Below are 57,671 nucleotides of genomic sequence, written 5' to 3' on the forward strand. Positions count from 1 at the left end.
CACTCAGCACTCAGCACTCAGCACTCAGCACTCAGCACTCAACACTCAGCACTCAGCACTCAGCACTCAACACTCAGCACTCAGCACTGTTTTGCCCAATCCCCAATCTTGAGTTACGGTGGGTAAGAACTCAATGATGTGCTAAGGTAATCAAGTGAGAATAAAATTCGGTTACATTCTTTGTTTTTAGTATTGACAGGCTTTTTCCTTTTGGTCTTAACAAGCTTGCCTCCGAAATCTAAATCTCTACACACCTATGATTTTGGAGATAATGCATGTCAATTTATGTAGGTAATCTATCCTACGAGGTCACACAAGATGACCTCAATTCTGTATTTGCCGAACACGGCACTGTAAAGCGGGTTCAGTTACCTACTGACCGTGAAACAGGACGTCCACGCGGCTTTGCCTTTGTAGAGATGGGCACAGAAGCTGAAGAAACAGCTGCCATTGATGCTCTTGATGGAGCTGAATGGATGGGACGCGACCTCAAAGTCAATAAGGCTAAACCAAAAGAAGATAGAGGTGGTTCTTTTGGTGGTGGCGATCGTCGCGGCGGCGGTGGCGGTGGATACAATAGATCGCGCTACTAAGCTTTAAGATCAAAAATTAAGTTTTAACGTCTAAAGGGCAGAATCATTATCTGCCCTTTTTGCGCTCCGGTCTAGTGGATCGGAAGGCTCGATATATAAGGTTTTTCTTTACCTTTTAACCGAATGACACGCTTGTTAAGCGTAAATCCCTGGTATTCCTGGATGAAAGGGTATGGGGTGTAGAGTTGCAGGTTCGGGTGTGGGGAATTAAGAAGGTGTTGAACTCCTTGACGCACTCGCATTCAATTGTCTAAAACACCCTACCCCCAACACCCTGCCCTCATGAGGTTTCACATGAATCTTAGTGCCATTCCCCTTTAACCTTTTCCCTTTCCCCCCAAACCAGACATCAATTCCTTCTAAGCACGAGTACGCGTAATCTGAGCAGAATCAAAATCTTGTAGCCGAGTCATATTTCCACTGTTTTTATCAACAATAAACACAGCATTAGGTGTCTCATATCTCATCGCTCCAAAGGCGAGGAGTTCACCTGTTGTAGAGCAAACTAAGCTTTGTAAACCATTATTCCATGCTTGACCATTAACTTTCAATTGTCCTAGTCTGATGGGCTTCTTTTGATTTGGATCTAGCTGCACTAGACTTGTCTCACCATACGCACTAACTATAGAAGTATAAAGTATTCCATCTGGGCACTCAGCTAGATTGCTGACCCGCTCATCTTCCAGGAATTTAATCTTACTAATAAAACTTATCTCTCCTGTTTGAAGGTTAATATCTACCAATTTGATTGGTGGTGTACCGTTCTTCTTTCCTACTAGACCAATGAGTCGCCCATCATTAGTACCTAGCAAGCTCCCAAGCTGTTGATTCGGTTTAAGTCCTGAGACTATCAAAGTTTTTACAGGCGTACCCAAAAATCTAATGCGAGTAGGTGTCGCCTGTCTCCGACTAAGTGCAACCGGAGTAATGGCTACAACAAGTGTGCCATCGCTTAAAGAGGTAAAACCACTCAATATCTCATTAGGTTCTAATAGAGGTGTACTTTTATCCGTAAGTACCTGAGCCTTTCCTGTCATTAAGGATTGCAAAACTAGTCCTACAGGCTTCATATCTGTGCTTACACTGTTTAGGGCAGTGTTCTCTATTAATTCAGTCGTGTTTACCTCTGTAATAGCTGTTTGGTCAGTATCAACGATCGGGCTAGAACCTATACCTACAATATTTAAACTTGGTGTTTCTGCCAAGGCTTTGTTGCTTAGATAACTAAGTCCAGATACTACAGTTCCAGCAAGTACCAATTGTCCAAACCGTCGGCGTGATACCTTGTAATTCATATTTTTCTTCCTAGAATGAATGACTTTTATTAGGTAGCAGTGTGAACGTAAACAGATAAGGCTAATATATTTGCGTCCAGGTTGCTACTGAGGGTGTTCCATTGTTGTCACTAATAAAAAGCATGTACCAGCCTGGAGGGGCGATGTTTCGATTGTTTATGACCGTGACCTTAAGAGAAGTAGCGTTTCTAGAAATAATGGGTGCATCCACTAACCTTTGTTCTGTATCGCAGGAATGGGTAGTTGCTATTGGTCTAATCAGACTCACCCACTTAATATTCGCAGCTTGGGGTGTCTGAATCGTAAATTGCTGCCCGTAGGTCACTGTTTGAGGAGCGCTCCGAATAACTGGACGCGATCGCGACATATACGCAGGACTGTAGATTTCTAATCGCAGTTCATTGACCCTCCGTTGAGGGTTCCCTCCAGCTGTGGCGACCCTACCATCTGGTAACAGTAAGGCCACCGAGTGATATACGCGGGGGACATTTTGTTTAGCTACTACTGTCCAGGTATTTGTAGCTGGATTGTAGATTTCTGCTGGCAGCATTGATTGTGTTGTGTCCTCATTCATTTTGCTACCATTGCAAACAAAGACTGTGCGATCGGGCAATAAAACTGCGCTGTGATGCATCCGGGCATAGTTTAAAGGCTTTGCTGCTACGTAAGTTGGATTACTAGCTTTTAAATCGACAATATTTACCCTCTTGGTTGCTGTCTTACCACTACCACCACCGAGAATCATCACTTTTTGATCTTGTGCAGGTGGTAAAAGAAGACTGGCAGCTTGATCGCCAAAAGCTATGTCTTGCAGCCCTGTTACCACTGTTTCTGTAATGGATTGTGTAAATGTCTCTGGCAGGGTTAATATCCTTGGTGTCACTCCAGTGCCACCCATCTGAGCACCTGAATAAAAAACTTTTCCACTACTTAGTAGAAACAGATGCGCGTATGGCGGTAAGGCACTAGTTGTTGGAAAAGCTTTCCAACCATTTGGAAAGAAAGCAGAATAAATTTCTGGTTGTCTATTGAGCTTGCCATCTTTATCCAGCCCAGATACTGCTAAGACTCGACCACTGCCTAGTGTTAACACAGTAGGATACCAACGACCATTATTCATTGATCGTATCTTGACCCATTTCTCAGCAATGGGATCAAACATCAGAGCATAGGGTGAACCATAAAATGGGTCATAGCGCAAAGTTCCACCTGCAACCAGTAACTGACCATCAGGGCGGAAGGAGTGACCAGCGCAAAAAATATCCATAGGTTGATTGTTACTATCCAATGGAGGCGCTTGACGGGAAAAGGTTTCCTTGTTTACATCCCATACCACACTGTCATAGGGAGTATTTAACCGATTGGGATCGTTACCTGAGCCACAGAAAAAGAATACCTTACCAGTACGAAGTAGGGCAGCATGTATAGGTAGGATTGGAGCACTGTACGACAAAACTTGCCATTTATCTGTAGCAGTAGCCACAGCTATGGAAGTCCCTAAATCTGTTTCCTCTTGAAGGTTAGTCTTGTTATTAGATTGAGTCACTTTATTTACAATTCTTCCTACGTAAACTTCATTTTTTGTACTTTATTTTATTAATTGATTTCTCAATTTATATCTATACTTCTTTAGGCTTATTTAGAGTTAAGATATGATGTGTTTCATAATAAGGAAATGTAAAATTATCTGTTATCAATAGTAATTGCCCTATCAATCATACATCCTGTAGAGTATTTAGATTAAGCCTTAACTACATTGCTAATATCAATAATACTACATCTCACTCATGAAGTTTTCTTATAAAATATTTCCTCACAGAAGAAAATAAACATCTTTGGTTTTGCGGCCTCAATTTGTGAAATCATCGAAAATCTCTAGTCACTTTTGGATAATTAGATAAATTAATAAAAAGCTTGTATAGTCAGGGTTTCGGAGGTTAAAATTAGCAACATTAATTTGTGAACGGATATTCATCAAGAATAATTATCCAAGACCATCTGTATTCCTCAACTATTTAATGTAGCAGGGTAGTTTCATACAAGCAGAGAAAAACTAAAACTGGGTTTCAAAGCCTTCTCCCAGAGAGGGAGAGGAATGGAAGTAGGGTAAAAAGCCATGCCACAAAGCGAGAAATCAAGACTTATGTATTTTTCTTTTTTCGTATGAAAGCACCTGCTACAACTATTTAATGTAGCGGATTACTTCGGCAACTGACCAAGCTTGAGCGATCGCTCCTCTGGGTGTGTGAGGTGAATCGCCATCAAAAATCTCAGAAATAGAACCAAGACAAGCATCAAAGAAAAAGTGATCTATCAAGGGTTGCCAATCAAAAGGCAGCGATTGTTGTGGATAAAAACGTTGCCAAGCCCGAATATACGGCCCAATTAGCCAAGTCCAAACAGTGCCTTGATGATAAGCGCGATCGCGTTGTTGTTGATTGCCCTCATATTTCCCTTTATATTCTGGATCTCCTGGATCGAGACTACGAAGACCATAAGGTGTGAGCAAGCTGGTAGTTGCCAAATCTAATATCTGACACCCTTGCTGTTCGGAAAACCCACAATGATGTAGCGACAGCGCCAAAACGGCATTCGGACGAATTTGAAAATTCCGGCGATCGTCTGGCTCAATAGTATCGTACAGATAACCTAGCTGAGGATTCCAAAACTTTTGCAGTGAGGTTTTCACGTGTTGTGCTTGGTTAGCATAACGCTGTGCTTGCTTAGTGAGACGAACTGGTGAGCCATATTCCATTTGGCTCAAGCGCTCTGCCCACTGACTCAGCCAACATAAAGCAGAATACCACAGTGCATTGATTTCCACTGGCTTCCCGTAACGGGGTGTGACGGGGTGTGTCCCAATTACCACATCCATCCAGGTGAGAGCTACACCACGAGCATCCCAACTAACTAGCCCATCGGTAGCATCGACCTGGATATTGAAATGTGTACCACCGACAAACGCTTTATAGATTTGCTGTACTACAGGGAATTGCTCTGCCAAAAAATCCCAGTCTTGGGTAGCTTCTAAATAAAGTCCTAAAGTTTCAATCCACCACAACGCCGCATCAATACTGTTATAAATTGGTTCGCCATTGAGATCAGGAAATGCATTCGCAATCAAACCGTGGCGACAATAATGCCCAAAAGTTCGCAATACTCCTTTTGCTAAGTTAAAGCGCTGTGGAACTAGTGCCAACCCCGGTAAAGCGATTAATGTATCACGTCCCCAATCATTAAACCAATGATAACCAGCAATGACCGTAGGCCCTGCAATTGAGGCTCGATAGACGATAAAGCGATCGCTTGCTTTGAGTAGTTGTTGCCAGATTAGGGAGTGGGCATTGGGGAGCCAGTGCGTTGGGCGGCTTTGCCGACTTGAAGCAACTGGCGTCATTGGGCATTGGGCATGGAGAAGAGACAAAGGAGACAAGAAAGAAGGGGGAGACAAGGGAGAGATTTTCAATAATTCTTTCTTGTCCCCCTTATCTCCCCTGCTCCCCTGCTCCTCTGCTGCCGTACCTCTCTCTTTCCATCCAAAAATCTGTGAGAGCCTTTCTTGCTCTGCCTCCACAGCTTCTGTGAAAGTTTTGACGGTGAGAACACCTGGCACTGAGTCAGGAAAACCTACTCGTGCTTCTAAAGTCACCGTATCTCCTGGTTGAAGTTTGACTATCAAGTAACCAGGACTGTGGAGGTCTTCCTTGTCGCCTAATCCCCGTTTTGTCTCCTCAGACAATCTATAATCCCAATACCAAACTGCATCTGGTTGATAATTTCCTTGTGTCCAGCGCAAGTGCCAAGGTATACCGAAGCGCCCAGAATTGATTGCTTGTAAACAGACTTGCTGTTCCCCTAGCAATTGTGAAAACTGTAATTCTTGACTAGCAGTCTGCTGGTGGTGAAAGTCACGTTCTGCGATCAACAGTCGCAACCGTAAAATCGCTGTTTCAGTTCCCTCGTAGCGATACTGGATTAAAATTCGATGGCAAAATTGGGCATTGGGTATAAGAGGCAGAGGGGCAGAGGTGCAGAGGGGTAGAGGGGAAAAACTTTCTGCAACTTCTCCCCTGCTCCCCTGCTCCCCTGCTCCCCTGCTCCCCCGCCCCTCGTCCCTAGTCCCCACCAAACCATAGGGCATCACCAATTGTCTGGTTAATTGCCAGTTATCTTGACCCCAAGTCCATTTAGGAACTGGGTTAATATCAAAACGGCGTAGCTGTTCGTAGCCTGTTGGCTCAATCTGACCGTTACCCCAAACATTTGTCCCCAATGCCACAACGCGCCCTAATATTTCCAAGCTAGCTTCTAGGTGCGAAAACAGCAGAGTCCTTCCAGAAGGTGGGTTTGTGGCGGCAAACAGCCAACCATGATAGGTGCGCGTGCGGACATCAGAAACTGTACCGCTGGCAAAACTTCCTAAGCCGTTGGTAAGCAACCATTCTCTTGTATCTAAATCAGGCATTTGCTACTCAAAATCGTTATGAGTATGATATAGTCGTAACAGATCGTAATTAAACTGTGAGAGCGTGGATGGGTAAATTTTACTTGACCCAAATTCCAACGCTACTAAACCGATAAAGGAGAATTAGGTTAATGTCCCTTACTTACGGAACCGAAGGAAGCCTCCGCGTTGGTCAACAAGCTCCCGATTTCACAGCAACGGCTGTGGTAGACCAGGAATTTAAGACAATCAAACTTTCCGATTATCGCGGTAAGTATGTCGTTCTGTTTTTCTACCCACTAGACTTTACCTTTGTTTGTCCTACTGAAATCACAGCATTTAGCGATCGCTACGAAGAATTCAAGAAAATCAATACTGAAGTCCTTGGGGCTTCCGTTGACAGTGAATTCTCTCACCTCGCTTGGATTCAAACAGATCGTAAGTCTGGTGGCGTCGGCGACCTGAATTATCCTCTAGTCTCCGACATCAAGAAAGAGATCAGCGCCGCTTACAACGTTCTTGACCCAGCAGCAGGCATTGCCTTGCGTGGTCTGTTCATCATCGATAAAGATGGTATTATACAGCACGCCACGATTAACAATCTAGCTTTTGGTCGTAGCGTTGATGAAACGCTGCGGACATTACAAGCAATTCAGTATGTTCAGTCTCACCCTGATGAAGTTTGCCCAGCTGGTTGGCAACCTGGTGACAAGACCATGAATCCTGACCCAGTGAAGTCTAAAGTTTACTTCTCTGCTGTCTAAATTTCGCTAGCGAAAAAACTCTAATCCAGCTTTTTGGAGTTGAAAGCAAAATCAATGAAAACCACAGATAAACAGAGATACACATTAAACAATGTTAACCTCCGTAAATATCTGTGGTTTTTTATAAAATAGTATTTAAATAACCAAGGCTAAAAATATGTTGACTTCAACTGACTTTAGTGGCTTATTAAATGAGCGATTCTTCCGTAATTTTTTACCAGTTCCAGCTAGCAATGAACTCAGATTGGGAGTGGGAACACCTAATTTTCAACTGCCAGATATTACTAACGGAACTTTAGTAAAATTGTCTGATTATAAAGGCAAACAACCAGTGTTACTCGCCTTTACTCGCATTTTTACCGAAAAACAATATTGCCCTTTGTGTTTTCCTCACATCAAAGCTTTGAATAAAAACTACGAGCAATTCAAAAATCGCGGTATAGAAGTTTTAATGATTACTAGTACCGATGAAAGGCAGAGTCAAATAGTTGTCAAAGATTTAAGCTTAAAAATGCCACTGTTGAGCGATCCTAGTTGTCGAGTATTTCGTACATATCAAGCAGGGCAGGCACTAGGGGCGCCTTTACCAGCACAGTTTGTATTAGACAAAGAAGGAAAACTGCGCTACTGGCATTTATTTTCTTTTTTGGATCGCAATGCTAGTGTTGAGACATTGTTAGAACAATTTAATTGACTATAAATATTCAAAATAAATTGCGTTTAATGTTGGAAACTAGCTATTAGGAATTGGAACTCTTAAGATTTGAATGGTAATTTAGACCCTAATCATAATATCATCAAATCTTAATAGTTTCATTTGTTTGAAAAGTATTACGAATTACAAATTATCTTTGAGGATAATATTGAGGATTCGCAACTTGGGGCTGATAACCGTTTGTAGGTATTGTACTTCCCATGCCGTTAGGTACAGGAGTGGCAACAGGAGGCTGATAAATGCTCATGGGCGCAGTGCCTGTTGTACCGTTAGGTAAAGCAGGATTCGCAACCTGGGGCTGATAACCATTTGTGGGTAGAGTGTTTGTAGTGGTGTTTGGTGTGACAACATTCTGGCTAAACTCTTGGTAGGCTGCACGAGAAATTGAGCTAATCAATTTTTCGGCGCGAGGGTCGTTTGCTGGACGTTGTACCATTACAGAGGCTATATAACGCTTGCCAGTTGGAACAACAATTAAACCTGTATCTGCCAACATTGTGCCGATATCACCCGTTTTGTGGTATGCTCTTGCACCTGTCCCCAAACCTGATGGCAGCAGAGTGTCTCTTTGGGTGCGACGCAAGATATCAAGCATGAGATCGCGTGATGGCATACTGACTAAATTTCCTTGACTCACAATCGCCATCAAATTCGCTAGTTCTTTGGGGTTAGTGGTATTTGTCCCTTGCAAATCTGGGAGTTGATTACGAATTGTTGTGGCTGTCAATCCCCAACTACGGAAACGCTGGTTTAAAGCGTCTATTCCTCCCAGTCGGGCAATCAGCATATTTGTCGCCGTGTTGTCGCTGATTGTAATCATTTTAGTGACTACTTCCAAAGCGGCGTACTGAGTTCCTGGTGGTTTGTATTGCAGATTTCCTGAACCGCCAGCGACCATATCTTGTTGCATGGTCAGCATATCATCTAGGCGAATCTTCCCCGCGTCTACATCCTGGAAAAAGGCAATTAAAATCGGTACTTTAATCGTACTAGCCGCCGGAAAACTGGTAGAGCCATTGATATCTACATAATTACCAGTATCCAAATCTACTAAGAAAATTCCCGGTGTGAGATTTGGGTTGGTGACCGCCAAATTTTGCACGGCATTTTTCAAAGAGGTAATTTCTTGAGATAGGTATAGACTCGAAGCTGCGGCTGGGGGAGTTTGGGTAGGTTGTGGCTGCGATCGCGCCACATTACTAACATTACTATTACTATTAGATTGCGACGCCGAATTTGTGCTGATACGATTGGCTGGGTCTAATACTGACAATACAGTACCCACAATTGCACCCATCCCAATACCCACAATCAATAACCGCAAAACATACAATACGGTTTTGGCCATTGGCTTTAACTGGGTTTTTCGCGATGAGCGTCTGCCTGTTTTTGGCTTTTCCATCCGCACTGTTTTAACCATCACAGCACCTGCTCGAAAGGGAGGAATTTTTCCCTTAACACTAGGTATTGGTTTTACTGCCGTTGGCATAACTAACCCCGATTTTACCCTACGTGTAGCGCCAGAGATCGGGGGAGGACTAATTTGATTTTTTGGGCGTGTTAGTGCCCCTTCTTGTCCATTTGTAGTTTGCTGCTGATTGTTAGCTTTAACTCTCTTTTTGACCACTTTTTGAACTTTTTGTGGCTGCTGGCGGCGATTTAAGGGTTGACGCCGCGAGAAAGCTGTTAGTTCGCCACTTGATTCTGACACCGTTACTCCTTGTGACCGACTTGACTGTTTTCTTGCAGACTCTTGGCCCCAAACTTAATCTTTAAGCAATATTAATACTCAAATTCCACTTTGCCACTAAGTAGCATTTTTGTGTTTAGTTTAAGCCATATTAATTATTTTGGGGAGATGATTGCGTATATATTAAACGAATAATTACAAGTTTTCACTATCCCTCTGGTTTTTCAGGGCCCATTCTACCTGCTGCAAAATTCCTCGCAGCATGGCCACCTCCCCAGTTTTCAAGTGAGCGCGATTATACAATTGGCGAAATTTTCCCATCCGACTAGCTGCCGTATGGGGATATACATAACCAATTTTCAGTAATAGTGATTCTAATTGCTGGTAGTATCCTTCCACAACATCCAAGGGTGCGAGTTCAGTTTGAGGTAAGGTTTGAATGTCAAGTTTTTGGGCAGATTGTGACAATTCATAACAACAAATTGCTACAGCAGTAGCTAAATTGAGGGCGACATAATCTTGACTTGTGGGAATGCCAACAAACCTCTGTGCATAATTCAATTCTTCATTGCTTAATCCCCGGTCTTCTCTGCCAAAAATCAGTGCTGTGGGTTTTTCTGGTTCCTCCAGTAACCAGGGTAGTGCAGTGCGGGGATTTTCTAAGGGTGTTTCTAAACTGCGAACGCGACCAGTAGTAGCGATCGCCCGTACACATCCATGCAATGCTTCTGGTAAGGTCGCCACTAATAGCGCAGATTCTATAATTTCCTGAGCGTGAACAGCCATCATCAGAGCTTCCGTCGATAGCGGATCGCATTGGGGGTTCACTAATACTAAATTATATAGACCGAAATTTTTCATTACCCTGGCGATCGCGCCGATATTGATCGGCCCAGCTGGTTCTACCAACACAATTCTTAATCCAGCCAAGCCCATTTTTTGCCTCCTGCGATCGCACCAGATAATACTTACAGTTTTCAGCGTTGTGGTTCTGCTGAAGAGTTTCCTTGAAATCATTTTAGCTGTCTTGTGCTGGTACAGCTGGTTGTTGGAGACTCAATGCAAGTAGTTCCGGTAAGCGATCGCCTACTTGTGCTAATTGTTGAGATAATTCCTCTGATACTTCTAGAATGATTCTTGGCATGGGGATTGCATTGGCAATTTACTATTATTAAATGATATATCTCGGATATATCTCGAAATCTTTCATTACTCTAGCGATCGCTCCGACATTACTCACCCCAGCTACTACCAAGACAATTCTTAATCCAGCCAAGCCCATTTTTTGCCTCCTGCCTGGTTGTTGAGTTTCGACTACGCTCAACTGCCGCGTAGCCGAAACACTGCCTCCTGCCTTTCTTTGCGATAACAGACTAACAAAATATGTCTCACATTCTTGTCGAAAATCTCAGGAAGACTTTCTTTGTGTCTGAACGTTCCTCTGGGCTTTTCGGTTCAATACGAGGACTTGTGCAGCGAAAAACTAAAGAAGTTTATGCTCTCAAAGGAGTTTCGTTTTCCCTAGAGCGGGGAGAACTTGTAGGATACATTGGCCCGAATGGAGCCGGTAAATCGACCACGATTAAAATTTTAAGCGGTATTCTCGTACCTTCCAGTGGAAAATGCCTAATTGGCGGACGAACTCCTTGGAAAGATCGAATCAAGCACGTTAATCGCATTGGTGTAGTGTTTGGTCAAAGAACGCAACTCTGGTGGGATTTGCCAGTGATTGAGTCTTTCGATTTGCTGCGGGATATTTATCGCGTTCCGCAATCGGAGTATCGCCAGACACGCGAAGAAATGATTGATTTGCTTGGTCTTGGAAGTTTTCTCTCGACTCCGGTGAGGCAGTTAAGCCTTGGTCAAAGGATGCGATGCGACTTTGCAGCTGCAATGCTTCACAGACCGGAAATTCTTTTTCTTGATGAACCCACCATCGGGCTTGATGCAGTTTCCAAGCTTGCAGTCAGAAAATTTATCAAAGCGTTGAATAAAACTCATCAAGTGACCACCATCCTGACTACCCATGATATGGATGATATAGAGGCATTGTGCGATCGCATAATTATTATTGGTGGAGGTGAAATCCTTTGTGATGGAACTCTAGCAGCACTGCGTTCTCAAGTTTCCTCGCGTCGGTACTTAAGAATCGACCTAGCAAATGATGATTTCTTTTTTGAAGAAGAAGGAGTCAGTATTATCTCTAAAGAAGGTCGCACCGTAACTCTATCCTTCGATCCCACAAAGCTTTCTGCTGCGTCTTTAATTAGCCAAGTTACCTCGCAACACGAAGTAGAGGATCTTTTTGTGGAAAATCCACCCATTGAGGAGATAGTTGCTGAACTTTATGCAATTTCAGCAGGAATTGTCCCATGAAAGCATATTGGTCACTGTTTGTTGCTAGATTTACACTGCTGTTGCAATACCGTACTGCTGCTTTAGCTGGCGTTGGAACTCAGCTTTTCTGGGGGTTAGTGAAAGTAATGGTTTTACAGGCATTCTTTACTCATACAACCTCTCCTCAACCTATAACTTTCCAACAAGCTGTAGGATATGTGTGGCTGGGACAGGCGTTTTTAATGGCGATTGTCCCTTGGGGAGGTGATAGAGATATTCAAGAACTCATCCGAACTGGTGCTGTAGGATACGATCTTCTTCGACCCACAGACCTTTATAATTTTTGGTTTACTCGCGCATTGGCACTTCGTACAACGCCCCTGATACTTCGTAGCATTCCGCTTCTTGGTGTCACAATTTTCCTTTTTCGCATTTTTGGGCTTGATGAATGGTCGCTTTCTTTTCCACCCTCCTTTGCTTCTTTTGTTGCCTTTTTTATCTCTTTTATTGGTGCAATTTTACTTTCGTCTGCATTAACTATGCTTCTGACTGTATCAATGATGTGGACAATTTCAGGCGAGGGAATTAATAGTATTCTACCTACTCTTGTGACGATCTTCTCTGGCATGATTGTTCCGTTGCCACTTTTTCCTGAGTGGAGCAAGCCTTTTTTGAACGCACTTCCTTTTTCAGGACTAATCGACAAACCTTTTCGTCTTTTTACTGGGAATCTTCAACCAAACGCCCTATTTTATATTTTGCTGCATCAAACTTTCTGGATAGTTGTCATTGTTATCCTTGGGCGTGTTCTTGTGAAATATGGCATCAGAAAGCTTGTAATTCAGGGAGGATAAGTCAATAATTCGTACCTCGGCTTTGCTCGGCAACCTAATTCGTAATTTTTTAAGCGGATATAGGTTAGGTAATTTATTTTAGATACAAATTATAAAGGACTATGAATGATTTTGTACTTTACCTTCGATATATTTCTGTATCTTTTAAGTCGCAAATGCAATACAAAGTTTCTTTCTGGCTGCAAGTCATAGGGCAGTTTTTAGGAACTGCTGTTGAATTTTTTGGAGTTTGGGCACTTTTTAGTCGTTTTAATAGCATTGGTACGTGGACTTTAAATGAAGTTGCTCTCTTTTATGGAGTAGTTAATATTTCTTTCGCCTGTGCTGATGCGCTTGGAAAAGGGTTTGACTCATTTACAACAATAATAAAGAGTGGAGACTTCGACCGTTTACTTGTTCGTCCACGCACCACAGCACTTCAATTGTTAGGTAAAGAGTTTACTTTAAAACGAATCGGAAGACTTTTTCAGGGAATTGTTGTTATGTGGTGGTCACTTTCATCTCTCCACATTTCTTTAACTTTTAAAACTTTATGGCTTTTAGGCACTTCATTTATTGGTGGGGTTGCGCTCTTTGTTGGCATTGTCATTATGCAAGCAACCATCACCTTCTGGACTATTGAATCTCTCGAAATTATGAATATCCTCACTTATGGAGGAGTTGAAACGGCTCAGTACCCTCTTGCAATTTATAGCAAGTGGTTTCAGCGATTCTTTACTTTCTTGATACCGCTTGCTTGTGTCAGCTATTTCCCTTTGCTTGCAGTACTTGAAAAAGAAAATGCTTTTTTAGTGCCTTTGTGGTTTTGTTATGTATCGCCAATTGCAGGCATTATCTTTCTAATAGTTGCGCTCCAGCTTTGGAAAATAGGAGAGCGATACTATTGTTCTACTGGGAGCTAAACAAAATTTTAGCTGTCTACTCAAGCATATTTTAAATGGACAGATCGCACTTTTCTAAAGATTCTGATTAAATACCTTGTAGGATTGCCTAATTTCACTAAACAATGCCACGAGAAGCTCAGAGGAAAAACTCCAGGAAAGGTTGGTTACGTAAAAGACTCAAAATTACTCTGATTTTCCTGTTAGTGCTAGAGCTATTGTTAGTGGGATTTTCCACCTACACTGTGCGTCAATCCTTTGCTCAAGAAAGTGGCACAGCAAGAAATTTAGGAAATTAATGCAGAGATAAAGGCATACCTGCAAGCTTACGCTAATGGTCTCAATGCCTATTTGGCAGAGCATCAAGGCAGCACCCTGAGTCTAGAATACGCTGTGCTAAAGTTTCTCAATCCTGGGTATCAGCCAGAACCTTGGAAAATACTCCATTCTTTAAGTTGGGGTAAGGTAATGGCTTACAACTTGGGGAGAAATTTAGAGAGCAAAATTGAACCTGCTATTTTGCTCAAAACTCTTAACCCAAATCAATCGCACCCAAAACTAGCAGTAATTCCGCACTGCTGCCAGCAATTATATTGTAGATTTGAGAAATTTAGATAACTCAGTAGCAATTCACACCCCTGGGCAATCAGGCCATGCTTTCTATAACCATTACAACGATATGGTTGAACTTGGCGCAAAATTGAATACCACCAGATGTTGTGGGAATCAAAGAATGTTAAAGCCAATACTACTGCCACACTGAAGTTATAGCAAAGTGCTGAGTGCTGAGTGCTGAGTGCTGAGTAAAAACCCAGTCGTTTCAAGCCTTTGAGCAATCAACACTGTCGTAATCTATGTGACTACGGCTATAACTCCAAAATTGGTAGAGTAAAGGACGACACAACTATACAATCTAAAATAGAGGTTTTTGCGTATAATTACATACACGTTGTTGGAAAAATGAAGTATAAAGTAACAGGGTAGAAAAAAGTTAAAAACAGAAATAAAGATTCTTTTTAGAAAAAGTATTTTTGCCAATCATCCATTTCTACTGCCCAACTTTCACTAAACATAGATGGAGCTCATAGAACCTATGCAACGCGTATTTAAACAAAATTTTATACTTTCAGTCACTACTGCGATCGCTTTATTATTTGCAGGTTGTGGCGAAAGTAAAGTTGCTCAATGTAACAAAGTCATAAAAGTTGCCAATCAGGCATCTACTCTAGGTCAGCAATTCGGTAAAAATCCCAATCCCGCAAAAGGTTCCAAAGCTCTAACTGAACTTGCTGGTAAGATCGACCCACTTGCCAAGGAGATGAAAGCACTAGAAATTAAAGATGAAAAATTGCAAGGTTTTCAAGGGCGCTTTCTCACACTCTATCAGAACATCAGCAAGGAATTGAATAATGCAGCAACAGCCATAGATAAAAAGAATCTACCAGCAGCAAAGGGCTTTTTGGTATCTCTGCAAAAGAGTAGTAGGGAAGAAAGTTCAATAGTCAACGAAATCAATAGCTACTGTTCTGGTAAATAATCCCTTCTCCTCTGCCTGTAATCTCGATCGCAAAAATAGCGGTTAAATAGTAGGTCGATAACCACCAAAAACAGCAAAGCTAAAATTTTTGTAACAGCAATCGACATTTTGAAACCCAGCCGCTTCTAGCCAGCTAAGTTGAATATCAAGGGTTGCCATGCGATCCTATTCCATACGTTTTTGTGCAGCTTTGAGATCCTCTTCTGAGATATTTTTCGCGCGGACAGAATCTAACCAGTGTTGACGGTAAAGTTGTTCTAAATCAGGCGTTTTGCCAAGAAGTTGATCGGCGTTGATAAATATCCCTCCAGGATTGAGAACATCATAGATCCGTTGATAAAGAAGTTCTTTGTCAATATCTGACAGATGATGAATCGATAAGGCAGAGATTATCAAAAGACGCAAAAGCACTCTCTGCGCCTTTGCGTCTCTGCGTAATATATTCTCTACTACACCATCTCTGATGATGCCTGCGCCATCTGCTGAGGCTGCGGCTGGAACATGAACAACGAGTAAACAACGTCTCGGCGAATGTTAACCATCATATCCAAGAAGAGTTCGTAACCCTCGCTCTTGTATTCAATCAGCGGATCTTTTTGCCCATAACCACGTAACCCCACCGATTCGCGCAAGGCATCCATTTGTTGCAAATGTTCCCGCCACAATGTATCAATGCGTTGCAAGATAAAGAAGCGTTCAGCTTGGCGCATTAGTCCAGGTTGAACTTGGTCAATTTGCGCTTCTTTGAGGTCGTAAGCAATTCGTACCTGTTCGTGGAGGAAGGCTTTAATCTCGCTGACTGTGATATCTTCTAGTTGACTCGCTTGTAAATCTGCTAGCAAATAGACAAATTCTTTGACTTTCTCAACCAACTTTTCTAACTCCCACTCTTCCGAGGGCAAGTCTACGTTGATGTAGTAGTCAACGATGTCATCCATCGTTTTTTCAGCGTATTTAATCACCTGTTCTTTCAAATCTTGCCCTTCTAGGACTCGTCTGCGTTCGGCGTAAATAGCACGACGTTGATTATTCATCACCTCGTCATACTCAAACACCTGCTTCCGAATGTCGTAGTAGTAAGTTTCAACTTTTTTCTGTGCGCCTTCCAAACTGCGGGTAAGCATCCCAGATTCGATGGGCATATCTTCTTCCACTTGGAAGGCATTCATTAACCCAGCAACGCGATCGCCACCAAAAATCCGCAGTAGGTTATCCTCTAAACTGAGGAAGAATCTCGTGGTTCCAGGGTCGCCTTGTCTTCCTGCACGTCCGCGCAACTGGTTATCAATCCGCCGCGATTCGTGGCGTTCTGTACCAATTACGTGCAAACCGCCGATTCCCACTACCTCTTCATGTTCGCGGGTAGTAAATTGTTCGTATTCCTGCTTGACGCGGTTGTAAGCTTCCCGCAATTTTTGGATTACAGGGTCATTAATGGGAGCTTTTTCTGCCGCTACAGCTACTTTTTCTTCAGCTTCCAATTCCGGTAAACTACGTTCACCATACTCACGCACTGCAATTTCTACTGCATCTTTGAGTAGTTTTTCGGTTTCTTTTGTCAACTGGGTGGGGAAAATTTCTGGTGAAGCCCGCCAAGTTTTGACTTTCTTTCCAGGGACAAAGCCTTGACCACCACCATGTCCTGTAGGCAATCCGGCTGCTCTTTGAACGCCAAAGGTATCTTCATCTTCTGGCATAACAATCCGGGGCATAAAGTATTCCCGCAGCTTTAGGCGTGCCATATATTCGGAGTTACCACCCAGGATGATGTCTGTACCTCTACCAGCCATGTTGGTAGCAATAGTGACAGCACCTTTGCGTCCTGCCTGAGCGACGATTTCCGCCTCACGTTCGACGTTTTCCGGTCGGGCGTTGAGTAATTCGTGGGGAATTTCCAACTGCTTCAGTAGCCGACTAAGAAGTTCAGATTTTTCTACACTAGTGGTTCCCACTAAGACAGGTCTGCCGAGTTGGTGCATTTCGGCACATTCTCTAGCGATCGCTCCCCACTTACCTGCTTCTGTCTTGAACACCATATCAGACAAATCTTCGCGTCTGCGATCGCGGTTGGTGGGAATTACCGCAACTTCGAGTTTGTAAATTTTTTCAAATTCTGGTTCTTCGGTTTTCGCCGTTCCTGTCATTCCACCGAGTTTTGGATACAACAAAAACATATTTTGGTAAGTAATTGTCGCGAGAGTTTGAGTTTCTGGCTGAATCTCTACGTGTTCTTTCGCTTCAATCGCCTGGTGTAATCCATCACTCCAACGCCGTCCGGCTAGCACCCGACCAGTAAATTCATCCACAATTACTACTTCACCATTGCGGACGATGTAATTTACATCCTTGAGGAAAAGTTCTTTGGCTTTAATTGCATTGAAAATGAAGTGTGCCCAAGGATCTTCTGGGTCAAATAAATCTGTAACTCCTAAAAGATTTTCCGATTCGGCAAACCCTTCATCTGTCAATAGAACGTTACGAGCTTTTTCATCTACATCGTAATGTTCGTCTTTTTTGAGTGTGAATGCTATTTCAGCAGCTTGTAGATACTTTTCTGTAGGTCTTTCCACCTGCCCAGAAATAATCAGTGGTGTCCGCGCCTCATCAACTAAAATCGAGTCCACCTCGTCAATTACGCAATAATTAAACGGACGTTGCACCACATCTGCCATTGATGTCGCCATGTTATCCCGCAGATAGTCGAAGCCGACCTCACTGTTGGTAACATAAGTGATATCACAGTCATAGTTTTTCTGGCGTTCGCTAGGAGTCATGCTTGACTGAATTAGCCCCACACTCAGCCCCAAGAACCGATGCACCTGTCCCATCCATTCAGCATCCCGACGAGCCAGGTAATCGTTTACGGTGATGACGTGTACACCTTTACCAGTAAGGGCATTTAAGTAACTTGGCAAGGTGGCAACTAGTGTTTTACCTTCACCAGTTTTCATCTCGGCAATTTGCCCCACGTGCAAAATGATACCGCCAAGCAGTTGGACATCAAAGTGCCGCAAGCCTAATACTCGCCGTGCTGCTTCCCGGACAACGGCGTAAGCTTCTGGCAATATGTCATCTAAGGTTTCGCCTTTAGCGAGCCGTTGTTTAAATTCGACGGTTTTACCTTTTAACTGATCATCGGAAAGAACCTTAATTTCTTCCTCTAAAAGGTTAATTTCAGTAACAGAAGGTTGGTATTTTTTAAGCTTACGAGCGTTGGGGTCGCCCAACAAAAGTTTTAGCATGGCAGGTTATAGAACTGAATCAAGGGGGATGGGAATTAAAGGGTCGGCATTGATTATAAACATTTAACCCAGCCCAAACGTCTTGCTTGTGGATGGGTGTGAAATGAGAATTACCTCAAAAACAGGATAAAAACTAGCCAATCAGTTTATTAAATGATTGGTTTGAACTCTTATCTTATATTTACTCTTTCTTCATAGTATCATTTTGCCCCCAGATGGGGCCAGAGAGGGTGTGGGGGAATAGAGTTAGGAGTTAAGAGTTAAGAGTTATGAGTTATGAATTTTTAAACTCCTCACTTCTAACTCCTCACTCCTCACTTCCACTCTGCTGTCAGGCGGCGGAAATTGTAATCATTAGCACTGGGATGACAACTGACACAGCTACCAACCTGGACGGGACGTGGTAACTCAACTCCTGGATGCAAAGCTTTGAAATAACGCGAGTTGTTGAGGCGATATGGTGTTTCTTCGTCGTCTAGCTGGACACGGGAGAAAGTCGAAAGATATTTCCACACCAAGATGCGTGGCGGGTCGACTAAAGGCTGGAGTTGTGCGCCGTAGTGCTGCGAGTCTTGCAGGAGATTTTTCCAAGTTTGGGTAGGTAAAACAGATGGTGGTATGGGAATGTGACATCTGGAGCAATTTTCTAAATACAGTTCTTGCCCCAGCTGGTATTGTGCAGGTACTACGTCAACAGTGCCAATTTCAACGGGAGGAGTCGCACTTTGGGCGTTAGTTGCCAAGGCTAGAAGCCATCCCATAGCTAAACTCCACGTTACAATTACCAGAAGTAAACCGAAAAATTGGCGTTTGAATTCACGTTCGGCGCTTGGCTGTAGTGCTTGGCGTTGGCGTAGCCCGCCGTAGGCATCGCGGATTTTGCGCTTAACAAAAATTGACATTCCTCACATTCCCAAATATTTAAAAGTGGCGCTTGTGCTAATCATAAGACTTACGCAGTATTGGCAGTGTTTCAAATTTTGCGTAAGTAGTTTTGTCAAGAACACATTTTTCATATCGATAACAGTAATATAAATATTTATTCAGCGCACCACTGACTATGCAAGGAAAAAATTCTAGTAGTTTTAACCTGACTCACTAGAAAAATCAGCCCGGATTTCATTTGCACCAATATCTTCTCGGTCATACTTGGAAGAAATCGTTAGTAGCAAATTACTTGTATGTGACTCAACTTGATAAATCAATCGATATCCAGCGCTCTTACCTTTTTGGATACTACTGTTACGAACTCTCACCTTACGAACAACATATTTCTCACCAATGCCCGCAATGCGTAGGCGTAGCCCGCCGTAGGCATCGCCGACAAAATTGCCTTGCTGTAATTGCTCTATAATCGGTTGAACATCAGAGCGAATATTGCGAAATCTTTTTGAAAGGTCACGCAAGTTTTGTTTATATTCAGGAGTTAAATTGATTAATACCGATGGCTGTTCATTCGGCATCAATTCCCTCCCACATTTGAGATAGTGGTAAGCGCTGCCCTGTTTTTGCTTGCTGCAAAGCTCTCCTCTTTTTAACTCATCGAAGTCACGTTGGATTAAGGAATAGAAACCGATCGCAATAATCGCTCAATAACAGTTCTTGAATTGCGTCCTCCTCTAGGAATAAGGCGATGACATAGAACATAAGGGACAAGAAATTTCACATCATCGGGAATGGCATAATCACGCCCTAATAGAAAAGCTAACGCTTGAGCAGCCCGTTGTAATGCTAATGTGCCACGGGGACTGACACCAAGGGCGATTTCCTCATCTTGACGTGTTGCCCGCACTAATTCGAGAATGTATTGTTGCAAGGAAGTTGCCACTTTCACTTGAGAGCAGAGGTAACGCAATTCCTGTACTTCTGCCAAGGTAATACAAGGTTGCAAATTAGCAACTTTGACACCATTTTGGAGATTTTGCAGCATCAGGAGTTCTTCTGCTTCAGAAGGATAGCCCAAACTCAGCGACAACATAAACCGATCCATTTGCGCTTCTGGCAGGGGAAAAGTACCTTGATACTCAATAGGGTTTTGAGTGGCGATGACAAAGAAGGGTTGGGGAACTGCACGAGAGACACCATCGACTGTTACCTGATGTTCCTCCATAACTTCCAGTAAAGCTGACTGAGTGCGCGGTGTGGCGCGGTTAATTTCGTCAGCTAATAGCACATTGGTAAAGACTGGCCCAGGAAGAAAAGTAAATTCGCCGCTTTTTGGGTTCCAGATGTTGGTGCCAGTAATATCAGTTGGCAGTAAATCGGGAGTGCATTGTAGCCGTTGAAACTTGCCATCCAGCGAACGAGCTAAAGATTTAGCAAGCAGGGTTTTACCAACACCAGGGACATCTTCTAAGAGAGCATGACCACCACCTAGCAATGCTACTAGCACTAAACGTATTGCTTCAGCTTTGCCAACGATGGTAAGAGCCAGATTTTGTGTTAAAGCGTCGATTTTTTCTCTCATGCGTTGTGGGGAGTGAGGAGTGTGTAATGGGGAGTTGGGAGTTAGGAGTTAGGAGTTACAAGAATTCTTCCCTAATGCCCAATGCTCAATTTTCCTAAATACATTGTTCCCACTTAGAACTCGTAACTCTGCCAATTTTAGATTTTGAATTTTGAATTTTGGATTGAAATAAAAATCTAAAATCTAAAATCCAAAATTGAATGACTCCAAACTCCTAACTCTTAACTCCTAACTTTTAACTTTCTGCTCCAGCACTCAAAACTTCTCTAGCAACAACGCAGTCAAGTTGAATTTGTGTTTTCAGGGCTTCGAGAGAAGGAAATTTTTGTTCGGGGCGCAAAAATTTAACTAGCTGCACAAGCAGTTTTTTGCCATACAAATCACCAGACCAATCGAATAAATGTACTTCCGCAGATGAACAAGTACCGTTTACAGTTGGACGATTACCGATATTCATGACGCCCAAATTCTCACTAGGAGCAGTATCAGATGTTTCATCGAGAGTGAAAACGCGGACAGCGTAGACTCCTTGGCGGGGTAAAAACTTTTCTTTTGGTAGTTGGAGGTTAGCGGTGGGAAAGCCAATTGTTCTGCCCAATTGTTGACCTTGGACGACATCACCAATGAGGGAGTAGGGGCGTCCTAGTAGCAGATTTGCGCTTTCGATGTCTCCCTGCTCAAGGGTTTGGCGGATCAATGAAGTGCTAATGCGGGCATCCTGAGTTGGAGTAGTACTGACGCAACTACTTTGGGTAGGCGAGTCACCTGTATAAGTTTGTAAAGGAACGATGGTAACGGGAATATTGTGCTTGGCGGCGAGTAATTGCAAATCTTGAGCAGTACCACTGCGCTTTTCGCCAAAACAAAAATCCTGCCCGATGCTAATTCGTTGGCATCGCAGTTGTTGCACGAGAATTTTTTCGACAAATTCTTTGGGGGTCAACGCAGACAATTCTTTGTCAAAGGGTAGTAGTACCAGTTGTTCTACCCCAAGCGATCGCAATTGTTGGACTTTTTCATCCAGTGGCGTTAACAAAGTCCGGGGTTGCCCTGTAAAGAACTCCTGTGGATGGGGGTCAAAGGTGACAACTGTTGAGTAGGTATATTCTTGATTTGTCAGTTGATTTTCCTTTGAGTGCGGACTACTAGCTACTGATAAGTGACCACCAGCGTGCAAGACTGGTTGAATTACCCTTTGATGACCAAGATGAACACCATCAAACTTGCCAAGGGCAACAGTAGTCGGCGTTAGTAGCCCAACGCTAGAAAAAGCAACCCGCACAGAACACCCATTTTTAGACAAATTTAGCACGTGGATTCTGAGATTTTAGGTTTATTTTAGTTATCAGCAGGAAGCTACCCTATGGTAAACCGCCTTGAGGAGGACAACTTTTGTAGTACCAATTTGTCCTTTGTCCTTTGTCATTTGTAAATAACTAATGACCAATGACCAATGACTAGTGTGTCCTCCTGTTGTCGCCCCAATCCTGTGTCGGCGTGACAACTCTGGGCAGCGCTGTCTCAGCGTACAGCCAACAGGTACGCTCTCGCACTGAAAGCCTCTGATCACCAATCTAATCTAAAATCTCCAATTCCTCCGATCGCAATCTTTAAGTAGAAAACTTGCTAACAGGAAAAGATTCTGATAAAGCAACTGAAGTGGGAACCTGAAGTACCAATCCTTCCCGTGCCATGATAGCACCAGGAAATTTCGCAGCTGCTTCTTTGCCGACACGATCCAAAAAGTCGTCATCGTGCGCCGGATCGTGGTGGTAAATCACCAGAGTTTTGACATTGGCAGCTTGTGCCACTTTTACAGCTTCTTGCCAGGTAGAATGTCCCCAGCCAATTTTCGGGGATTTTGGCGAGTGGTATTCCTCGTCTGTGTAGGTAGAATCGTAAACCAAAATGTCAGCATTACGAGCTAGCCACAGCACATTCTCATCGAGTCGATCGGGAAAATGTTCGGTATCAGTAATGTAAGTAGCTGCACCACCACGCCAGTTGACGCGGTATCCAACAGCTTCACCTGGATGATTTAAAGGTGCTGTTTCTACGATCAGGTCATCAATGTGGATTGGTTGCCCCGGTCGAATGTCGTAGAAATTTAAATTGGCTTGCATAATCTGCAAGGGTACGGGAAAGTTCGGGTGCAACATTTGATCGTTGAGGCGCTGTTCTATGGTAGAACCATCAGGTGCGATCGCGCCGTAAATATGAAAGTCATTCCCTTTTACAAACCCTGGAGTAAAGAAGGGAAAACCTTGCATGTGATCCCAGTGAGAGTGGGTAAAAAATATGTGAGCTTCTAACGGCATTTGGCGCAACAAAGATTGCCCCAAAACATGTAGTCCCGTGCCAGCATCGAAAACTAAGCGTTTATCGCCCGCTTGCATTGATATGCAAGGGGTATTACCGCCGTAACGAACAGTGTGTGGCCCTGGGCTGGGGATGCTGCCGCGAACGCCCCAAAATTGTACGGTAAATTGATTCTCTATCCTAGACATGGGTGTTGCTTGCTGGACTGAGCGGGCGATAAATAAAAAAATTGTTACTGATTTGGTCTAAAGTTTATGCTGTCTCACCGATTTTGCTAGAGGGAGGATTTCTTGGTAAAACAGCATATCCTGTTTCTGGCTGATTGTGTAAATGTGAATGAAATACGTCAGTTAGAATTTCCCAGGTTTTGGGGTGAATGTGTATCGGTTATTTCAAGAGTGCCCCTACGTTATAGCCTACTTTTTTCGTGATGTATTTGAATAACCACATTTTTTTCCTGGTAAATCAGATGGTTCCAGGAGAATTGAATTCCCACTCCGATAATTTCTCTAATCCAGTTGCGTAAGTAAGATTGTATTGTAACGGAGTAATACTGATGTAGTTTTTACGTACAACTTCTACGTCTGCCGGTACATTTTGAGGCAGATTTAATCCGCTTGGGGGTTCCACATCCTCAATTACCTCTCCAGTTAACCAGTAGTACGTTTTTCCACGAGGATCGACTCGTTTATTAAACACATCAATGTAATGCCGTAGACCTTGACGAGTGAGAGCAACTCCGGCAATTTCTTCCCATTTGACCGCAGGAATATTGACGTTGAGCAACATTAAATCTGGCAGCGGCTTTTGCGCTAACTGGTCTACAAGAACTGTGGCAAACTTAGCAGCAGCTTGAAAGTCTTTAGATGTATGACTTATAAGACTCAGCGCTACACTGGGAATGCCTTCAATTAAACCTTCCATTGCCGCAGAAACAGTGCCAGAATACAGAATTTCAGTTCCCAAATTCGCACCTTGATTAATACCAGAGAGAACCAAATCTGGGGGAGTTTCCAGCAAAGCCCACAGCGCCAATTTGACGCAATCTGAAGGCGTACCATCACAAGCCCAAGCTTTGATAGCAGGATGAAAAATCCCTTCAACAATTTCGGCGCGAATGGGTTGGTGTAAAGTTAACCCGTGTCCAGTTGCCGATCGCTCTCGATCTGGGCAAACTACACTCACATCATGACCCGCCTCTGCCAAATAGTTGGCTAGGGTACGAATCCCCAAGGCAGAAATGCCATCATCGTTGCTAATTAGTAATTTCATAGTCATTGGTCATTGGTCACTTGTACTGAGTTTCGACACAACGACTGCGCTCAGTGCATCGCTGCACGGTAATCGAGCGAAGTCGAGATTCAACTAACGCGAACGCGAGTGCGTCTCGTAGAGAAGCCGAAGTATTGGTCATCGATCATTAGTTATTAGTTATTTGTTATTAGCCATTTGTCAATGTCTGAGGTCACAAGCAGCAAAAAAACATTTATACTCACTAGACAGTGTGGTGGAACTTTGCTTACCTTTAAGACAAGTTGATCAATCCCCAAGTCTGGTTAAGTGAGATGTTAGCTGGATTTACGCGCCCGCTGTACTAGCCCAATCATCTCTAACTGATAAACTAGAGGTTTGGTTTCAACCCTCACCTTTAGCTGATGTTAATGGTATGGCTGTAAGTTTATTTATCGACCGCTTCACAGCTTTTGAATATAGACTAATGACTAATGACCAATGACTAATAACTAATGACTAGCAATTTAGAAGCTCAACTTTTAGCACTGCGGCAAGAAGGAGAAAAAGCGATCGCAGCCGCCGACACCCTAGAACGTCTGGAGGAACTCAGAGTTAACTATCTGGGTAAAAAAGGGGAACTGGGGGCACTGTTGCGAAGTATGGGGCAGATGAGTGCAGAGGAACGGCCAAAAATTGGAGCGATCGCCAATACAGTCAAAGAATCTTTGCAAACTAGTCTAGACCAGCAACGCGTCGCCCTGGAAGCCGCACAAATTCAGGTACAGCTAGAGGCAGAAACTCTGGATGTAACTATGCCAGGTATTTACAGCCCTCAAGGTCGCATTCATCCCCTCAACGGCATTATCGACCGGGCGCTGGATATCTTTGTTGGTATGGGCTACACCGTGGCTCAAGGGCCAGAAATGGAAACAGATTACTATAATTTTGAGGCTCTCAACACCCCGCCCGACCACCCCGCGCGTGATATGCAGGATACCTTCTATCTGCCAGATGGGAATCTTTTACGCACTCATACCTCTTCGGTACAAATTCGTTACATGGAAAGAGAAGAACCACCGATTCGGGTTGTGGCTCCAGGGCGAGTTTATCGGCGAGATAATGTAGACGCGACTCACTCAGCAGTTTTCCATCAGATAGAACTTTTAGCCATTGATGAGGGACTAACTTTTACAGACCTCAAGGGCACAATTAAAGTATTTTTACAAGCAATATTTGGCGATTTACCAATTCGCTTCCGCGCCAGTTATTTCCCCTTTACTGAACCATCTGCTGAAGTAGATTTGCAGTGGAATGGACGCTGGCTAGAGGTGATGGGCTGCGGTATGGTCGATCCAAATGTACTTAAGTCTGTGGGTTACGATCCAGAAGTTTATACAGGGTTTGCTGCCGGTTTTGGTGTAGAACGCTTTGCAATGGTGTTACATCAAATCGACGATATTCGTCGCTTGTATGCTAGCGATTTGCGGTTTTTGCAGCAATTTTAGGGAAGCGATCGCTTTAAATAATTAGGCATTTACTAAATTTGCAAAAGTCAATTTGATGAAAATATAACCACAGATAAATACCCATGAATTATCTGTGGTTTTAAATAATAGATCGGGATTGATGAATTTGATAAACTATTAGTACGTAACTTCTGTTGACCTGATATGACTGCAATCATTGGCAAAGGTCTAACGCTTGAGGAATATTTTAAGTATGACGATGGCACGGATAGCCAATATGAACTGGTGGCAGGTGAGTTAGTTGCAATGCCACCTGAAAGCCCAAAAAATGTCCAGATATCTCTCTTTTTGCTGGTAAATTTCCTCAAGTTCGTCCCAGTTAATCGGTTAAGTAACAAAGTTGAAATTGTTGTTGCTGGTTCTCGTGCGACAACTCGCATTCCTGATTTAGTTGTGCTGACGGATGAACTCGCAACCGCCTTAGAAGGTGCAACGCGATCTACAATCACTTTGGATATGCCTCCTCCAGCATTAGTTGTCGAAGTTGTTTCTCCTGGCAAAGCTAATGAAGATCGAGACTATCGCTACAAACGTTCCGAGTATGCCGCGAGGGGAATTGCTGAATATTGGATTGTTGATCCACAAATAAATGTAGTTACCGTACTGATATTAGTTGACGGGTTTTATGAAGAAACCAGATTTACAGGAAACAGTGCGATCGCTTCTACTATTTTCCCAGAATTACAACTAACCGCAGAGCAAGTACTTAATGCGGGAGAAAGCAATGCAGTTAAAAAGCAAACAGAAGAAGTGATATGAGAGGTGCGATCGTGCAGTTTTCTTGCGCGAGAATGGCTCAACCAGAATATCTATGAATGTAAACGAGTCCCAAAAAGAAGAAAATTAAGGAACTTTTGCAGATTTTAAATTAAATTATTTTTTATTAGATATGTATTTCTGTATAGATTGCTAATGGGTCGATGACTGTTTGAACTTCTCCTGCCATTTGAGTCCATAAGTCAGCCATGTTTAGAGTTCCTGCCAATCCAGGAAACGTAGTTTGTTCTATTCTTCGTTTTGGTACAAATCCAACAATAGTTGTTTCTACATCCCCCGGCATTACGTATGTTGAACGTAGTTGATCTTTTGTCATGCATAAATTTTCAACATTAAGAGAGCTAATTAAAATTGAATTTCCTATTTTTGTGTGCAAAGTAATTTCACCAAGGGAGAATAATTTTATTGCTTGTAACATTACTTTAGTTGTATATGCTTCTAATGCTTCTTCTGAAGGAGAGTTATTAACTATAAGATTTCCAAATTCATCACATAATTTCAGTAATGAATTCCAATCAAAGAATTTGGATGTTCCTGTAATTTTGATTAAAGATGCATATTGTTTTAATTGATTTTCATGACGGATTTCTTTTAAAATACCTTTTGTAATAAGTTCTTTTTCAAATATTAAATAAGTGTTGTGGTAATCAATTTTATCTTGTGAAAAACTTTCCGATGATTCATCAAATATTGTTTTTGCACCTTCTTTATATCCTTCTTTTTTAGTTATTTTATCATTTCCTTTGCCTGACACCCCGCCCATAAGATTCTTTGGCCCTAGACTGAACTCTATGTCTCTTCCTTCTTCTTCTGTTTTTTCTGTATATCTCTCTCCGTGTACATCAGCAGTTTTATTACCTAAATTTTCTGTTAATCTTCTTATTTGAATTATCCCATCTTCTAATTGAGAAGAATAGGAATTTAGACGGTTTCTATCTAAGTAAATAAAGTGTTTTAGACTAGTAGCGCTTCCATTGTTTTCTGATTTCATTTCTTCTTGCTTCACGTTTATTTTCTGCTTGTGAGGTTCGTTCTTCTTCTTCATTCTCATTATTTTTAATAATTGAATTAAATTCTTCTGAGGCTTGCGCTAATTCATTTTTTGATGCTTTTTTTAATGCATTAGTAATTTTTTGACTCAGTTCTGCCGCAGACTGAATCTTTTTATCTAATTCATTGGGTTCGGAGGACATAATTATTTGCCCCACTACTTGCGGACTATTCTAATTTATTTTACCCATTTTTAGCTAAGATTTTGATTTATTCTTCTTTAATACAGTTTTAGCAAAGCCGTGACTGAACTCTGTAACGTAAACGTCATCCGCACTAATTAGACTAGATCAATAGATCAAAAATCAATAACTCTTTTATTGGAATTAAACTAAAAATAAAAATCTACCAACAATCCTACTATTAAAAGCTTTCAAACTTACCTTAGTGTAAGATTTTCCGGTTTTGGCACAGTCACACCCTTTCCGTCTACGTTTACTAAATTAAAAATATCAAGGTGGTCGGTGAATGACACTAACCACCATTTTGAAACTTTATTTAACTATTCCTGAATGACCGGGGATATCTGCCAAAGGTTCAAATCTACCGCCTAAGTATTTGGCGAGAAACTCTTCTGCGATCGCAAAAAAGTGCAACCGATTTTCTGGTCTGGCAAAACCATGTCCTTCATCTGTATAAAGTGCATATTGCACTGGTAAACCAGCTTGCTGCATTGCGTTGACAATTTGATCGCTTTCTGATTGTTTCACTCGCGGATCGTTTGCACCTTGACCGATAAGTAAAGGTTTTTGAATCCGGTCAGCGAAAAATAAAGGCGATCGCGATTTCAGAAACTCCTCTTCTGTCTCTAAATTACCAACGCGATGAGAAAGCATTGCCTTCAATGGTTCCCAATAGGGCGGTATAGTTTCTATCAGAGTAATTAGGTTACTCGGCCCAACAATATCCACACCAGCAGCAAAGAGTTCTGGTGTAAAAGTTAACCCCACTAGGGTGGCGTAACCTCCATAAGAACCGCCCATAATCGCAATCTTTTGCGGGTCGGAAATGCCTTTTTCTACCAGCCAGTTCACGCTGTCAATCAAGTCATCATGCATTTTGCCAGCCCATTCCCGATTCCCAGCATTCAAAAATGCTTTACCGTAGCCAGTGGAACCGCGAAAGTTCACTTGCAGAACAGCATAACCCCGGTTAGCTAGCCATTGCGTTGTGGGAGAGAAACCCCAAGTATCCCGCGCCCAAGGGCCGCCGTGAACCAGTAATACTGTTGGGAGATTCTGCGTAGGTATTCCTACAGGTGTTGTGAGGTAACTGTGGATAGTTAAGCCATCCCGCGCTTCGTAGGAAATTGGTTGCATTGAAGCTAACTGCAACGTTTCGAGTTTGGGTTGGTTGCTAAAGAGGAAGGTGCTAGTTTTTGACTCTCGGTTGTAGGCATAGTAATAAACTGGCCCATCGTCAGTTCTATAAGCTACTAGCCAGGTTTTATCTTCCAAGTCGCGGCTAATTACAGAAAATTCTCCAAGACGCACCTTAGCGATTTCGTCAAAATCAGTGGCGATATTGCGATCGATTACCTGCCATTCCTGTTTATCTTTGTAAAAAGAAACTGCTTGGATAACTCGCGTCAATGGGTGAATAATTATCCCCACGACATCATACTGTTGATCTTCAGCAATGACAGTTTCTTGACGGCTATCTAAGTCAACAGCTAGCAGACGTTTGGCGTTAGCATCGTGATTGCCTTGAATATAAAGGGTTTTACCATCATCTGAGAAGCTAACAGAATTCCCTTCTTCTTCTGCTCCCCAATGGCGGAGAATTTCCCACTGTTTATCTGGTTTCTGCAATAAGAGGTCATAACCACCATCGTGTGTACTAGCTGTTGCTGCACGTATTTGAAAATCAGCGTCAGATGTCCAGCTGATAATGTTACCGGGGTTATCAGTGTCGAACTCAACCGCACCATTTTTAAGGTTGATGCGGTAAACGTCAAACTTTTGGGGATTGTTCAAGTTCAACGCTACCAGCACTTCATCTGGAAATTTAGGTTCCAGTTCCACAAGTTCTGCTTTTACACCCTGGAATGGCGTTAAGTCACGCACAATTTTGGAATGAATATTAACCAAGTGGAGGTGAAAGTTCTCGTCACCATCCGAGTCTTGCATATAAATCAACTGGTCAGCGTTATAAGTCCAGAAGAAAATGCGGATACCGCGCTTTTTGTCGGCAGTTAGTATCTGGTCGTCTTCTTGTCCTATAGTTCGCAACCATACCTGCAAGACATTTTTTTCATCGGGGGCGATATATGCCAAGTACTTGCCATCAGGAGAGAGTTGTGGGCTAGTTTTTTCGGGATTCCCAAACAGAATTTCGCGCGGTATCAACGGTGGTAAGGAGGGCGCTTGAGCAGATGACATATTTTTATCCTCTACTTAACTACCCTATTGTCACTTGGTTATCAAAATGACAATTCATCCTATTGGGTGAACCTAGTAGTTCGCCAAGTTCACTTGGCGGGGTAAAGGGGAAGGGGGAATGGGTAAAGGGTTTAAATCCCTTACCCTTTTCCCTTTCCCCAGTCCTCACTTAGCATTTTTGGGTTGGCAGACTACTAGAATAGGTCTGACTTTTCACGTTATGTGGAAAAGCGCACGAAAAACCTAACCCCCTAACCCCCAACACGTCGCGGGAAGGGGGAAAATTCAAAGTCTCTCTCCTTTTAGGAGAGAGATTTAGAGAGAGGTTTTCCAGATACCGTGAAAAGTCAGAGAATAAGTAGGGGAATGCCTGAAAGTAAAAAAGCGCCCCATGTAGAGACGCAATTTATCGCGTCTAAAACACAGGCACATTAGAGAGACGCGAGAAATCGCCGTCTCTACAGAGAATTTACTCATCAATTATTCTTGGTGATGAGTCTTTGATATTCGTGAATGATATCATGTCCGCTTGATTGCTTATTAAACCTGAAGAACCCCACCCCGCCAAAGCTGTGCTTTGTCTCCCCTCCCCGCAGGCGGGGAGCAGGGTGGTTTCATACGAAAAAAGAAAAATACATAAGTCTTGATTTCTCGTTTTGTGGCATAGCTTTTTCCCTCTCTCCAAACCTCTCCCCCACGGGGGGAGAGGCTTTGAAACCCAGTTTTAGTTTTTCTCTGCTTGTATGAAACCACCCTGCCCTCCCCGCAGGCGGGGAGGGCAGGGTGGGGTTCTTTTATTATGCGTAATTTGGCGGACATGATATGAGTCTTTTATACTCGGCGATGAATCTTTGATATTCGTGAATGAGTCTTTTATACTCGGCGACGAGTCTTTGATACTCGTAAACGAGTCTTTTATACTCGGCGACGAGTCTTTTATACTCGACGACGAGTCTTTGATACTCGGCGATGAGTCTTTTATACTCATTGACGGCAATTGTCGCAATGTCCGCAACGCAGGTTAGCTGCTTCTTTGTCAAAACCAAAGGCACTTAACAAAAACTGCCAACGACACTGCTTAGTTGTTAGGTATTGCTGCATCTGTTTAGCGGCGTGTAATTGCGTCGGTGGCTGATTTCCCGCTTTTTGCCCAATACTGTAATGGAAAGGATCAAGCCAGTTTAGCTGACCGTTGCTATGGAGTAAAGCTAGTGCCGTTGCACCTTCGGGAAATTGTCGAGTTACTGCATTCACTTCTCCCTGCTTTGGTAATTTTTTCACAAGTTGCTGCGCTATTTGTTGTTGCGATCGCATTTGTTGTTGAAAAAACTCCTGTCTTTGCTTATCCCCTGAATCTAACCACCCCGTAGGTTCACTCACCAACGTTAACGCTTCGGCTGGTTTCCCATCCCTTCCAGCGCGGCCAATTTCTTGCACATATTCAGATAGCAGATGTGGTGCGTGAAAATGGGCCACCCAGCGAACATCACTTTTATTTATCCCCATACCAAACGCACAAGTACACACAACAAAGGGGATTTTGCCACTTAACCAGCTTGCTTCTACTTCACGGCGTTCAGTCGCACCCAATCCCGCATGATAGCTAGCTGTAGCGTAACCCATCTCTGCTAACCATTGGGCTAAATCTTCGCTATCTCTCCGAGTGCGAACATAAACTAATCCTGATTGTTGCGGTCTATTTTGAATAAATTTTAATAATTGTTGTTTCCTACCTCGTGGTGTCCAAGCGATGCGAACGCTAGGATGCAAGTTCGGACGGTAAGGATTCAAGCGGAAAATCTCTGGTTGCTGTAATTGTAAAACTGTTTGAATAATTTTTTGGGCCGAGGGGTCAGCAGTAGCAGTAAAAGCGGCGATGCTGATTTTTGTTCCTGGTGGTTTTGATTTGAGCAATGCCGGACGCACTGCCCCTAATCTGCGATAAGCTGGGCGAAAAGTATCGCCCCACTGCACTAAACAATGAGCTTCATCTAAAATCAAACCATTAATTTGCAATTGCGGGTGGCATAATCTTTCCCACACTGGGACACTTAGCAAAGTTTCTGGCGATAAATAAAGTAATCTTAGCTGTTGACGTTCTAAAGCTTGCAGAGTTGCACGACGTTGAGATGAAGATAATTCACTATGTAAAAGTGCTGCTTTTTGGTGGCTTTGTAGTAATTCCTGAACTTGGTTTTCCATCAACGCCACCAAAGGCGAAACTACCAAGGTTAATCCTGTTTGTAGCAATGCGGGAAGTTGAAAACAAATCGACTTCCCGCCACCTGTAGGCATAATAATCAGCGCATCTTTTTGTGCCAATAAACTGCTGACAATTTCTCCCTGTGGTGGACGGAAATCTTCATAACCCCAGATTCTTTTAAAAGCAGCGCGGACTTCTTGCCAAGATTTTGTTGTAGGCTGATTCATAATCAATAACTATATGCACCCATATCATTGAATGCTGAATATAGCCTCTGTTATCCAGCTAATGGTTCAGTAATTTCATCATTTGACACTACAAACCACTGACCCCAAGAATGAATTATAATTTTTCAACCTATTAAATAAAAGATGTAGCGAGATGAATGAAGAATTAAAACATCGGTTTTACATCAACACCGATAAATCTAAATTAGATATTCAAATGATTCATGATTTTTTACAAACCTCCTATTGGGCTGAAAACATCTCATTAGCCACTGTGGAAAAATCAATAAACAATTCTTTATGTTTTGGACTTTATGAAGATAATCAACAAGTTGGCTTTGCGAGAGCCATCACTGATTATGCAACCTCTGCGTTGTTAAAAGATGTTTTTATTTTGGAGCCTTATCGAGGACAGGGTTTAGGAAAATGGTTTGTAGAATATATTTTGGAATATCCAGAATTGCAAGATGTTCAAAGATGGATGTTAGGCACAAAAGACGCTCATGGGCTGTATCGCCGTTATGGTTTTAAAAATTTGACAGAACCAGAGAAAATTATGATGCGTTTAAATCCAAATGCTAATCAAGCTTGAGCAAACCAGTGTATAGGCGTAGCCCGCACTTCGGCTGCGCTCAGTGACCATCGTAGACATCGCTAACCCACATTGACAGTTAGATTACAATCTTAGGTATAGTTTCTCTGACTGGAGTTGTTCATCGGGTGATTCAATCCGATTCAATGACAAAGCATACCAGACAAGTATTACTTAGTGCGCTCAAGGTGGTTGTCTTATGCCTGACACTGTTCCTACTATACACAAGCAATAGTTGGGCGCAAATCACTGTTGACAGCAAAATTTCTCCTCTGATTGAGAAGCTGATAGATAACGATGCCCACATCAGAAGCCTTGCAGCAGATGCATTAGTTAATATCGGTTCCCCAGCAGTACCGTCTCTGATTGAGGCTTTGAAAAATCAGGATATTAATCTTCGCTGGCACGCCGCTTCGGTTTTAGGAGATTTGGGTGCAGAAGCAGCACCAGCAGTCCCAGCCTTAAGTGCGGCATTACAGGATGAAGATGGACAAGTCCGCCTGTACGCCACCTTAGCTTTAGGAAATATTGGTACAGCAGCCAAAGCAGCAGTTCCATCGTTGATGGCGGCATTACAAGACAAGGAGCAATTTGTTCGCATTTATGTTCCTTCTGCACTCAGGAAAATTGGTGTCGAAGCGAAAGTCGCTGTCCCAGTATTAACTGCTGCCTTAAAAGATAAGAACCCCACTGTACGTTACAATTCTGCCTACGCTTTGGGTGCAATGGGTACAGAAGCAGTATCTTCTGTCCCGAATTTAATTGCCCTGTTGAATGATAACCAGTTTTACGTGCGTTTAGGTGCTATCAAAGGTTTAGGAGGAATAGCGGCAGGCTTTCAGGACAAGGCAAATGCTTTACCTACCTCCAAGTTACAGAAAGTCATCTCAGACTTTGAAGAGGTATTGGCAACTATACAAAAATACAAAGATAAATTCACAGAGACGGACATTAGGCTGATACGTCGCCCTCTCAATGCCCTGAAAGCAGAAAAAGAAACTCGCCTCTTTGATAGAGCTTTGGAATCGCTATTTAAGCATAAATTACTCTTGGGAATTGCTGCTTACCTTATCTTATTGCCTTCTATTTGGTTAATTCTCTTGCGGGTAGCCCCTTTATGGTTGTTGAAAATTAACAACGCCCTCAAACCTTACACAGATTTTTCTCTCCCATTTATCAGCGTTAATGTACCTCTGCGATATGTGCTATTTGTTGGCTGGTTTCATTACCATCCCAGAGTATTAGATGCGTGGGTAGCTAAATATATCAAAGCAGCCCGCGAACAATTTCCCAAAAAGGATACAGTTAACAGTCGCGCCTGTTACATTCCCATTCCCGTTGTTCTGGATGGTACAACAGTTCCTCAACTGATGAATGAGAATTTGCGCTCAACTTTCGAGAAACAACGTAGCTGTCTAGTAATTGGTGGAGAAGGGGGTGTAGGTAAAACCAGTTTAGCGTGTCGAATCGCTGGCTGGGCAATGGCTGAAGATGAAGACCAACAACTCTGCAAACATTTGATGTTACCTGTGCTTTTGGAAGAAGAATTTCGGGTAACTGAAGGTAAGTCGCCGCTTTTAGAAGCCATCAGAGGACAGTTGCAAGCTTTAATTGATGAGCCAGAGCCGATTTGTCAAGAATTACTGTTACGTTTGTTAAGAAAGAAACGCATTTTAGTAATTGTAGACCGGTTTTCAGAAATGAATGCGACTACACGAGAAGCAATTGAGCCGGAGTCGCCAGAGTTTCCGGTGAATGCGTTGGTAATTACTTCTCGAATTGAGGAAAAGCTGGGGCGGGTTAATAAGACGATAATTAAACCTTTGCGGATTGAGGCTAATAAACTATCGTCCTTTATGGAAGCTTATCTGATGCAGCGAGGTAAACGCGATCGCTTTACTGACCAGGAATTTTTTGACGCTTGTAACCGTCTTTCTCTCATGGTCGGTCAAAATAATATCACTGTCTTGCTGGCTAAACTTTATGCTGAACAGTTAATCGCCAGTAAAGACGTTACATCTAATATTTCTGCGTTGCCAGAGAATATTCCTAATTTGATGCTGGGTTATATCAATGAACTCAATCGTGATGTTACAGACGAACAATTTGATGACCGCACTGTTCATCAAATCGCCAAAACCATCGCCTGGGAATGCTTGCAGCAAAGTTATCAACCAGGAACCGCCAAGCGTGTAGATGCGGTTGCTGCATTAGCAGCTTTGGGTATTGATAACCCCGAAGTACACCTCAATTATCTAGAAAAGCGTTTGCACCTGATTCAAACTATCGGTTCTGCCAAAGATAGAATCCGTTTCTGCCTCGACCCTTTAGCTGAGTATCTTGCAGGTTGGTATTTAATAGAATTGTATGGCAATAACGATGGCAAATGGCGATCGCATTTTTTCAAAAAGGCAGACGATTTAGTTAAAACAGGCGCACCAGATGCAATCAAAGGCTTGTTGTTGGCAGTGCGAGATTGCTACTTATCTGAGGTTCAAGGTAGCAAAGAAACGGACTTTGTACCCCAAAAGTCGGGTAAACTGGCTGGGTTTACGCCTTCAGTCACAGCAGTTAGTACTGTGCAAACACCAATACCATAAACAGCATTTTTCAATTTATTTAAATTTCTCCACATTCCCTTCTATTGCAGACTTTCGATGATTGTAATCACTAGAGCGGCGCTCACTACTGTTTACTAAGAGCGCCGATCTAGTGTGCTATTCGATAGACTATAACTAAATGAAAATTAGTGATTATTCTGATTTTGAGAATGGAAGGGGCAACCACCTACGGTTAATTTTTGAAGAAAGACATTATTATCAAAATAATGCTCTAGAGACTCAATCTTCAAATCATCAGTGACACGAGCAATACTAACTCCGACGATTTCTATTGTTTCACCTGTAGGTGCATAGTCCTTATAGGAACCATTAAATGTTCCCCAATGTCGCCACTTAAAGGTAACATTAGGCGGCCCCGAAAGAACTTCTGTTAATTCCCAAAGGAAGCCATTGGGGAAGGCTGTATGAAAAACTTGAAATGAAGATTCAAAGGTTTCTGTTTCAGAGTCATATTGCTCAGTTTTACCCAAAAACAGGTTATAAGTCCCTTCGGTTGCAACATCCTGAGCAGTGAATTCTTGTCCCCCATTGGTACTCATTTTAAACTTATCGGTAACAATCGAAAGCCACTGTTGAGGATTAGATTTATTAGAAGCTTCCATCTCAAAAGTGCGGACTAAGTTTTGAGCGATCGCTTCTAGTGAACCTTCTGGATGCTGAAATTTACTCTCTTGATGAAGAAATTCATTGGTGTATGAATAATCCGGGCGTTTTCCTTCTCGCCACTGTACTTCTTCATCATGAGCAATAACTATATCTCTATCTTGTACCCAGAGTGGCAATTCTGTTGTCTTTTCGCTACTCATACAAGCTTACTGATTATAAACATCGTTTTTCAGAATAAAGTTTTATGCTTATCAAGTAAATCGAAAAATCCAAAAAAGTAAAAAATATTCATAATTAACTCAATAAACTTGACTTATAGTACAAATCAGAATAATAGTAACTACATACATCTGAACACTTACAGCTATGCTATTTAACGTAAGTTTGACAAATATCTTTTTACATCAATTTAAGTTGATCGAGCATCACTACAAGGCAACAAATTGCTGTACTTAAATCAAATCCAATTGCATTAAATTTCCTTCAGAAAAACCGAGGCTGGAGTAAACTGGTTTACCCAATGGCGAGGCATTAAGAAACACTCGCGTACAACCGATCGCTTTTAAATATTCAATTGCTCTATTAGTCAGAGATTTGGCTATTCCTTGTCTGCGGTAAGACTCTTCAACATAAACGCCCCAAATATATCCAAATTTGCGGTATTCATCTTTGAAAACATTGGGGTATAAACCTGCAAATAGTTGACAACTTACAGAACCCACAACTGTATTATCAATCTCTGCAATAAAAGCCTTATAAAATAAATCTCGACGCGCTTCTTCTATAAATTGGAGGGTAATATTCTGCGACTCCAGAAGAATATTACTCTCATCAACACCAATATCTAGCCACATTTGATAAAAGTGTTGTGCAATCACTGAATCTTCTTTGCTGGTGGCTTCTCTGATAGTTATATGTTTTTCTGTCAGCATAATTTCCAACGATTTTTGGAACTCACAAATAACTCCTCCCCAAAGTTGGCTACCGTGTACACAGAAGTCGAAATACCCCCCTTAATCCCCCCTTGCCAAGGGGGGAAACAAGAAAATCTATCTAGTTCCCTCCCCTTTGCAAGGGGAGGGTTAGGGTGGGGTAAAACCCAGATTAATCAGCTATTTCAGACTTGTGTGTACACCGTAGCTAAAGTTGGAGAAGAGTTTGTTAGCATCAGCTAAAAACTGGCAGTTTCACAGATTCCGATCTCAGACTTTTTGTGCAGTTACTTCCTCTGGCTTTTCTTGAGTTTGCAAAGATGCATACAACCTATTCAAGGCATTAACATAAGCTTGCGCGGATGCTACGATGATATCTGTGTTCGCTGCATGACCAGAAAACACTTTAGATTCATAACGTAAACGAATCGTTACTTCGCCAATGGCATCAATACCGGCTGTTACTGACTGCACAGAAAACTCAATCAACTCGTTGGGTACATTCACCACACGGTTGATGGCTTTGTAAACTGCATCCACTGGCCCAGTACCGATCGCAGCATCGGTTAATTCTTCACCGTCAGGGGTACGCAGAGTAACTGTAGCAGTAGGGCGGGCGTTGCTACCGCAGGAAACTTGCACCAACTCTACCCGGAACAAATCGGGTGCTTGTTGGATTTCATCGTTAACGATCGCTTCCAAATCCCAATCAGAAATTTCTTTCTTTTTATCTGCTACTTCTTTGAATCTAACAAAGGCTTTATTTAACTCAGTATCCGACAGTTCAAAGCCCAATTCTTTCAACCGAGTCCGGAAAGCATTTCTACCTGAATGTTTGCCCAAAACGATTTGATTGTCTGTTAAGCCAATCAATTGAGCATCCATAATTTCGTAGGTGAGTTTGTTTTTTAACACACCATCTTGGTGAATTCCAGACTCATGGGCAAAGGCATTCGCCCCGACGATCGCTTTATTTGGTTGTACCAACATTCCCGTCAAATTAGAAACTAAGCGTGAGGTTTTATAAATTTGTCGGGTGTCGATATTTGTCAGCGATTCTTGAGAATCTGCTGGTCTGCCGAGATAAGGGTTAAAATATTGCCGCCGCACGTGCAACGCCATTACCAATTCTTCTAATGATGCATTGCCGGCGCGTTCGCCAATGCCATTGATCGTACATTCTAGTTGCCGTGCGCCATTTTTCACAGCTTCTAAAAAGTTAGCAACTGCCAAGCCTAAATCATTGTGCCCGTGAACGGAAATAATCGCTTGGTCAATGTTGGGGACATTCTCGATAATGCCCTTAATCATTGCTCCAAATTCGCTGGGAGTTGTGTAACCAACAGTATCAGGAATGTTAACTGTTGTTGCACCAGCTGCGATCGTTCGCTCTAAAACTTGATACAGAAATTCTGGATCGGTACGAGCCGCATCCATCGGCGAAAATTCGATATCTGTCATGAAGGATTTGGCATAAGCTACCATTTCTTCGGCGATCGCTAGTACTTCTGTCCGTGACTTTCGCAATTGATACTCTAAATGAATATCAGAAGTCGAAATAAATGTGTGAATTCTGGCATTAACTGCTGGTTTTAATGCTTCCGCAGCCGCTTCAATATCTGCTTTAATGGCTCTTGCCAAACTACAAACTATCGGCCCATTTTCTGTCCCGACAATTTGAGCAATTTTCTTGACTGCTTCAAAATCTCCGGGACTAGCAAAGGCAAAGCCTGCTTCAATTACATCTACACCTAGACGCGCTAATTGCTTGGCAATAACTAGCTTTTCGTCTATATTCAAAGTCGCTCCCGGACACTGCTCTCCATCTCGCAATGTTGTATCAAAAATGATGATTCGATCTGTTTTGTTTGTCATTTGCCGTTTGTTGTTTAGTGTTTAGTGTTTACTTGTGGCTTAATATATCTTCAACCCTAGTTTTTCTTTTACTCTTATTTTTGTAAATAATTGTTAAAGCTACTAACCTTCAGTTTTTTCTATTTGATCTCTGATATCATTTAAATCTATATATCTATCAGTAGCATTGCGTAGCTCTCTAGCAATCATTCCTTCTGTTGATACTACCGTAATATGTGTATTTTTTGAGCGTAATAGTTCGATTGCTCTTTCAAAATCTCCATCACCACTGAATAATACTACTCGGTCATACTGGTCTACTGTATTAAACATATCTACTACAATTTCAATATCTAAATTCGCTTTTTGCGAGTAACGACCTGACGTATCATCATAATATTCTTTCAGAATTTTAGTTCGTACTGTATATCCTAGACTAATTAGAGCGTCTCTGAAACCTCGCTGGTCTTGTGGATCTTTTAAGCCAGTGTACCAGAAGGCATTAATTAATGTTGTTTCTGATTGCTCATGTTTGAAGTATTCTAAGACTCGTCGCGGGTCAAAAAACCAGCCATTTTTTTGTTGAGCATAGAACATATTGTTTCCATCTACAAAAATAGATAGACGATTCATTGGAGAACCCATACAAATTTACACCTAATAATATATATGAATTTAGATGGAACAATAGATTATAGCAATTTTCAAATGCCTTGTTTGCTAATATCTATAACGTAGTTCTTTATCTATAGCTTTTATCCTACCTCTTTCAAGACATAAAAACGCCTGCAATATTGAAGTTGAGATCCTGAGTGTTAACCTGATTCACTTCCAGCACTGCAAGGGCCACTTGGCGATCAAAATCTACCCATAAAATTGACCCAGTAACAGCATTCATCGCTGCATAACACTAAAGTTTACTCCTAAAGAGGTATAACATCTGCTTAAGGTAAGATATAAATTAATCCCTATCTTTCGGTAAAGCTGTCAGTATCAGGACACGCTTTCTGGAGATTACCAACATTGCGCTAGAGACAGAAGACAGCTTTGGGACTGCTTCTGGTATAGCACCCAGTTAGTAACGTACTTGTTGGTTAAGTGAGGTAAAATCTCGCCACAACCAAATGCACTGATAGAGTATATCCGGCTCCGATCTATGAGACAATCACTACTTGTAACTCATTCAACAGAAAAAGAATAAATTAAGTAGTGGTTGAGTAAGAATTTTTTGGGGGCTGGCTCTGCCAATAAAATTTTGTTGATGAATAGAAGATACTTTACAAATGTATAAGATTATCATTTAAGTCTTATTTCAATGTGCTTACACTAAAACGCGGTCTGAATAAATAAAAGTGTTGGACTAAAATCAATCAGTAACACGATATGGCAGAAGAACCTACATCTACCTTAACTAAAAACTATGTCTCTACTGCCAATAGACTGTCAAGTAAACCAACAAAAGTGACTTCAACAGCATCTGCTCGCCACTCTCGGTGGATGGTTCGCTTAGGTCATCTACTGGCAGGTACTTGGGCAATTGGGGGCGCACTATTGAGCGCTTCTGGTGGGGAATTGGTTCAATTGATGGAAAATCAGGTGCTTTCTGGCTTTTTTCAAATGCGCGGGCCGATTGTGCCTCCAGAAGACATTGTAATTTTAGCAATAGACGATCAGTCAATATCGGTTCCTGAACAGTACTATAAAACAGATCCGAAACAGTATGGCTACTTAGAAGCGCTAAAATCTTATCCTTTTAAACGGGCTGCATACTCCCAGGTAATCACAAAATTAATCGAAGCAGGTGCCCGCGCTGTAGCATTAGATGTCGTTTTTGATACAGCTAGTAGTTATGGAGTTACAGACGATCGCCAATTTCAGGCAGTATTGCAAAAATATGGCAATAAAGTTACTTTAGCGGCCATCTACGAAAATTCCCAGACGCACCAAGGGTCTTTTACGCAACTAACAGACCCACAACAAATGTTTCGTACAGGGTCAGTATCCATTGGCTCAGTTAATTTTCCTTTAGAAGTAGATGGAAAAGTTCATCGATTAGCGAGTGAGTTTCCCAAGTTCTTAGGTGAAGATAATTTATTTAGCAAAAAGCGACTCTCTTTTGATGAAGCAGCGCTGAAGGCAGCACAAGTAAATTATCCTCGACCAAAGGGCGATCGCATTTATTTTTGGGGGCCTGCGGGTACGTTTGAGCAAAAACCTTTTTGGCACGTACTCGACCCGGAAAACTGGAACACCTATTTGCAGCAGGGAAAGGTGTTCAAAGACAAGATCGTGCTAATTGGTGCAACAGATAAGTTACATAATGATTATTATCCAGTTGCTGGTAGTAATAGCACTGAACCGATGTCGGGCGTGGAAATTCATGCCAATGCGATCGCAACTTTGATGTTAGGGAAAGCGATCGCCCCAGGAATTAAAAGTCCACCATTGCAGGGTTTGTTTGTGCTAATGCTAGTGGGCAGTGCAGCCTTGATGATTAGCAGACGCAAACGTAGCATCCATAGATTTTTCTATAGCATCGCCCTGTCTGGCGCTTGGGGAGGAATTAGTTATGGGTTATTTGTCTATGGTCAGTTAATTTTTCCCACTAGCGTACCAGCGATCGCGATCGCTATGACCGGAATTTGCTATTTGGCAACCTCAGTTATCAGAGAAAGCATCAGAAAACGCCAATTAGTAGACATTTTTCAAAAGTACAAAACTTCACCCGTTGTCCAAGAGATTATCAGCCAACAAGATGACTTCCAACACCTAATCCAGCAACGAGATTTAGCTTTATCAGGGAAAGTCTTGGCGAGACGCTACAAAATTGTCAAAGTTCTCGGTTCCGGTGGATTTAGTGAAACCTACATTGCCGAAGATACCCAACGTCCTGGTAATCCGCGATGTGTTGTCAAACAACTAAAACCAGCCAACACCAAACCAGAAGGATTGCAACTTGCTAGACGTTTATTTCACTCAGAGGCACAAACATTAGAAAAATTGGGAAGGCACGCTCAAATTCCTCAACTTTTGGCCTATTTTGAAGAAGATGAAGAATTTTATTTAGTCCAAGAACAGATAATTGGTCATCCTTTAAATCAAGAACTTCCAGCAGGTAGAGCAATTGAAGAAATTGCAGCGATCAAAATTATCAGAGACTTATTGCAAACATTAACATTTGTCCATGAAAACCACGTGATTCATCGGGATATTAAACCCAGTAATATCATCCGGCGGCACTCAGACGGAAAACTGGTGTTGATTGACTTTGGAGCCGTCAAGGAAGTCGGCATCAAACAGCTCGATCGTCAAGAGTCAACCCCTTTCACCATTGGTATTGGCACTCAGGGTTACGCACCAAGCGAACAATGTTTTGGGCGTCCACAGTACAGTAGTGATATCTATGCAGTTGGCATGGTTGGGATTAAAGCCTTGACTGGTGTAGCACCCCGTGAGCTAGATAGAGACGCAAATGGGGAAATCAAATGGAGCGATGCCCTTCGACAGGCTCAGGGTAAGACCTACGGCGGTAAACTACGCACTCAGGTGAGTCACTCCCTAGCTAAGATTCTCAGTAAAATGGTCCTGGATGACTACAAAGAGCGATATCAGTCTGCATCAGAGGCTCTTCAGGATCTTGAAGCTCTGAAACCTATTAAAGGTCTTGATGATTTGGTAAATTCCCAATACAGAGACTATATTCCACAAGATGACTTATTAATGAATACTTTAGATGAATTAGGCGCTCCCACAAAATCTTACTCAGAAGGACAAGAAACTTCCAAATAAAAAAATCTCCAATCGCTGTGGAAGCTGTTCTTAAGTAGGCAAAGCAAAATCTGATAGTTGTATTGGATACAAAAATTTGGATAATTTAATTTTTGGAGTTGTCAAAGTATAATCGGGCACGAAAATAGGGAGATGAGAAGAAGGATTTCCCCCTTCTCTGTTTGTGGCTTTTTCACTCAGCCCTGCACGTGATTTTAATTTAACGACAGAAATTCTTCTCCTGTCGTGGGATGAATGCCTATTGTTTCATCCAAATCTTGCTTGGTAATGCCTTTGCGAATTGCCACGCCGAGGCTTTGAATGATATCTGCTGCGTGTTCGCCCACCATGTGAGCGCCTAAAACTTGTCCAGAATCAGTATTAAGCACTAACTTCATAATGGTTGGCTCATCCTGTTCGATCATCTGATACAACAGTGGTTGGAATTGAGTACAGTAGCATTCTACAGATTCACCAAATTTTTCCCGTGCTTTCGCCTCCGTCATCCCCACACTAGCCGCTTCTGGACGGCAAAAAACAGCAGTGGGCACATAATCATAATTTAGTTTTTGCCCCTTGTTGCCAAAAACTGTATCGGCAAAGGCAATACCCTCTGCTTTTGCCACTGGAGTCAATTGCACCCGACTGGTGCAATCACCCACAGCAAAAATATTGTTTTTGCTAGTGCGGCTGTATTCATCTACTTTGATGGCACCGTGTTCGCCAAGTTCAACATGGGCATTTTCCAAACCAAGATTCTTGGTATTTGGAACGTAACCTGTGGCAACTAAGATGGTATCTGCTGTAATTATTTCTTGCTTCTCACCAGTAATAGTTAACAACAAACCCTCTTCTGAGTATTTGATTTCTTGAACAGTGCTGTTGGTGAAAAACTTAATTCCGCGTTTAATCAACCCCTGTTGTACAGCAGAGCAAATGCGATCGTCAAACCCCAATAAAATCATCTCGTCTTTTTCAATCACCGTCACCTCACAACCGAAAGCGTGCATCATACTGGAAAATTCCACACCAATGTAGCCACCGCCAATAATTGCTAAACGTTTCGGCAGATAGGGTAACTGAAACATCTCGCGGGATGTAATGGCGTATTCTATACCGGGGATTTTGGGCTTAAGGGGTTGTCCTCCCACAGCAATTAAAATTTTGTCGGCCGTAACTTTGCGTCCATCAATATCGATCGTATGGGTATCGATGAAAGTGACACGTTGAGAAATTAATTCAATTCCAGCTTTTTGCAATTGCTGAAAATAGGATTGGTTAACGCTGTCAATATGCTGATGTACTGACTTAATAAATAATGTCCAGTCAAAGTATGTTTGACAGTCACTCCACCCATAACTTTGGGCGATTTGATTTTTGAGGGCGAAGTCAGCAGCATAGACAATCAGCTTTTTTGGGACGCAGCCGCGATTTACACAGGTGCCACCAATGGCTTCTTGTTCGGCAATGGCGACACGTACACCATAACTAGCTGCTTTTTTAGCTGCTGCCAATCCCCCAGGCCCAGCGCCAATGACAAACAAATCATAATCAAATGTCATAAAAATCTGTTCCTTTTTCACTTTTTGGAATGCAGAGCTATTTCATCCCTTATAGTTATTTAGACAAAACTTCATCTACTGTCTTTGGGTGGACAATTTGGGATGAAACCAGGCTAATATTTAGCAGATTGCCGCATTAATAGTCTTAGATCGAAAAGAATAGCGATCGCCCAATTATTACTAAGTTACACTACACTTTGTTGACAAATAACGCATCTTGCTAAGAGTACAAAAATTAGAAGTGCGATCGCTGACGACGAAGTGTAGCCCATTGCCTAATTTGGGCAGCAGCCATACTAGAAAACAACTGGAAATGCGTTGTTTGCAGATAATTATGGGCAATCAAGTAAAGTTTGCATCTCCTGTGCATCCCTTGTCATTCCCAATTGCTCAAAACTATTAATAGCCTGAGTGGATAATTGGCAAGCTTTTTGGACACTTCCCCACTTTTTCTCCCAGCGCGCAAGAGAACGTTGATAACGAGCCAGACGCCGCTTATTATTACTGCTTTCGGCAACAGTTAAGCCTTTAATTAATAGCTTTTGAGCTTCATCGCGATCGCCTTGGTCGATGGCAATATCAGCAAGCCAATTTTGAGCAGAATTAATCACCCGATGCCAATTTATTTTTTCTGCACTTTTCATCACATCTTGAAATAGCTTCTTCGTTAATGAATATTCCCCTTCTGAATAAAAGATTTCAGCCCGATGATAAAGAACTGGAATAAAATAGCGGATGTGCTGTCGCCCGTCTAGATTCGCCTCGATCGCTAATTTTTCTTCTACCGTTAGCCAGTGGCGTGCATCTATATAATTATTCTGTCTGATTCGCAGTCTAGCCATACTTTCGGCTAAGTCAGCTTGAACGCATGAATCTGCATGGTCGCGTAAAACCCATGCCCGCTGCAATATTTCGTCTGCTTGTGTGAGACTTTGAGGCGAACACTCCCGAATTAACAGCCAGGTTTTGCGGATCATGAACTTCACCAAAGATGACCATTCACCACGTAGTTCTGATTGTTCTATCAGCCATTGCAACCAATCAAGGCGATCGTCCCAATAAGCATAGAGATTGGCGTAGTGGTTCAAGAGCAACCATAAATCCCTAACTTCTGCATAATGGTCTTGGTTTTTACACCAATAAAGTACTGCCCGTAGATTTCCTTCCTCTTCCTTTAACCTGTCGTAATGTATCCAGTTCTCCCAATCTTCTCCGCCGTATCTGTAAGCAAAATTTAGATACCATTTCACCCACCGTTTCCGTGCTTCTTTCTCAAAATCTGGGTAAGCAGCTAATTGTGCTAAGGCATACTCACGAGTCAGAGACAGCATTTCGTATCGTTTAGTCTCTGAGTTCAGATTCACTAATGAGAGTTGCTGCAAACGTACCAGGCCATTATTGACAGAATCAGGAGCAGATGTCAGTCCAGCTACTTCAGCCACAGCTGCTTGGATGGGAGAGTCAGGAAAAATCGCCAATGACATTAGTAACTTGTGGGGTGGCTGTCCCTTGATATTTTGCACTGATTCATCAAAGCAAAAACGAGCCACATCGCCTGTAGCGGAGGCTAACTGCTCCAATACGAAGTTCAAAGAGTAGCCACTGGAGACTTGACCGAGTGCGTAGACAATAGCGAGGGGGATTCCTCCAGTGCGATCGTAGAGCAAGCTAGAGTCTTCATCTTGGATAGTTATACCTTTTTCTTCAGCTTGTTGCTGAATCAACTGCAAACCATCATTCAGAGGCAAGTTTCGCAGACTGATTGGTAGCAGGGCAATTCGTTCGCGGGTAGTAATTACTACTTTGACGCAAATGGGTAAATTGTATAGGAATTCTATAACCTCATCCCTGTCCTCTATAGTCTCCATATTGTCCACAATCAGAAGCGTTCGCTGTTTAGAAAGACATTGGCGTACACGCTCAAATTGATCGTTGGGAGGAGATTGAATAATTGTAGAGTCGTTTAAGGCATTGGCAATCACTCGAAAAATTTCGCGCAGATTACGCTGTCCTTGCTGCCGTTGCAAAATCATATCGGGAATCAGTTCTTGTTGTTTGGCTGAAGTGAAAATAATTGCATCAAATTTAGGTGCATCAGAACTGTTTTCGTTACTAGCTTCTAAGCACAGGTAAGCAGCTGCTAACACCAGCGCTGTTTTCCCTACGCCACCAATGCCATGCACTGTAATCATGTGAGCGCCATGCATCGGCAAAAGCCTTTCCAGTAGCTTTTTCATATCTGCCTCGCGCCCAATAAATTCTGTGTAGGTTGGTGATGGCAGATTGTGGGGGATAGAGGCGCTTTCGGTACTAGATGCAGCAACACCTCTGCGATATCCATGTCTTTCTAGAATGTAAATAAGGTTGCTTGACCTAACGCTGTTGTCTGGTTCTCCTGTCAAAGTTTCAATATCTCGATAGATATAGCTCAATTGCACTCTTACACCAGCGTTATCTCTGTACAAATCCTGACTTATCTTTGTCAAGCTATATCCACATAGCAACCCAAGTAACAGGTCTTTTTTAGAATTTTGCCTATATCGTTCTTGAATTTTAGACTCCAAGTCAGTCAGTAAACGATCTATATCCCAGTCGTGTAAAACCTTTTGATACCAGGCTTTAGACAGATTCCCACGCTCTGACTGATCTGACATAAATATCACCCTATTAGTTCTGTTGTTAAATGTTGGTTAGCAACATTTTAACTAACAAAACTTTGAGTATGTTGTATTAGTAATTTTTAACTAACAAATTTTTAACATTGTTCATTACGCTATTTAGGGTCAATTTAGTAGGCTAATTACTAAGTTCATAATTGTTGGTAACAGGCTGCATCCAAATGGAACATCTATCCTGACAACCAAGCAAAAACTCTGGCTGAATTATCGTTTTCACTTCTGACAACAAAGGAGTACTGAATGAATAAACTAATTCAAACTGTAAGTATCTTGGTTGGTCTAAAACAATCTCGACTTTATTTTCCCGAAGAAAAACAAGTCTGTGTCTTTAATAAACTTCCGACACTTTACCGTGAGTTTACACCAAAATCTGTACAAGAATCAATCAACGAATTGCAAGAGCGATTAAAAATTCAAGGTTTACTTGCAGAGATTACTGGTAAATTTGACTTAGAGACAGACGAAGCAGTAAAAGAATTTCAAAAAAGAAATAATCTTCTAGCAGATGGAGTGGTTGGCCCATTAACATGGGCTTGCCTTTTGTACCCAAAACTTTCTCGGAGTCAAAAAATTAAGTCCCCAGAATTAAGGAAGGCGGTTAGGGAACTGCAAACTATCCTTTATGATGAAGGCTTTTTGAAAAAAGAACCTACTAGCTATTTTGACAGTGCAACAGAAAGAGCGGTGAAACGCTTCCAAAGAGTTTATGGATTGAAGAATGATGGCATTGTTGGGGCAGCAACTTGGGCAGTATTGCTGGGAATGCGACAAAAAATTGATAAAAGCTTTCCGAGGTTAATTTATTTTTTGTCGCCGCAATCATGGTTTTTATGGGAGCAATTTTTGATGATTTGTTGCATCCTATTGGGTATTTATTATAGTCCTATACCAGGTCAGGCTCCTAAATTCACTACTGCTTTAGCAACTGCGTATGGACTTACTTGTGTAGTGCCGTTTCTGTTAGAAAATTTACCGATGAAGCCTTCACTCAAGCCGAGCTTATCTATCTTGCAATATGCTCCTTATGTATTAACTGGTATCTTTTGGAAACCAATTATCAATTTCTTGGGGACATTGTTTAATTAATCATTCGGTAATTGAATAATTGATCAGCGATCAAATTTTTGCGTTGTGCCTTTAAAAATTGCGATCGCTTCCGTCCGAGCGTAGGCGATCGCACTTTTACGCAGCCACTGCACTGAAGAAAAAATTCAGCCGATTAAGCCATTGATGCCAGAAATGAATTAGCCTTGCACGATCAAATTCAAAAATCTCTGCTTCTTCACCTGGCAAGGCTACAACGATAAGAGCATGGTTAATTTTGCAGTTAAAGAGGCGATCGCTATAATACCGATTTATCGCACCACCATAAGCAGCTAGTTGTAAAGGCTTGTCATAAAGCTTATCAATTCTCAGTTTCGGTTCCTCGGCTGTAGTCCATTCAATTAAATGCGGAACACCTTGGTAACGAGCAACTAAATCAACTTTCCCAGCGTAAAGTTCCTGATAGTTAGGCACAAGTTGCTCAACCAGTTGAACATCGCTAAGTTGGTTTAGCACAGATTGAACGCTATCCCAGTAAGGCTGAATCAGGCTGCTGTCAGGTTTGGGTGAGTAACCTTGCAGGTGTTCTTTAATCAACTGGTGCAAGGTATTTCCTCGGTAACGGCTGTTAGCAGCGATTCGATTTGCTTCTGCATCGCCAATTTTATTGCGCCAATAGGAAAGGGCGGCTAGAGACTTTGGTGGCTGTGTCGCTTTTAAAACTGTGGTGACAGCAGGAAGAAGAACATTATTATTACCTTGATAGTAACATCGTCCGTTGATGTAAGTAGATTTCATAAGTTGCGAGTAGTGAATTACTACATCAACTTTTGCGTTAGCCTAGTACACAAGTAATACACATACTGTGAGTCTTTGTGACTATATCGAGTACACAGATGTGTATTGTGGTTGTGATGCGCTAAGAGTTATGAATCAACAACATTTCAATGCAGTATTTAATCGCTTAACTGAAAGGCGGCGAGAAATGCTGCTAAAACTACTGGCTAACGAAAAAGATGAAGCGATCGCAAAATCTTTGAATATTGCACCAACGACAGTTAGAAAATACCGTCAGAAGATTTGTGAGATATTTGGTTTAACGAATGAATTTACAGATCAACACCACTCGAAGTTTCCCGAATTGATTGCTTTATTTGCTAAGTACAAGCCTGAATTATTAAATCCAAATACTTCATATTTACCAAAAACTGAAAAATTAGGTCAAAAGAAAACAATATCTGAAAATTATAATTTTGTGGGGCGTGAAGATGCGATCGCACACCTCGATAAACTAGTTAACGAAGGTGCAAAGGTTATCTTAATTCACGCAGAGGGTGGTGTAGGTAAAACAACCTTAGCTCGTAAATGGTTTGAGTTTCAGGGTTTATTACCATTAAAACTGCCGATAATAATGACACCCCAAAATATCCAATCAGTAGAAGATTGGGTAAGGTTCAAGCTAAAAGACTGCTTTCAGATAAATCCAGAGCCAAATTTTGAAATGATGCTAGAGCAACTTAAAAATGAGCTTCAGACTCCAAAAATCGGTTTTTTAATTGATAGCCTAGAATTATCACTAATAAATGGTGAATTCATTGAACCATATCAAAGGTACTATGTAAAACTCTTAAAAGTGCTAGCTGATACTAGTGTGAAATCAATTACACTTATTACAAGCCGCGAACTGCTTTCTGAGGACAAATTAAAATCAGAGGAGATTAAAACTTATCAATTGGAAGGTTTGAAGGTAGATGCATGGAAAAATTATTTTAAAATTAATAATATCCATATAAATATTAATGCTGTTAGTGAGATGAACCAAGCTTATGGTGGTAATGCCGAAGCTATGTCTCTCATTTGTGCTGATATTAAAGATGAATTTAAATGTGATTTAAGTTCATATTGGCTGAAAACTCATAACGAGTTGTTAGCAAATCCAAAGTTAGATAACCTTGTTAAACGTCAGTTTAATAAACTCAGAAAAGATAATTTACAAGCTTATAAACTACTCTGCCGTTTAGGAGTTTATCCTAATCAAGATAGTGCTGTACCAAAAATATGGCTGTTTTGTTTGCTTTGGGATCTGCCAGCCAGTTGTAAGCAAAAGGTAATTAATGCTTTACGTGTTAGCTCTTTGGTAAAACATTATGATAAAGAGTATTACCTACATAGGGTAATTCGTACAGTATCTGTAGAAAATTTCAGTTTAATGAATGGATTTAATAACAATCAACTACTTTTAATTAAAGAACAAATTGATGCCATTTTAGAATCAGATCCAGAGTTACAGTTATTTCTTGTATGGGTACAACAGAAATCATCTTCCGTCAGATGTACTTTTAATCAACAAAGCATTAGAGCCTTTTATTTTCATTTAGCTCTCAGTATGAATCATGCAATTTATCACTTATGCCCTAATCCTGTTATAGCTTTATTTGAAGAGACTTTTAATCCAGAATTAGCTCTTGCGTTAGGTCTAAACTTAACGAATGAATATGAAAAAAATAATGATATTTATCTTGACATTGAATTAGCCTATGCTTTTGGTGATGCTCCCAAAAAGGCTGATGTTAAACAATATAGCCTTAAACCAGACCTAGTGAATTTACTTCAATACATGGAAAATAAGATTCTTGACTATAGTGCTTCTATGAATTTTTTCTATGGTATAAGTTATGAAAAATCTTGGCAGGATGAGTGGGCAATTGAGGTTCAATATTTAGCTGAACAGCTAAGATTGATGTTGATTAAATATCGCAATATTGGGCACGAATGGAAGTTCACAGAAAAGCAACAGTGCTTACTGCAACAATATTACGATGCCAATAAATTACTTGTTTATTGCCTCGACAGTGCTTCTGAGAAAATGCGATTGCACATCGAAGACACCCTACTCTTACCCATCGCTGAAATAGAAAAACGACCATTCAAAAATTAAATCGCCTTCTTCTTTGCGTGAGGTAAAAATCAAAAACAAAGGCGGGTGCGGGGATTGAACCCGCTAATCCCCACAATGGTGGAGACGTAACCGATAACCCTAAATTCTTCGGCCCCGAAAGGCAAGTTGCGAACAAGGGTAACCCGCCATGAAGCATGAAGGATAAAGTGTTTCATCCTTTACCCTTCAGCAATATCTACAATTCACCCGTAGCTAGCATCTGGATGATCCGAGGCGTACCTGGGTCGAACCCTGCCAAATCCCAAGACAGCGAATCTTCAGGATCTACCAAAGTAATTTGGTAAGGTGTCAAGGTGACATACACCGCCTTGACGTTTGGATTTACCTTTTGGCGGTACTCCTTCAGCGCTTGACTTGGATGCTTATACCCAGCCCAGCTTTCCGAGTCAGTCCAAAAGCAGACTACATCAGCTTTGAACTTATTCTTAATCATCCAGTCATAAGCTACAGATGCATCCGTTCCACCGAAGTTTTGATTGCTAGCTTTGCGAACCGCAGAACTAAAACTATCTTTAGCGGTAATATCTAATTCACGGAATTCCGTAGCAAAGCCGCGAATCATGTAGTTTTTCTCTGCTTTTGCTGTCACCAGTGCCATTGTGGTGGCAATTTCACAGCAAGTTAGTCCCATATCTGCAACCATGCTACCCATAGAACCAGAAACGTCTACGGCGTGCATGAAAACTTTACCTGTGGGTTGCACAACATCAAAAGACAGTTCAACCGCCTTCTCTAATATGTCTACAATCCGAGGAACTGGATTCCAAGTTTTCTTACTGCGTCCTAATGTTCCACCAGATTGATATGTTTTGAGTGCTTTCAAAACATCAATTGGATGGATGCGACCTTTACGCAGATGTTCTTTGTTGTTAAGAACTGCTTCCACTCGCAGCAAATTGGCAGTTTCGTCAGTTCGCAATACACCTAGTTCAGTTAAAGAACCCAAGTTACGCAACATTGCACCTATTGGCATTTCCTGAAATAGCAGCTGCCAAGCAAGCTTATCCATTTTGCCCACAGGTGCAGCCATTTCGTGGGTTAAGCGTCCTTGGGAAATAGCTTCATGAGTTTGGGTAGGATTCCGCTTCAGCCACTCATACCACCAAATCTGCGCTAACGCTTCTGAGGGGATATCTGCTGGCAATTCTTCCCAGCCTCTAACTACCCACTCAAATAGTTGACGGTGATTTTCTGTAGGCGGTTTGACATGGAACAACCGCAATGCATCCCGATGGGAGAAGCCTTGACGCTGTTGATATTTCAACAGTTGATAAGCTAAACCCTTAACATCTTCCCTTGAGAGCCAAGTTTTACCAGCTTCCCGCACTACTTTGCCAAATCCCCGCAGAGATTTGGTGTAGTTCAGCCATTCGTAGAAGTGGCTGCCAGTGCGGACAATTTGCGGAAATATTTCACCAAACGCCTGTTTTGCTTCTGGTGTTTCACCCATAGATAGCAATACTAAAGCTAATATAGGCGCACTGTTATTGATGGCGCGTCCATCGCTAGCATACAAAATTTCTTCTGCTACACGACCGGGATTTTCGGCAACAGCAAGTCTTACAACTGTCACAAAATCTTCAGTTAATTCCTGTTTACCAGCGTAGTAAGTGCTTTTTGCTGTGCCAACCAACAAACAACGGCGCAGCATTTTCCAAATACCAGCATCAAACATCCAGCCGCCGGAACGTCCCTGAACCATTTCGGCTTCTCGTCCGGGGATAGGTTGATTTTGGGGTGTAGTTGTCTTCTTTTTAGTGAAAAAATTGTAATTCATCGCTTCATCTCCCGGCCCTTGCGGGCAAAAATGAAAGGTGGCGGAGCGGGATTTGAACCTGCGACCTCTCGAACCCTAATCGATAACCCTAATTCGTCGGCCTTTGCAGGCAAGGGGTGAACAAGGATGTTTAGCGCTCTACCACTGAGCTACCCGCCACATGAAAATTCAAAATTCAGGACTAAATTTGGTGTAGTGGAGCGGGATTTGAACCCGCGACCTCCCGCTTGGCAGGCGATAACCCTCAATTCGTCGGCCTTTTCAGGCAAGGAATGAATAAGGATGTTTAGGCGCTCTATCCACTGAGCTACCCACCACATGAAAATTCAAAATTCAAAATTCAGCATTAAATTTGCTGTAACGAAGTAGGATTTTTACCTACACCTCCAGAAGTTTGATCGGGGGTGTTTTAGTTATATGCGATAACCCTCGATACGTCGGCCCTTGCGGGCAAGATGGGCGCTCTGCCATTTGAGCTATTCGCTACTGCTGAAAGCTAACTCCCTCATGAAAGTTGACTTGTATTATTAATGTAGTATATGTATTATTTGTTGTCAAGTGCTTTGGAAAGAAAAGTCTGAGAAGTATAAGCAAGCCATTGCTTAGAATTTAGGGAGTAGATTATCCGAGATGTATGGCGCTTATTTTCTCTGGTAAAAACTTTTGCGCGTAGTTTACCGCCGTAGGCATCGCAGACCAATCTTATATGAGCAAAAAGGTAATAAGCCTATAACGCTTACTGAATAAAGCTTTTGCCTAAAATTTTGCCGCAACTTTGCCAAATGATACAAAAAAGTGTCTCAATTTTTGCCAATATAATAATATTATTTCCCAAAATTCACTTGGCAAAAATCGGCATGAGTGAGAAACCCATAGAAGGTAACGGTAAGGCTTTTCTCGTTCTACTTTTGCCCATCTCGTTTTTGATTATTTTCCTAGTTGCCACTTGGAGAATTTTACTAGCGGTAATTGTGCTAGTAATTGCCTTCAAGCTTTGGCAGGAATATCAATGGCAACAGTGGACTGTGCGAGTTAACCCAATTTTTCATCAATTGGTTCGTGAAAATCAAGGCAGACTTACGCCAATGGACTTGGCAATCAGGGGCAATTTTCCTGGAACAACGGCAAAACGCTACTTGGATGCTAAAGCCTCGGAATTTGGTGCCAGTATAGTGAACTCTGAAGAAGCAGGGCAGTCTTATTACTTTATAACTGCCAGCATTCTCGGCAATATTCTCGATAGTAGTGAGCCTGTTAAAGAACTTCCGGCTCAACCAGTTACTAAAACTGCGCGATCGCTATTAGCACCACCACCAACCCCGCAGGAGGAAGAACCAGAAACCGAATCACTTCCACAGCCAACAGATGAAGAAGTTAAACGATCGCTGGAAAAACAGTTAATTTTTGGCTCTCTAATTCAATCTGAACTTGCGAAACGGCTCAATGTCTATTCCAGCACGGTTTATAAACGGCGAAACGATCCAGAATTTCCTGAATGGAGTCGCAGCAGAGACCCTGATGGTATTGCCTGGTCATTCTCGGAAAAAACTAAAGAGTTTTTCCCAGTGGAGGAAGAAGGGTAAAACAATTCGTAATTCGTAATTCGTAATTCGTAATTAGAATTTTGGAATTTTTGTTTGTAAACCCACAGCTTCGTTGATGGAATTTAATCCGCTTTGTTCTAGCTTGGAAAGTAAACCAGCTAGAATTCGGCGTACCATCATTGGCCCTTCGTAAATCCAGCCTGTATAAACCTGAATCAAACTAGCACCAGCAGTAATTTTTTCCCAAGCATCTTCTGAGGAAAAAATACCACCAACCCCAATAATTGGGATTTGTCCTTGGGTTTGCTGCCAAATAAAACGAATTACCTCAGTGGAGCGATCGCGCAATGGTTCACCGCTAATTCCGCCTGCTTCATCTTGGGGTGATTTGCCAGTTTGGTCAATCACCTGGGTTTTCAGTCCATCACGGCTGATCGTGGTATTAGTGGCGATAATTCCCGCCAGTTGGTAGGTTTTGGCAAGAGTTATAATGTCAGCGATCGCTTCCCATGATAAATCTGGGGCTATCTTGACAAAAATTGGTTTTTGTGTAGTATTTTCTTGTTGTAATAAATCTAAGATGGCACTGAGCATAGAAGCATCTTGGAGCGATCGTAACCCTGGTGTATTGGGAGAAGAGACATTAACAACAAAATAGTCTCCCAAATCCTTGAGTAAACGAAAACTATCGAGATAATCCTGTGCCGCTGCTTCTAGGGGAGTTATCTTAGATTTACCCAAATTTATCCCTATAGGTATTGCTCGGCTTAACTGATGCTTTCCTTGTTCCAAACGTGCCGCCATTACTGCTGCACCGCTGTTATTAAAACCCATCCGATTTAGAGCAGCTTTATCCAACGGTAGGCGAAACAAACGGGGAGGCGGATTTCCGGGCTGTGCGTGAAAAGTTACAGTTCCTAGTTCTGCAAAGCCAAAACCCAAGTTAGACCAAATGCCCGCAGCGACTCCATCCTTGTCGAAGCCAGCTGCTAACCCTACAGGATTTGGAAAGTTTAGCCCAAACAAATTTTGTTCTAGGCGGGAATCGTACAGACACAGGGATTTTTGTAGGCGGTGGTTTACCCAACTAGCAGGAGGGCTAATATTTCTTTGCGATAGCCAACTAAAACTACGAATCGTCTGCTGGTGTAACCACTCCGGGTCTGTTTTTATCACATTGAACAAAAGCGGACTAATTGCAAATTTGTAAATATCCATTAGCTTTTATTTTCGGAGCTATTGCAGATCATTCCACTTGGGATTTTCTAATTTTCTCGCGGATTAGTTGCTCAAATTGATCCATTGAAACAATCTCAATTCCAGGTTCATTTTGTAGTCTGTCCATGTATGCTTGGAATGCAATCTGGTCTTGTGGATGTTTTTTCACGTAGTCTCTCAATTGCTCTCTGCTCATTGCGGCAAGATTTATATCGGTCATAAAAACCTCACTTTTCCGTTTGGATAAATTAGCACTTCTATGTCATCGCCAGCCAAGATATAAATTTGGTTGGTTCTCTCATCTAGTCTGACTATATTAATTGGCTGAAGTACATTACTTAATCTGACGCAAACTAAGAAAAATTCAACGGTTTGTTTTGCTGTAGGTACTTGTGGGTACATAACCGCTTATTAAGCTGTTTAGGTTCAACATTAAACACTTGTGGCAATATTACTCAGGGTGCTTTTTTGGGCATCTTATATATTACAAGTTATGTTAACCAATAAATCAGATGGGGCAGCCACAAAAACCTATAGCCGCCGAACAGCAGATCCTCTCTTTGGGACGCGTCCTCCAAAGCCTCAGAGAAGAAGATGATGTTGACGTTCTGATTGAAACTACTATTTCTTATCTTAAAGAAGAGTTTGACTACAAACTGATTTGGATTGCTCTTTACGATCGCCTGAATCACATATTATTCGGAAAAGGGGGGATCACACCCGATCGCGACATGAGCTTTTTACGCCAAAGAGTTGTTCTCAGTCCTGGGGATTTATTAGAGCAAGTAGTAATTGAACAGCATCCTTTGGGCGTAGCTGATTTGCAAACTGAAATCCGCGCCGCCGAATGGCGAAAAGTTGCCGAAAAATTCCACATCCAAGGAACGATTATTTTACCAATTCGCTACAAAGACCGTTGCTTGGGCTTGGTATTACTGGGTTCAGAACGCTGGGGCTACTTACTGACAGGAGAAACAAAAGCACGTTTGATGATGGTTTTAGGTGAACTGGGGGCAGTGCTTTATCAAAATGAGATGCATAAGCACCAAAAGCAAACCAGGCGAACTGACGAGCCATTATTAGAATTGCTAGAAAATTTACGCACCCTCAGTAACCTGAATCAAAGACTTGAAGCAGCGGTGCAAGCAACTCATAAATTTGTCTCCCCCAATCGGACAAATGTTTACTGGTTTGAGCGAGAAGGGCGCTACTTTTGGTGTCGAATGAGCAATCAGTTGGTGAAAATGGATCGCAATTCTAGCAGTCAGCAAGCAGCGGGAATGACTGTACAGGACTTGAGCGATTTTTATTATGCTTTGGCAGTTAACCAAATAGTCTCCATTGGTGATGCCCGCAGTTCTTTAAAAAGCCATTTTACGGCTAAATTGCTGCAACGTTTGAACGTGCGATCGCTCTTGGCAGCTCCGATTATTTGGCAAAAGAACTTAGTCGGTTTCCTGGCGGTGGAAAGCAATGAACCTCGCATCTGGACAGACACAGACAAAAATTTCGTCCAGGGTGTTGCTGGTTTAATTTCTCTGGTTGCACCTACTGAAAGCATGGAAAGCACTATCAAACAGATTCAAGAGGATGCTCAACTGACTAGCCAAGTTGCTCAAGGTATCTATAGCGAACATGACCTTCAGACAACTTTACATAGTTGTGCTAAAAGAGTTTTAGCTCGATTAAGTGCTACCCGCTTTTTGCTGTTGCAGTATGACCCTGAACAGAAGAATTATCAATTTATTTACCAAAGTCAGCCCCAAAATCGTCGTCCGTTGACATTTACCCTTCATACTCTCAAAGAATTAGATGGGCAGCTTTTGCAAAATTCAACTCAAGCGCTGGAAATTGAGAACTTAGATGAAGATTTACGCTTTTTTAACTGGCGTCCCTCGTTGTTAGAGAATGGTGTGCGATCGCTACTTGTTTGTAAATGCACTCATGAACATATACCAGCAGCACTTTTGGTGATTACTCA

The 57,671-nt window shown here is 42.0% G+C and carries 50 protein-coding genes and 2 tRNA genes (1 of these 52 running past the window's edge); 19 read left to right on the forward strand and 33 right to left on the reverse strand.

All coding sequences use genetic code 11. From position 1 onward, the window contains the following. The first annotated feature begins 275 nt into the window (after positions 1-275). Positions 276-593 (forward strand): RNA recognition motif domain-containing protein, encoded by a 318-nt coding sequence (locus RMY16_RS16955; protein WP_194042424.1) that lies wholly within the window; start codon positions 276-278, stop codon positions 591-593. A gap of 359 nt (positions 594-952) precedes the next feature. Here RMY16_RS16955 and RMY16_RS16960 read toward each other — a convergent pair whose 3' ends face one another. The 3 genes from RMY16_RS16960 to RMY16_RS16970 all read right to left on the reverse strand — a co-directional run bounded on the left by RMY16_RS16960 (position 953) and on the right by RMY16_RS16970 (position 6,353). Further along, positions 953-1,888 (reverse strand): hypothetical protein, encoded by a 936-nt coding sequence (locus RMY16_RS16960; RefSeq protein ID WP_322737383.1) that lies wholly within the window; start codon positions 1,886-1,888, stop codon positions 953-955. A gap of 61 nt (positions 1,889-1,949) precedes the next feature. Further along, the gene (locus RMY16_RS16965) at positions 1,950-3,434 is read right to left on the reverse strand and encodes a galactose oxidase-like domain-containing protein (RefSeq protein ID WP_322737384.1); all 1,485 of its coding nucleotides are present in this window, start codon (positions 3,432-3,434) and stop codon (positions 1,950-1,952) included. 636 nt (positions 3,435-4,070) lie between these two features. Next, positions 4,071-6,353, reverse strand: coding sequence for an amylo-alpha-1,6-glucosidase (locus RMY16_RS16970; protein WP_322737385.1), 2,283 nt, complete (start codon positions 6,351-6,353; stop codon positions 4,071-4,073). A 131-nt stretch (positions 6,354-6,484) separates the two neighbouring features. On the opposite strand from RMY16_RS16970, the gene RMY16_RS16975 reads away from it, so the two are divergent. Together RMY16_RS16975 and RMY16_RS16980 are read left to right on the forward strand one after the other, a co-directional pair. Next, entirely contained in the window at positions 6,485-7,096 is a 612-nt protein-coding gene (locus RMY16_RS16975) for a peroxiredoxin (protein WP_069068387.1), read from the forward strand. A 157-nt stretch (positions 7,097-7,253) separates the two neighbouring features. After that, the gene (locus RMY16_RS16980) at positions 7,254-7,790 is read left to right on the forward strand and encodes a peroxiredoxin family protein (protein ID WP_322737386.1); all 537 of its coding nucleotides are present in this window, start codon (positions 7,254-7,256) and stop codon (positions 7,788-7,790) included. Positions 7,791-7,941: 151 nt separating this feature from the next. On the opposite strand, the gene RMY16_RS16985 is transcribed toward RMY16_RS16980, so the two are convergent. From RMY16_RS16985 to RMY16_RS17000, 4 genes are all read right to left on the reverse strand, one after another. Then, the gene (locus tag RMY16_RS16985) at positions 7,942-9,522 is read right to left on the reverse strand and encodes a serine hydrolase (RefSeq protein ID WP_322737387.1); all 1,581 of its coding nucleotides are present in this window, start codon (positions 9,520-9,522) and stop codon (positions 7,942-7,944) included. A 174-nt stretch (positions 9,523-9,696) separates the two neighbouring features. Then, positions 9,697-10,437 carry an RNA methyltransferase gene (locus RMY16_RS16990; protein ID WP_322737430.1) on the reverse strand — a complete coding sequence of 247 codons (741 nt, stop codon included), beginning with the start codon at positions 10,435-10,437 and terminating at the stop codon, positions 9,697-9,699. Between the two features lie 82 nt (positions 10,438-10,519). Then, positions 10,520-10,645: a hypothetical protein gene (locus RMY16_RS16995; protein ID WP_322737388.1), complete on the reverse strand. Its 126-nt coding sequence runs from the start codon at positions 10,643-10,645 to the stop codon at positions 10,520-10,522. A gap of 27 nt (positions 10,646-10,672) precedes the next feature. Beyond that, the gene (locus RMY16_RS17000; protein ID WP_322737389.1) at positions 10,673-10,825 is read right to left on the reverse strand and encodes a hypothetical protein; all 153 of its coding nucleotides are present in this window, start codon (positions 10,823-10,825) and stop codon (positions 10,673-10,675) included. Between the two features lie 59 nt (positions 10,826-10,884). Between RMY16_RS17000 and RMY16_RS17005 the strand changes: the two genes are divergently transcribed. From RMY16_RS17005 to RMY16_RS17035, 7 genes are all read left to right on the forward strand, one after another. After that, on the forward strand, positions 10,885-11,877 hold the full coding sequence (locus tag RMY16_RS17005) for an ABC transporter ATP-binding protein (RefSeq protein WP_322668468.1): 993 nt from the start codon (positions 10,885-10,887) through the stop codon (positions 11,875-11,877). Next, positions 11,874-12,692, forward strand: coding sequence for an ABC transporter permease (locus RMY16_RS17010; protein ID WP_322737390.1), 819 nt, complete (start codon positions 11,874-11,876; stop codon positions 12,690-12,692). The genes RMY16_RS17005 and RMY16_RS17010 overlap by 4 nt, the downstream gene beginning before the upstream one ends. 101 nt (positions 12,693-12,793) lie before the next feature. Further along, positions 12,794-13,594, forward strand: a complete 801-nt coding sequence (locus tag RMY16_RS17015) for an ABC transporter permease (RefSeq protein ID WP_322737391.1) — start codon at positions 12,794-12,796, stop codon at positions 13,592-13,594. 104 nt (positions 13,595-13,698) lie between these two features. Further along, positions 13,699-13,872 (forward strand): hypothetical protein, encoded by a 174-nt coding sequence (locus RMY16_RS17020; protein ID WP_322668471.1) that lies wholly within the window; start codon positions 13,699-13,701, stop codon positions 13,870-13,872. Between the two features lie 52 nt (positions 13,873-13,924). Further along, positions 13,925-14,191 carry a penicillin acylase family protein gene (locus tag RMY16_RS17025; protein ID WP_322737392.1) on the forward strand — a complete coding sequence of 89 codons (267 nt, stop codon included), beginning with the start codon at positions 13,925-13,927 and terminating at the stop codon, positions 14,189-14,191. Further along, a complete protein-coding gene (locus RMY16_RS17030) occupies positions 14,175-14,336 on the forward strand; it encodes a hypothetical protein (protein WP_322737393.1) in 162 nt (53 codons plus the stop codon). Before RMY16_RS17025 ends, RMY16_RS17030 begins: the two co-directional genes overlap by 17 nt. 330 nt (positions 14,337-14,666) lie before the next feature. Next, a complete protein-coding gene (locus RMY16_RS17035; RefSeq protein ID WP_322668472.1) occupies positions 14,667-15,110 on the forward strand; it encodes a hypothetical protein in 444 nt (147 codons plus the stop codon). Positions 15,111-15,275: 165 nt separating this feature from the next. Here the strand turns inward: RMY16_RS17035 and RMY16_RS17040 are convergent, their stop codons facing one another. The 8 genes from RMY16_RS17040 to surE all read right to left on the reverse strand — a co-directional run bounded on the left by RMY16_RS17040 (position 15,276) and on the right by surE (position 24,410). Continuing rightward, positions 15,276-15,515 (reverse strand): class I SAM-dependent methyltransferase, encoded by a 240-nt coding sequence (locus tag RMY16_RS17040; protein ID WP_322737394.1) that lies wholly within the window; start codon positions 15,513-15,515, stop codon positions 15,276-15,278. 44 nt (positions 15,516-15,559) lie between these two features. Beyond that, positions 15,560-18,352 (reverse strand): preprotein translocase subunit SecA, encoded by a 2,793-nt coding sequence (gene secA, locus RMY16_RS17045; RefSeq protein ID WP_322737395.1) that lies wholly within the window; start codon positions 18,350-18,352, stop codon positions 15,560-15,562. A gap of 314 nt (positions 18,353-18,666) precedes the next feature. Continuing rightward, positions 18,667-19,254 carry a cytochrome C gene (locus RMY16_RS17050; RefSeq protein WP_322737396.1) on the reverse strand — a complete coding sequence of 196 codons (588 nt, stop codon included), beginning with the start codon at positions 19,252-19,254 and terminating at the stop codon, positions 18,667-18,669. Positions 19,255-19,437: 183 nt separating this feature from the next. Further along, on the reverse strand, positions 19,438-19,815 hold the full coding sequence (locus RMY16_RS17055; RefSeq protein WP_322737397.1) for a type II toxin-antitoxin system RelE/ParE family toxin: 378 nt from the start codon (positions 19,813-19,815) through the stop codon (positions 19,438-19,440). Between the two features lie 95 nt (positions 19,816-19,910). Then, entirely contained in the window at positions 19,911-20,819 is a 909-nt protein-coding gene (locus RMY16_RS17060; RefSeq protein WP_322737398.1) for a MoxR family ATPase, read from the reverse strand. Between the two features lie 235 nt (positions 20,820-21,054). Beyond that, positions 21,055-22,131, reverse strand: coding sequence for a bifunctional riboflavin kinase/FAD synthetase (locus RMY16_RS17065; RefSeq protein ID WP_322737399.1), 1,077 nt, complete (start codon positions 22,129-22,131; stop codon positions 21,055-21,057). 298 nt (positions 22,132-22,429) lie between these two features. Next, positions 22,430-23,326 (reverse strand): MBL fold metallo-hydrolase, encoded by an 897-nt coding sequence (locus tag RMY16_RS17070; RefSeq protein ID WP_322737400.1) that lies wholly within the window; start codon positions 23,324-23,326, stop codon positions 22,430-22,432. Positions 23,327-23,603: 277 nt separating this feature from the next. Next, a complete protein-coding gene (gene surE / locus RMY16_RS17075) occupies positions 23,604-24,410 on the reverse strand; it encodes a 5'/3'-nucleotidase SurE (RefSeq protein WP_322668487.1) in 807 nt (268 codons plus the stop codon). 473 nt (positions 24,411-24,883) lie between these two features. Here surE and pheS point away from each other — a divergent pair, with 473 nt between their 5' ends. Together pheS and RMY16_RS17085 are read left to right on the forward strand one after the other, a co-directional pair. Next, entirely contained in the window at positions 24,884-25,876 is a 993-nt protein-coding gene (gene pheS / locus RMY16_RS17080) for a phenylalanine--tRNA ligase subunit alpha (protein ID WP_012407694.1), read from the forward strand. Between the two features lie 165 nt (positions 25,877-26,041). Continuing rightward, complete coding sequence (locus RMY16_RS17085) at positions 26,042-26,656, forward strand: Uma2 family endonuclease (RefSeq protein ID WP_322737401.1); 615 nt, start codon at positions 26,042-26,044, stop codon at positions 26,654-26,656. A 124-nt stretch (positions 26,657-26,780) separates the two neighbouring features. On the opposite strand, the gene RMY16_RS17090 is transcribed toward RMY16_RS17085, so the two are convergent. From RMY16_RS17090 to RMY16_RS17105, 4 genes are all read right to left on the reverse strand, one after another. After that, a complete protein-coding gene (locus RMY16_RS17090; protein ID WP_322737402.1) occupies positions 26,781-27,680 on the reverse strand; it encodes a hypothetical protein in 900 nt (299 codons plus the stop codon). Then, positions 27,634-27,867, reverse strand: coding sequence for a hypothetical protein (locus RMY16_RS17095; RefSeq protein ID WP_322737403.1), 234 nt, complete (start codon positions 27,865-27,867; stop codon positions 27,634-27,636). Before RMY16_RS17095 ends, RMY16_RS17090 begins: the two co-directional genes overlap by 47 nt. Before the next feature lie 351 nt (positions 27,868-28,218). After that, a complete protein-coding gene (locus RMY16_RS17100; RefSeq protein WP_322737404.1) occupies positions 28,219-30,105 on the reverse strand; it encodes a S9 family peptidase in 1,887 nt (628 codons plus the stop codon). Between the two features lie 984 nt (positions 30,106-31,089). Continuing rightward, a complete protein-coding gene (locus RMY16_RS17105; protein ID WP_322737405.1) occupies positions 31,090-32,535 on the reverse strand; it encodes an ATP-dependent DNA helicase RecQ in 1,446 nt (481 codons plus the stop codon). A 154-nt stretch (positions 32,536-32,689) separates the two neighbouring features. Here RMY16_RS17105 and RMY16_RS17110 point away from each other — a divergent pair, with 154 nt between their 5' ends. Continuing rightward, positions 32,690-33,127 carry a GNAT family N-acetyltransferase gene (locus RMY16_RS17110; protein ID WP_322737406.1) on the forward strand — a complete coding sequence of 146 codons (438 nt, stop codon included), beginning with the start codon at positions 32,690-32,692 and terminating at the stop codon, positions 33,125-33,127. Positions 33,128-33,255: 128 nt separating this feature from the next. Continuing rightward, entirely contained in the window at positions 33,256-35,727 is a 2,472-nt protein-coding gene (locus tag RMY16_RS17115) for a HEAT repeat domain-containing protein (RefSeq protein WP_322737407.1), read from the forward strand. 146 nt (positions 35,728-35,873) lie between these two features. On the opposite strand, the gene RMY16_RS17120 is transcribed toward RMY16_RS17115, so the two are convergent. From RMY16_RS17120 to RMY16_RS17140, 5 genes are all read right to left on the reverse strand, one after another. Then, entirely contained in the window at positions 35,874-36,554 is a 681-nt protein-coding gene (locus RMY16_RS17120; protein WP_322737408.1) for an ester cyclase, read from the reverse strand. A gap of 252 nt (positions 36,555-36,806) precedes the next feature. Continuing rightward, positions 36,807-37,286, reverse strand: coding sequence for a GNAT family N-acetyltransferase (locus RMY16_RS17125; RefSeq protein ID WP_322737409.1), 480 nt, complete (start codon positions 37,284-37,286; stop codon positions 36,807-36,809). Between the two features lie 270 nt (positions 37,287-37,556). Continuing rightward, positions 37,557-39,161, reverse strand: coding sequence for a 2-isopropylmalate synthase (locus tag RMY16_RS17130; RefSeq protein ID WP_322737410.1), 1,605 nt, complete (start codon positions 39,159-39,161; stop codon positions 37,557-37,559). A 102-nt stretch (positions 39,162-39,263) separates the two neighbouring features. Further along, positions 39,264-39,785, reverse strand: a complete 522-nt coding sequence (locus RMY16_RS17135) for an NYN domain-containing protein (RefSeq protein WP_041565194.1) — start codon at positions 39,783-39,785, stop codon at positions 39,264-39,266. Between the two features lie 124 nt (positions 39,786-39,909). Further along, positions 39,910-40,038, reverse strand: coding sequence for a hypothetical protein (locus tag RMY16_RS17140; protein WP_289799018.1), 129 nt, complete (start codon positions 40,036-40,038; stop codon positions 39,910-39,912). A gap of 485 nt (positions 40,039-40,523) precedes the next feature. Between RMY16_RS17140 and RMY16_RS17145 the strand changes: the two genes are divergently transcribed. Then, a complete protein-coding gene (locus RMY16_RS17145) occupies positions 40,524-42,929 on the forward strand; it encodes a CHASE2 domain-containing serine/threonine-protein kinase (RefSeq protein ID WP_322737411.1) in 2,406 nt (801 codons plus the stop codon). A 194-nt stretch (positions 42,930-43,123) separates the two neighbouring features. On the opposite strand, the gene gorA is transcribed toward RMY16_RS17145, so the two are convergent. After that, complete coding sequence (gene gorA / locus RMY16_RS17150) at positions 43,124-44,470, reverse strand: glutathione-disulfide reductase (RefSeq protein ID WP_322737412.1); 1,347 nt, start codon at positions 44,468-44,470, stop codon at positions 43,124-43,126. Positions 44,471-44,802: 332 nt separating this feature from the next. After that, a complete protein-coding gene (locus RMY16_RS17155) occupies positions 44,803-47,124 on the reverse strand; it encodes an NB-ARC domain-containing protein (RefSeq protein WP_322737413.1) in 2,322 nt (773 codons plus the stop codon). A 264-nt stretch (positions 47,125-47,388) separates the two neighbouring features. On the opposite strand from RMY16_RS17155, the gene RMY16_RS17160 reads away from it, so the two are divergent. Next, entirely contained in the window at positions 47,389-48,234 is an 846-nt protein-coding gene (locus RMY16_RS17160) for a peptidoglycan-binding protein (protein WP_322737414.1), read from the forward strand. Positions 48,235-48,330: 96 nt separating this feature from the next. On the opposite strand, the gene RMY16_RS17165 is transcribed toward RMY16_RS17160, so the two are convergent. Continuing rightward, entirely contained in the window at positions 48,331-48,990 is a 660-nt protein-coding gene (locus RMY16_RS17165) for an exonuclease (RefSeq protein ID WP_322737415.1), read from the reverse strand. Positions 48,991-49,120: 130 nt separating this feature from the next. On the opposite strand from RMY16_RS17165, the gene RMY16_RS17170 reads away from it, so the two are divergent. After that, positions 49,121-51,130, forward strand: a complete 2,010-nt coding sequence (locus tag RMY16_RS17170) for an NACHT C-terminal helical domain 2-containing protein (protein ID WP_322737416.1) — start codon at positions 49,121-49,123, stop codon at positions 51,128-51,130. A gap of 196 nt (positions 51,131-51,326) precedes the next feature. On the opposite strand, the gene RMY16_RS17175 is transcribed toward RMY16_RS17170, so the two are convergent. The 3 genes from RMY16_RS17175 to RMY16_RS17185 all read right to left on the reverse strand — a co-directional run bounded on the left by RMY16_RS17175 (position 51,327) and on the right by RMY16_RS17185 (position 53,246). Next, positions 51,327-52,928: a TROVE domain-containing protein gene (locus tag RMY16_RS17175; RefSeq protein ID WP_322737417.1), complete on the reverse strand. Its 1,602-nt coding sequence runs from the start codon at positions 52,926-52,928 to the stop codon at positions 51,327-51,329. Positions 52,929-52,965: 37 nt separating this feature from the next. Beyond that, positions 52,966-53,087: transfer RNA gene (locus RMY16_RS17180), tRNA-OTHER, on the reverse strand. Positions 53,088-53,116: 29 nt separating this feature from the next. Continuing rightward, positions 53,117-53,246, reverse strand: a tRNA-OTHER gene (locus RMY16_RS17185). A gap of 539 nt (positions 53,247-53,785) precedes the next feature. Between RMY16_RS17185 and RMY16_RS17190 the strand changes: the two genes are divergently transcribed. Further along, positions 53,786-54,511 (forward strand): hypothetical protein, encoded by a 726-nt coding sequence (locus RMY16_RS17190; RefSeq protein WP_322737418.1) that lies wholly within the window; start codon positions 53,786-53,788, stop codon positions 54,509-54,511. Positions 54,512-54,544: 33 nt separating this feature from the next. On the opposite strand, the gene RMY16_RS17195 is transcribed toward RMY16_RS17190, so the two are convergent. Genes RMY16_RS17195 through RMY16_RS33065 form a run of 3 tightly spaced genes read right to left on the reverse strand, consistent with a single transcriptional unit; the run spans position 54,545 to position 56,092 of the window. Continuing rightward, positions 54,545-55,690 carry a quinone-dependent dihydroorotate dehydrogenase gene (locus RMY16_RS17195; protein ID WP_322737419.1) on the reverse strand — a complete coding sequence of 382 codons (1,146 nt, stop codon included), beginning with the start codon at positions 55,688-55,690 and terminating at the stop codon, positions 54,545-54,547. A gap of 28 nt (positions 55,691-55,718) precedes the next feature. Continuing rightward, the gene (locus RMY16_RS17200; RefSeq protein WP_322737420.1) at positions 55,719-55,910 is read right to left on the reverse strand and encodes a DUF6887 family protein; all 192 of its coding nucleotides are present in this window, start codon (positions 55,908-55,910) and stop codon (positions 55,719-55,721) included. Next, positions 55,907-56,092 (reverse strand): DUF6888 family protein, encoded by a 186-nt coding sequence (locus RMY16_RS33065; protein ID WP_409880741.1) that lies wholly within the window; start codon positions 56,090-56,092, stop codon positions 55,907-55,909. The genes RMY16_RS17200 and RMY16_RS33065 overlap by 4 nt, the downstream gene beginning before the upstream one ends. A gap of 110 nt (positions 56,093-56,202) precedes the next feature. Here RMY16_RS33065 and RMY16_RS17205 point away from each other — a divergent pair, with 110 nt between their 5' ends. Next, positions 56,203-57,671, forward strand: partial view of a GAF domain-containing protein gene (locus tag RMY16_RS17205; RefSeq protein WP_322737421.1) — the 5' portion only. It continues 1,456 nt past the right edge of the window; 1,469 of the gene's 2,925 nt are visible here — the first part of the coding sequence; it begins with the start codon at positions 56,203-56,205; the stop codon falls past the right edge of the window.

The organism is Nostoc sp. DedQUE12b (assembly GCF_034530835.1).
GTDB lineage: Bacteria > Cyanobacteriota > Cyanobacteriia > Cyanobacteriales > Nostocaceae > Nostoc.

Coding starts and splice junctions, on each gene's coding strand:
- RMY16_RS16955 (WP_194042424.1), top strand. CDS start 276: ATGTCAATTTATGTAGGTAATCTATCCTACGAGGTCACACAAGATGAC.
- RMY16_RS16960 (WP_322737383.1), bottom strand. CDS start 1,888: ATGAATTACAAGGTATCACGCCGACGGTTTGGACAATTGGTACTTGCT.
- RMY16_RS16970 (WP_322737385.1), bottom strand. CDS start 6,353: ATGCCTGATTTAGATACAAGAGAATGGTTGCTTACCAACGGCTTAGGA.
- RMY16_RS16975 (WP_069068387.1), top strand. CDS start 6,485: ATGTCCCTTACTTACGGAACCGAAGGAAGCCTCCGCGTTGGTCAACAA.
- RMY16_RS16980 (WP_322737386.1), top strand. CDS start 7,254: ATGTTGACTTCAACTGACTTTAGTGGCTTATTAAATGAGCGATTCTTC.
- RMY16_RS16990 (WP_322737430.1), bottom strand. CDS start 10,437: ATGGGCTTGGCTGGATTAAGAATTGTGTTGGTAGAACCAGCTGGGCCG.
- RMY16_RS16995 (WP_322737388.1), bottom strand. CDS start 10,645: ATGCCAAGAATCATTCTAGAAGTATCAGAGGAATTATCTCAACAATTA.
- RMY16_RS17005 (WP_322668468.1), top strand. CDS start 10,885: ATGTCTCACATTCTTGTCGAAAATCTCAGGAAGACTTTCTTTGTGTCT.
- RMY16_RS17010 (WP_322737390.1), top strand. CDS start 11,874: ATGAAAGCATATTGGTCACTGTTTGTTGCTAGATTTACACTGCTGTTG.
- RMY16_RS17015 (WP_322737391.1), top strand. CDS start 12,794: ATGAATGATTTTGTACTTTACCTTCGATATATTTCTGTATCTTTTAAG.
- RMY16_RS17020 (WP_322668471.1), top strand. CDS start 13,699: ATGCCACGAGAAGCTCAGAGGAAAAACTCCAGGAAAGGTTGGTTACGT.
- RMY16_RS17035 (WP_322668472.1), top strand. CDS start 14,667: ATGCAACGCGTATTTAAACAAAATTTTATACTTTCAGTCACTACTGCG.
- secA (WP_322737395.1), bottom strand. CDS start 18,352: ATGCTAAAACTTTTGTTGGGCGACCCCAACGCTCGTAAGCTTAAAAAA.
- RMY16_RS17050 (WP_322737396.1), bottom strand. CDS start 19,254: ATGTCAATTTTTGTTAAGCGCAAAATCCGCGATGCCTACGGCGGGCTA.
- RMY16_RS17055 (WP_322737397.1), bottom strand. CDS start 19,815: ATGCCGAATGAACAGCCATCGGTATTAATCAATTTAACTCCTGAATAT.
- RMY16_RS17060 (WP_322737398.1), bottom strand. CDS start 20,819: ATGAGAGAAAAAATCGACGCTTTAACACAAAATCTGGCTCTTACCATC.
- RMY16_RS17070 (WP_322737400.1), bottom strand. CDS start 23,326: ATGTCTAGGATAGAGAATCAATTTACCGTACAATTTTGGGGCGTTCGC.
- surE (WP_322668487.1), bottom strand. CDS start 24,410: ATGAAATTACTAATTAGCAACGATGATGGCATTTCTGCCTTGGGGATT.
- pheS (WP_012407694.1), top strand. CDS start 24,884: ATGACTAGCAATTTAGAAGCTCAACTTTTAGCACTGCGGCAAGAAGGA.
- RMY16_RS17085 (WP_322737401.1), top strand. CDS start 26,042: ATGACTGCAATCATTGGCAAAGGTCTAACGCTTGAGGAATATTTTAAG.
- RMY16_RS17095 (WP_322737403.1), bottom strand. CDS start 27,867: ATGTCCTCCGAACCCAATGAATTAGATAAAAAGATTCAGTCTGCGGCA.
- RMY16_RS17100 (WP_322737404.1), bottom strand. CDS start 30,105: ATGTCATCTGCTCAAGCGCCCTCCTTACCACCGTTGATACCGCGCGAA.
- RMY16_RS17105 (WP_322737405.1), bottom strand. CDS start 32,535: ATGAATCAGCCTACAACAAAATCTTGGCAAGAAGTCCGCGCTGCTTTT.
- RMY16_RS17110 (WP_322737406.1), top strand. CDS start 32,690: ATGAATGAAGAATTAAAACATCGGTTTTACATCAACACCGATAAATCT.
- RMY16_RS17120 (WP_322737408.1), bottom strand. CDS start 36,554: ATGAGTAGCGAAAAGACAACAGAATTGCCACTCTGGGTACAAGATAGA.
- RMY16_RS17125 (WP_322737409.1), bottom strand. CDS start 37,286: ATGCTGACAGAAAAACATATAACTATCAGAGAAGCCACCAGCAAAGAA.
- RMY16_RS17130 (WP_322737410.1), bottom strand. CDS start 39,161: ATGACAAACAAAACAGATCGAATCATCATTTTTGATACAACATTGCGA.
- RMY16_RS17135 (WP_041565194.1), bottom strand. CDS start 39,785: ATGGGTTCTCCAATGAATCGTCTATCTATTTTTGTAGATGGAAACAAT.
- RMY16_RS17140 (WP_289799018.1), bottom strand. CDS start 40,038: ATGAATGCTGTTACTGGGTCAATTTTATGGGTAGATTTTGATCGCCAA.
- RMY16_RS17145 (WP_322737411.1), top strand. CDS start 40,524: ATGGCAGAAGAACCTACATCTACCTTAACTAAAAACTATGTCTCTACT.
- gorA (WP_322737412.1), bottom strand. CDS start 44,470: ATGACATTTGATTATGATTTGTTTGTCATTGGCGCTGGGCCTGGGGGA.
- RMY16_RS17155 (WP_322737413.1), bottom strand. CDS start 47,124: ATGTCAGATCAGTCAGAGCGTGGGAATCTGTCTAAAGCCTGGTATCAA.
- RMY16_RS17160 (WP_322737414.1), top strand. CDS start 47,389: ATGAATAAACTAATTCAAACTGTAAGTATCTTGGTTGGTCTAAAACAA.
- RMY16_RS17165 (WP_322737415.1), bottom strand. CDS start 48,990: ATGAAATCTACTTACATCAACGGACGATGTTACTATCAAGGTAATAAT.
- RMY16_RS17170 (WP_322737416.1), top strand. CDS start 49,121: ATGAATCAACAACATTTCAATGCAGTATTTAATCGCTTAACTGAAAGG.
- RMY16_RS17175 (WP_322737417.1), bottom strand. CDS start 52,928: ATGAATTACAATTTTTTCACTAAAAAGAAGACAACTACACCCCAAAAT.
- RMY16_RS17190 (WP_322737418.1), top strand. CDS start 53,786: ATGAGTGAGAAACCCATAGAAGGTAACGGTAAGGCTTTTCTCGTTCTA.
- RMY16_RS17195 (WP_322737419.1), bottom strand. CDS start 55,690: ATGGATATTTACAAATTTGCAATTAGTCCGCTTTTGTTCAATGTGATA.
- RMY16_RS17200 (WP_322737420.1), bottom strand. CDS start 55,910: ATGACCGATATAAATCTTGCCGCAATGAGCAGAGAGCAATTGAGAGAC.
- RMY16_RS33065 (WP_409880741.1), bottom strand. CDS start 56,092: ATGTACCCACAAGTACCTACAGCAAAACAAACCGTTGAATTTTTCTTA.